The following is a 47,740-nucleotide window of genomic DNA, read 5'->3' as shown; positions in this document are numbered from 1 at the left end:
GGAAGCCTTCGCCTGCATTGACGGCGCCCATGCCAATGGCACTGGACGCGTTGTCACCGGCACCACCGGCCACGACGATGCCACTCTGCAGGCCGAGTGCACTGGCAGCAGTGGCACTCAGGGCGCCGCCGGGCGCACTGCCCTCCACCACGCGGGGCATCTGCTTCTCTGTCATGCCTGTCAGGGCCAGCAGCTCGGGCGACCACGCGCGCCGTGCCACATCCAGCCAGGCAGTGCCGCTGGCGTCCGACATGTCGCTGATGTGCTCGCCGGTGAGCATCAGGCGCACATAGTCCTTGGGCAGCAGCACTTTGGCCACCTGGGCAAAGACGGCAGGCTCGTGCTTGGCCACCCAGCGCAGCTTGGGCGCGGTAAAGCCCGGCATGATGAGGCTACCGGCCAGCTGGGCGGCAGCGGGGAGTGCTGCCATCATCTCCTCGCACTCCAGGGCGCTGCGGGTGTCGTTCCACAGAATGGCCGGGCGCAACACGCGGTCGGCTGCATCCAGCAGCACGGCGCCGTGCATCTGGCCCGACAGGCCTATGGCTTTGACAGCTGCGTATTGCGCCGGGTGCTTTTGCTGCAGGGCTTTCAAGGCGATGCCAGTGGCGCTCCACCAACTGACCGGGTCCTGCTCACTGTGGCCCGGGTGTGGGCGCGAAACTTCCAGCGTAGAGCCTGCGGTGCCAATGACGTGGTGCTGGTCGTCCAGCAGCAGCGCCTTGACCTCGGAGGTGCCGATATCAATTCCCAGGTACATGCTTGGTTTCTTTTAAAAGGGGTCTTAAAAATTGGTGCAGCACCAGGGCGGCTGCGCCAACGGCTGCGGCCTGCACGCCAAAGCGTGCGGCGCGAATTTGCGGGGCCTGCAAGCCGGCAGCGCGGGCATACACCTGCTGGGCACTGCGGGCGCTGTCGATCAGGGTGGGATGGTCTATGCAAGAGCGCCCGCCCACCACAATCACACGCGGGTTGAACATGGCATCCAGGTTTTGCAGCAGCACACCCAGGTACTGCCCGGCCTGTTGCAAGCCCTGTTTTTTGGCAAGGGCACGGGCGCCGATGAAAGCCTCGGCACAGCCCCTGCGGCCACAGGAACACAGAGGGCCATCGACCTGCAGAATGCTGTGGCCGATTTCGCCCGCAGCCCCCAGGAAACCGGTGAACAGCCGGTCATTGAGCACGATGCCTGCGCCCACGCCGACATCGCAATTCACGAAGATCAGCGGGTCATCGCTGCTGCCACCGGCAAACTCGTATTCGCCCAGCGCTGCGGCATCGGCGTCGTTTTGCAGATGAATGTGCTGGGTAGCGATGCCCAGGCGGGCAAATTCTTCGGACACCAGGGCCCTGAAGGGCACATCGCGCCAGCCCAGGTTGGGAGCCAGGCGCACCAGGCCCAGGCTTTCGTCCACAGCGCCGGGCAGGCAGACGCCCACACCGGACAGAATCAGTTCTTTCTCTTCCAGTTGCTGGCACAGCACCTGCACCAGGCGGCCGAGCTGCTGGCAAGCCGCTTGCGGCTGCGGATCATCCAGAGCCACTTCGGTTTGCGTCAGGATGACGCCGCTAAGTGACACACAGACCAGACGCAAACAGTCCACGGCAATCTCGATGCCGATCAGCACACGCCGGGCAGTGTCGATATTCAGGGGGGTGGAGGGCCGGCCCAGGCCTTGGGTGGCCACCGGGGCTGCCGCTTCGCTAAGCCAGTGTTCGTCCAGCAGCTCGCGCACCAAGGCGCTGACAGTGGACTTGGTCAGGCCGCTCAAGTGCGCCAGGCGCGCACGCGACAGGTCAGGCTGGCTGCGTATCAGCCGCAGCAGCACGCTGCGGTTGATACGCTTGAGCAATTGCAAATCACCGGTGGCTTTCATGCAGTCCTACCCCAAGGCCTCTGTCTGATGCTGCACCAAGCCCACCCCTAACGCGCAGGGCGTTCGGTTTGCGGTTTGCCTTCGGGCTTCTTGCCCAGAATGATCATGCCCAGCACCTCGTCCTCGGTCACATCCGAGGTCTTGTAGGTGCCCACGAGCTTGCCGTTCTTCATGACCGACAGGCGGTCACTCAGGGCGAACACGTCGTGCATGTCATGGCTGATCAGGAAGATGCCCACGCCTTCTGCCTTGAGCTGCTCGATCAGGCGGGCCACCATGGCGGTCTCTTCCGGGCCGAGCGCTGCCGTGGGCTCGTCCATGATCAGGATTTGCGCATTGAAGTAAATGGCACGCGAGATGGCCACCACCTGGCGCTGGCCGCCCGAGAGGCGACGCACCGGGGTGTGGTAGTTCTTGAAGTTCTTGTTCAGGCGCTGGAACACCTTGCGGCCGGCCGCATCCATGCGGTGGTCATCCAGGGTATTCCACTTGGTCAGCAGCTCGCGGCCCAGAAACAGGTTGGCCACCGAATCCAGGTTGTCGGCCAGTGCCAGGGTCTGGTAGATGGATTCAATGCCGACATCCTGTGCATCGGCGGGCGTGCGGATGTTGGTCTTCTCGCCGTTGATGATCACATCGCCGCTGTCGATCGGGTAGGCGCCAGCCAGCATCTTCATCAGCGTGGACTTGCCCGCGCCGTTGTGCCCCAGCAGTGCAACCACTTCGCCGGGATACAGGTTGATGGACACGTCATCGACGGCGTGCACGCCGCCGAAGGCCTTCTTGATGTTGCGCAGTTCGACCAGGCACTTGTTGGGATCAGCCTTGGCACGTTTGGCTGCGGCTTCTGCGTTATGGGTTTCGGTGCTCACAGTACGTCTCCAGTCCATTTGCGGTAGGCCACGTCAAACACAACCGCAGCGATCAGAACCTGGCCGATGATCACGTAACGGGTACCGATGGACACGTCGAGCAGCAGCATGCCGCTGTCAATGCATTGCATGATGAGGGCGCCCAGCACCGAGCCCATGATGGTGCCGCTGCCGCCGGCCAGTGCCGTGCCGCCGATCACGGTGGCCGCAATTACCAGCAGTTCAGCGCTGTTACCCAGCGAGTTGGTGCCGGCGTTCAGGCGCGAGATGGCCACTATGGCCGCGATGGTGGTGAGCACGGCCAGCAAGAGAAACAGCAGCATGGTGACGCGCTTGACCGGAATACCGACCAGAGCGGCCGCATCCGGGTTGCCGCCCATGGCGAACACATAGCGGCCAAAGCGGGTGCGCTTGACCAGGAAGGCCATGAACATGGCCACAGCGCCCCAGATCAGCACGGGGATGGGGATGCCCTGGGCATCGTCCTTGCCGGGAATCTGGTAGGCGTTCATGACGGCCACAAAGCCCATCACGATGATGATGGGAATGAGGGCCAGCAGCACGTCCATAACCAGCGGGTTGGTGGGCACGTCGTAAGCCTTCTTGGCGCGGCGCTTGGACAGCATGGCGTTGACCACACCCAAGCAGATCACAGCACCCAGAATCCAGCTGGCCGTGGTGCCGATGCCGCCATTGAAGCCGCCACCGAGCTTGAGGAAGAAGGGGTCGGAGATGGGTTGCGTCTTGCCGTCGGCGACCAGGTAGGCTGCACCACGGAAAGACATCAGGCCACCCAGCGTGACCACAAAAGAAGGCACTCCCACATAGGCCGTGAGCGCGCCCTGGTACATGGCCACGGCGATGGCTGCAGCCAGACCGGCCAGGCAGGCCGCGGGCCAGCCCCAGTTGGAGGTGTACATGAGGTAGGCGATGAGCACACCGACAAAGCCCATGACCGAGCCGACCGACAGGTCAATATGGCGGGCCACGATGATCAGCACCATGATGGTGGCCAGAATGCCGACCACCGCAGTTTGCTGGGCGATGTTGTACAGATTTTCGGCAGAGAAAAAGATGCCGTCCGACAACACGTTAAAAATTACGGTGATCACCACCAGCACCCCGGCCATCAGCACCATGCGCCAATCGACCGCCGAATGCTTCAAGTTCTGTAATGCTTGATTCATTGACTTCTCCAAACGGAACCAAAAAATGGGGAATCCAAAAAAGCACCGCGGGCGCAAGGCGTACGCCCGGCCCGCGGTGTTGGACTAAACCAGCTCAGCCGAGCGGCTTATTTGCAGGCAGCAACCTTGGCAGCGTCCACGCCCTTGCACAGCGCGTCTTTCTTGATGTAACCAGCCTTCAGGACCACGTCCAGATTGGCCTGGGTCACAGGGATGGGCTTCAGGAAGATGGACTTCAGGGTGACCTTCTTCTCGCCGCCAGCCCAGTCAGCTGCACCGGTGACGGACTTGCCAGCACCGAGTTCCACAGCGGCCTTGGCAGCAGCAGTACCCAGATCAGCAGAGTTCTTCCAGACCGACACGGTCTGGGTGCCCAAGGCCACGCGGTTCAGCGCAGCATGGTCACCGTCCTGGCCGGACACGGGAATGCCTTGCAGACCCTTGGCGGTCAGGGCAGCGACAACGCCACCGGCCATACCGTCGTTCTGGGCAATCACGGCGTCAACCTTGTTGCCGTTCTTGGTCAGGATCTGTTCCATGTTCTTCTGGGCATTCTGGGGATTCCAGCCAGCAGTGAACTCTTCGCCCACGATCTTCACGTCGCCGCTCTTGAGGGCAGCAGCCAGCACTTCGCCCTGGCCTTCGCGCAGGAAGTTGGCGTTCGCGTCACCTGGGTCACCCTTGATGATGGCGAAGTTGCCCTTGGGCTTGACGGCCAGGATGGCACGTGCGGTCATGCGGCCGACTTCCTTGTTGTCGAAGGTGATGTAGGTGACACCGGGAGCTTCGAACAGACGGTCATAGGCGATCACGGGGATCTTCAGCTGGTTGGCCTTGTTGACGGCGGGCAGGATGGCGTCCTTGTCGCGACCCAGAATGATCAGGACCTTGGCACCCTTGGCGATCAGGCCGTCGATGTCAGTGAGTTGCTTCTCGGTGGAGGCACCCGCGTCAGACATGATGTACTTGGCACCGGACTTGGCCAGCTCGGCCTTGATGGCGGCTTCGTCAGTCTTCCAACGCTCTTCCTGGAAGGCGTCGTAGCTCACGCCGACCACCAGTTGGGCAAAAGAGGAACCTGCGGCCATGGCCAGGGCCAATGCGGTCAGTTGACGTTTAAATTTCATACTTGTCTCCAGAAGAAAAGCCCGATATGGGCACTTGTATTGAATGAACTTCCTGGCCTGCCAAGCGTGCGTGGCACGATTTAGTTCGGACAGAAAACCAAGTATCACGGTTTCTGGCAAACCGGGCATTAGGGGAAACGCTAGGTAGTCGGTAAAGACAGGGCGGCCAGCCGGGCCTGGCGCACGGCAGCGCCAATTTGCAGGCCTGTGGCGCCCTTCTGCTGCGCATCCGCCGCAACCGGTGCAGTGGCCACGGACAGCACCTGCTCCAGCGCCTGCAGGAGGCGCGGCCGCTGCGGGTAAGCGGCATCGGCAAAACCGGTGCGCCCGCGCGCATCGCATTCACAGGCCAGCAGCACCTCGGCCATGCGGGCAGGTTTGCGGATGGCGTCGCAGCGCTCCAGCAGGCGCAGCAGGGCATCGGGCCCAAGCTCTGCCGAGCGATGTATGTTTCCGTGTTCGCGCGCCACCACCTCGGCCAGCTCAGCGCACTCCACTGGCACGCGCAGGCGTTTGCAGACTGCCTGAAGCAGCTTGACGCTGCGGCCTTCGTGGCCGATGTGGCGGGGCAGCACATCCACCGGCGTGGTGCCCTTGCCCAGGTCATGCATGAGGCAGGCAAAGCGCACGGCCAGGCTGGCCTGCAGCTGTGCGGCCATGTCCAGCACCAGCATCACATGCACGCCGGTGTACACCTCCGGGTGGTGCTGCGGACTTTGCGGCACGCCCCACAGGCGGTCCAGCTCGGGCAGCAGGCGCACCAGGGCATGGCAGTCGCGCAGCACGGCAAACATCCGCGATGGACGGGCTTCCATCAGCCCCTTGGCCAGTTCCTGCCAGACACGTTCAGCCACCAGGTGGTCCACCTCGCCGTCCTGCACCATCTGCTGCATCAGGCTCAGGGTTTCAGGGGCTGCAGAAAAACCCGCAAAGCGCGCGGCAAAGCGTGCCAGACGCAGGATGCGCACCGGGTCTTCCCGAAAGGCCGGGGTGACGTGGCGCAGCACCCTGGCTGTCAGGTCGGCACGGCCCTGGAACGGGTCAATGAGGTCTTGCGGCTCAAAGTGGCCATCCCTCTGCAGGCGTTCGGCTGGCAGGGCGATGGCGTTGATGGTCAGGTCCCGGCGGGCCAGGTCTTCTTCGAGCGTGACGCCGGGGTCGGCATGCACGGCAAAGCCGGTATAGCCCGGGGCCGTCTTGCGCTCGGTGCGTGCCAGGGCGTATTCCTCGTGGCTGGTGGGGTGCAAAAAGACGGGAAAATCGCGCCCCACCTGGGTGTAGCCCAGGTCCAGCAGAGCCTGGGGCGTGCTGCCCACCACCACCCAGTCGCGGTCCTGCATGGGCAGGCCCATCAGGGCGTCGCGCACGGCACCGCCGACCAGGTAGATTTTCATGGGCTGCGTAGGGGCATCATCTTTTGATGCGATAGGGTTCTTCGAAATCCAGAAAATCCTTTTCGGCACGCGCATCAGCAATCCAGGCCGCCACACCGGGCAGGGCCGTGACGCGCTGCACATAGTCGGCCGCCACCTGGGGCAGGGGCAGCGCATAGGTATTGAAGCGCATGCAGATGGGTGCGAAGTAGGCGTCGGCAATGCCGAAGTCGCCAAACAGCATCGGGCCGCCATGCTCCTCCAGCAAAGCCGTCCACATTTGCACCAGGCGCTGCACATCGCTGCGCACGGCTGGCTTGTCGCGCCAGACCAGGGCGCCCACTTCGGGCAACGCGGCCTCGATGTTCATGGGACAGTTGCCGCGCAGGCCGGTAAAGCCGCTGTGCATTTCGGCGCAGATGCTGCGGGCACGGGCGCGGGCGGCACGGTCTGCAGGCCAGAGGTTTTTTTCGGGGTAGCACTCGGCCACATATTCGGCAATGGCCAGGGTGTCCCAGATGGCCAGCTCCCCGTCCACCAGCACGGGCACCTTGGCTGTGGGCGTGAGGCCCGAGAGCGTTTTCTTGAAGTTGGAGTCGGCGTCAAAGGAGTCGAAGCGCACCAGCTCTTCGTCAAAGGCAATGCCGGCCTGTTTGAGCAGCACCCAGGGCCGCATGGACCACGAAGAGTAGTTTTTGTTTCCAACGAACAGCTTGAGCATGGGCTTTCCTTAAAACCTGCATGCTAAACCAAGCGCATTCGCCCGGGCAGGCACCAAGCCGCAGGCTGGGCGCGGCCTCAGGGCAGCTCGGTGCTGGTATCAACCACGGTGCTGTCCAGCGGCCCCACCATGCCCAGCCTGGCCTTGAGCGACTGCGGCTGCCCGGTGATAACGGCGGCGTAGTTGGTGGTGTTGGAGAGCACTTTCTTGACGTAGTCACGTGTCTCGTTGAAGGGCACATTCTCGGCCCAGATGGCCGCCTCCTGGGTAGGTGCGCCCACGCCGCCACGCCATACCCGCGGCCTGCCGGGGCCGGCGTTGTAGGCGGCTGCGGCCATGGGCATGGAGCCGCCAAACGAGTCCAGCAGCAGCTTGAGATAGCCGGTACCAATGGCGATGTTGGTGTCGCGCTCGGTGATGTGCTGGGGCTGGAAATCGGTCAGGCCTATCTTCCTGGCCGTCCATTTGGCGGTGGCGGGCATGACCTGCATCAGACCGGAGGCGCCTACGCCGCTCTTGGCGTCCATGATGAAGCGGCTTTCCTGGCGAATCAGGCCGTAGACATAGGCCGGATCCATGCCAATCTTGGCGGTACGCGCCAGCACGGCGTTCTTGAAGGGCATGGGGAAGCGCTGCTCGAAGTCCATCACACTGCGGGTACGCTCGCTGGTGTTGATGCAGCGGTCCCACACTTCGGCGCGGCAGGCCAACTCGGCCGCGGCCAGCAGGCTGCGGTCATCCATACCACCGCGCACATGCAGGTTGGTGCTGTAGTTCCACTCGCGCACACCCTCGGCACGCAGGCCGATCTGGATGGCGTACAGGGCGCGCGTCAGGCCGGGGTTGTTGCGGGCGATTTCACGCTCTTCCAGCGTCAGCGGTTCCGGGGCCTGGGGCGCGTTGATGCGCTGGCCCAACTCCTCCAGCGCCAATTGCTCGTAAAAGCCACGCACCCCGGCAATGGACTGCAGCAGGCTGAGTGCTTCTGTACGGGACGCTTCCGACTCGGAACGCGCCAGCAGCGCGCGGGCATGCCAGTAGGTCCAGACCGGCTCGGCGGCTGCGGCCGTTGGCATGGCAGCAATGGCGTCCTGCACCATCTTCCAGTTGCCTGCGCGCAGGGCGGCACGCACGGCCCATGCCAGATGGTCTTCGTGCATCTGGCTGAGCTGGCCCTGGGCAAAGTAGCCCACGGCGTCATTGCCCAGCTTCATGGCCGCGCGCTTGCCGATCACGCCCCAGATCCAGCTGCGCTCTTCCTGTGTCAGCTGGGCCTTCCAGCGCAGGTGGTTGACTTCAGTGGCCGCCTCGGCCGGGTCCAGCCAAGCCAGGCGGATGATGGCCAGGGACACCAGTTCGCGGGTTTGCGGGCGCAACGCGGTGAGCTTGTCGTCCAGGTATTTGGAGGGGTTGAGGTAAATCGCATTGAGCGTTTTGACCCAGCTGTCATTCAGAATGCCCACCGCCTGGGTGGCAACCCGCAGGCGGTCGTTCTCCATGCCAAGGCGGGCACGGGGCCATACCTCGGCAGCCCGCATGGAGTGGTCCTTGACGAGCTGCTCGGCCGCGGCAGCGCAACCTTCGTCGGCATCCTTTTGCCCCAGCCAGGTCTGCATCACGGCGGCATTGACGTTGACTCCAGTGGCCAGGTGATCAGTCAGCAGGGCATAGCAGCGCAGGGACTTGTCGTCACTCATGCGGTACTTGGGGTATTCGCGGTTGAAGGCGGCCCAGTCGCGGTTGCGCCCGAGCTGCAGCAGCCATTCGGAGCGCAGCTTGTCTTCCTGGTAGCTGCCGGCATAGCGGGCAAAATAATCCTGCACCTCGGCGGGGCTGGCATCTTCCAGGCGTGCCGACAGTTCCCAGTAGGCTGCCCAGGGCTCCAGCACGTAGCCGCGCACCTGGGGCAGCAGGCTGGACAGGCGCTTGCGGTCACGCACCTTGTAGGCCTGTGCCATGTCGACAATGACGGCATCCAGGCGGCTGTTGTCACGCCCTTGGGCGTGGGCGGGGGAGAGGGAGGGCACGAACACACAGGCGGCGAGCGCCAACGGTGTCAGAATGGCTGAAAACTGCATGTGGACATTATGGACAACTCAGAACAAGCACAGGAAAAGAAGGCCCTGCGGGCCGCCCTGATTGAACAGCGCAACCAGCTGCCAGACCGCCAAGAGCGGGCCGACCTGCTGCAGCGCGTGATGCGCATCTGGCTGGTAGGCCGCCCGGACATCGTGATTGGCGCTTACTGGCCCATCAAGGGCGAGTTTGACCCCCTGCCCGCTCTGCACCGCTGGAAGGAAGACGGCGAGCTGCTCGACCAGCCCCAGCCCCGGCGCATTGGCCTGCCGGTGGTCAACAAGGAAACCCGCACCATGACCTTCCACGCTTGGTACCCGGGCTGCCCCATGGAGGAAGACGCCTACGGCATCCCCAAGCCCAAGGACACCGAGATCATCACGCCCACCCTGCTCTTCGCACCCTGCGTGGGCTACGGCCCCGGCGGTTACCGGCTGGGTTATGGCGGCGGCTTTTATGACCGCATGCTGTCGAGCCTGACGCCCAAGCCTTTCGCGGTGGGGCTGGGCTTTGGCATGGGCTTCTTGCCCGATTTCGAGCCCGAGCCGCACGACATGCCGCTGGACGCCATCCTCAATGATTACGGCGTGGTCTGGCCCGTCTGAGCAAACAACAAGCACACAGGAACCCCATGCATTTTGAGAGCAAGCAGACCGGCAGCCACAAGCCGGTGGACGTGGTCGTGATGGCCGCAGGCAAGGGCACGCGCATGAAGAGCGCCCTGCCCAAGGTATTGCACCGCCTGGGCGGACGCGCCCTGTTGCAGCATGTGCTGGACACAGCGGCCAGCCTGCAGGCACGCAAGGTGGTGGTAATTACCGGCCACGGCGCCGCCCAGGTGGAAGCCGCCTGCCAGGCCAACACAGGCACCAACTACGCCATGGAATTTGCCCGCCAGGAGCCCCAACTGGGCACCGGCCACGCGGTACAACAAGCCCTGCCCCACCTGGCCGACGATGGCGTGGTGGTGGTGCTGTCGGGCGACGTGCCGCTGACGCAGGCCGACACACTGTTCCACCTGATTGCCGCAAGCGGCGGCACCCGCCTGGCGCTGCTGACACTGGAAATGCCAGACCCCACGGGCTACGGCCGCATTGTGCGCAATGCGGATGGCGCGGTCCGGGCCATTGTGGAACACAAGGACGCCAGCCCCGAGCAGCGCCATATCCAGGAGGTATATAGCGGCATCATGGCGGTGCCTGCGGCCTCGCTCAGGCGCTGGCTGGCGCGCCTGGGCAACCACAACGCACAGGGCGAGTACTACCTGACCGACATCGTGCGCTTTGCCGTGTCCGACGGCGAGGCCGTGGTGGCGCACAAGATCACAGATGCCGTGCAAGTGGCCGGGGTCAACAGCCCGGTGCAGCTGGCCCAACTGGAGCGCGCTTACCAATTGGGCGTGGCCCACAAGCTGATGGAAGAAGGCGTGCGCCTGGCCGACCCGGCGCGCCTGGATGTGCGCGGCGATCTGTCGTGCGCCCACGATGTGTCCATCGATGTGAACTGCGTCTTTGAGGGGCAGGTGAACCTGGGCGAAGGCGTTCGCATTGGTGCCAACTGCGTGATTGCCAATGCGGTGATCGAGGCCGGTGCCGTCATCCACCCGTTTACCCACATCGACGGCGAGAAGCTGGGCGTGACCGTGGGCGTGGGCTCGCTGATAGGCCCGTTTGCCCGCCTGCGCCCCGGCGCGCGTTTGGGCTCAGAGGTGCACATCGGCAACTTTGTGGAAGTGAAGAACTCCACCCTGGCCGATGGCGCCAAGGCCAACCACCTGGCCTATCTGGGCGATGCCACGGTGGGCGAGCGGGTGAACTTTGGTGCGGGCAGCATCACCGCCAATTACGACGGCGCCAACAAGCACCGCACGGTCATCGGGGCTGATGTGCATGTGGGCAGCAACTGCGTGCTGATTGCCCCCCTCACTTTGGGTGCGGGCGGCACGGTGGGCGGCGGCTCCACCCTGACCAAGAGCACACCGCCCGGCGCCCTGACAGTGGCGCGTGGGAAGCAGGTGTCCATTGCCGACTGGTCGCGCCCGAAAAAGGCGCCCAAGGCCTAGAGCCGGTTGTGGCACTGGAGAGCTGACATGCCCGATACACCCGACACACCCGGCATGCGCGTTGCCGCGCTGGAAGCCGAACTGGCCAGCCTGCGCGCCGAGATGCAGGACTTTACCTACACCGTGTCACACGACCTGCGCGCCAGCCTGCGCCACATCCTGAGCTATGCGCAGCTGGTGCAGGAAGACGCAGCCCCCCTGCTGCCAGCCGAGACCCTGGGGTTTGTGAACACCATCTCTGACTCGGCGCGCCACATGGGCGTGCTGATGGACGGGCTGATGGAGCTCTCGCGCCTGGGCACCACACCCGTGGCGATTGCGCCCTTACCCTTGCAGGCGCTGGTGCAGGACGTGGTGACCGAGCTGCGCCAGAAGCATCCCGAAGCACCCATCGTGTGGCAGGTGCAGGAGGCGCTGCCGGTGGTGCTGGCGGATGCAGTGCTGCTGCGCGCCGCTGTAATGGCCGTGCTGGACAACGCAGTCAAGTTCACGGCCCACAAGGAGCAGCGGCACATTGGGGTGTCGGCGCAGCAAACGCACGCCGTGGGCCCTGTCACCCTGCGCATTCAGGACAACGGCGCGGGCTTCAACCCGGCCCTGCAGTCCAAGCTGTTCAAGCCGTTTTCGCGCCTGCATACGGTCAAGCAATTTGCCGGCATTGGCATGGGGCTGGCGCTCACCCGCAAGATGCTCGCGCGCATGGGTGGCGGGATTCAGGCCGAAGGGATTGTGGATGGTGGATGCACCGTCTGCATCACCCTGCCCTACTGCGGCTGATGGTTCCAGGCGTGGCGCAGCAGGCTGCGCAGCTTGGCGGGCTTGACGGGCTTTTGCAGCAGCAGCAAACCCGCAGTTGCAATGCGCTGCTTGACGCGCTCATCGGTGTCGCCACTGATGATGCAGGCTGGAATATCGCGTCCCGCGAGGGCGCGCAATTGCTGCACCGCGTCCACGCCGTCGTGTGCCCCCAGCAGGCGAAAGTCGGTGAGCAGAAAATCAGGTGCCAGCTCGGCCGAATAGCGCTCCTGTGCTGATTGGGCGGTACTGGCCTCCAGCACCTGGCAACCCCAACTTTGCAGCAAGCCGGCCAGGGCTGCGCGGCCCAGGGCGTCGTCCTCAATCAGCAGCACGCGCATGCCGCCAATGTCTTTGCCGCCAACCAGCTCCTGCAACCCACTGGCTGGCAGGGCGGCGTCTGCCCTTCCCTGTGGCACCTGCAAGGTGAAGGTGCTGCCACAGCCCAGGGCCGAACGCAGGGCGATGCGGTGGTCCAGCAGCTTGCAGGAACGCTCCACGATGCTCAGGCCCAGGCCCAGGCCCTTGTTGCGGTCGCGTTCGGGGTTTTCCACCTGGTAGAACTCTTCAAAGACCTTTTGCTGATGCTCCAGGGCAATGCCAATGCCGCTGTCACGCACCTGGATGTGCAGCACGCCTTGCCCCGCACCCGGCCTGCAGGTCAGCAGCACGCTGCCACTGTGTGTGTGCTGCACGGCGTTGCTCAGCAAATTGAGCAGGACCCTGTGCAGCAACACCGGGTCGCTTTGCACCCAGGCCTTGGTCGGGCGAATACGCAGGCGCAGGCCCTTTTGCCTGGCCATGTCGGAAAAACTGGTGCGCAGTGTGTCAAACACGGCATTGAGCGCAAAGCTTTGCAGACGGGCATGGGTGAGCTGGGAGTCCAGACGCGAGTAGTCAAAAAAAGCATCCAGCATGTCCTGCAGCGCCAGCACCGAGGCGTCCACACCGGCCACCAGTTCCCGGGTCTGCGGGTCGTGCGGCAGCTGCTTGAGCCGGGCCACGAACAGGCCCAAGGCGTGGGCGGGCTGGCGCAGGTCGTGGCTGGCGGCGGCCAGAAAGCGGGACTTGGCCTGGCTGGCGGCCTCGGCCTCGTTTTTGCGCTCATGCAGCGCAGTCTCGAAACGGCTGCGGGCATGGTTGAAGGCCGCCGCAATCAGCACATAAAAGCCCATGGACAACAGGAAATGCGTGCGCACCACCGGCGAATACGGGTAGCTGAAGGGCAGCAGGGGTGCGACCAGCAGCAGGCACACCATGTGGCAGGCAAAGAACGCCAGGCTGTAGTACCAGCCGCGGCGCTGCCCCTTGATAAAAAAGGACAGGAAAGGCACCGAATAGACCCAAAACAAGCCGGTGCCCGCCACCCCTCCCAAGAGAATCAGAGCCGAAGAAATGGCCAGCGCACCCAGCAGCAGCAGGAGTTCGGTAGCCTCAATGTGCTGCGGCTGGTTGACCAGCAGCGCTGCCGGCACAAAGAACAGCAGCAGGCTGACGAGTTCGGCGAAACCCAGCAACTGCGTGGTCGGCTCCATGAGGTTGAAGGCCGAGAAGCCCACGCTGCAGACGATGCAAATCGCGGCAGTGGAGCGCACGTGCTGCACGCGCTCGGCCAGCTCGATCTCGTCCACCAGGTTGGTACCCAGGGCCTCAACCGCCAGGTCTACCAGGCGTTTCATGTGCAGGGCTTTGTCATGGCTAGGCACTTTAATCCATACCCTTCGGCGCCAAGGGCAGCTCGGCCCCGAACTTGCTGCGCTTGACGCTGAAAAACGCCTTGACGTTGCGCACATTGGCATCGCTGGTGAAGAGCCGCTGCGCCAGCGCCAGGTAGGCGGGCATGTGGGCGGCATGCACCACCAACACAAAGTCCGGCCCCGGCGAGACGCGGTAGCACTGCTGCACAGCGTCATCCGCCACCACACGCGCCTCGAAGCGTTCCAGCTCTTCGGCGCCCTGGCGGTCCAGCGTGATTTCCACGATGGCACTCAGGCCGTGGCCAATGGCCTGTGCCAGTTTTTCCGGATTGAGGATGGCCACCTGGCGCTCGATCAGGCCTGCATCGCGCAGGCGTTTGATGCGCCGCAGGCAGGTGGGCGCAGAGGTGTGCACGGCCAGGGCCAGGTCCTGGTTGCTGAGCGAGGCGTCGCGCTGCAGCTGCTCCAGCAGGGCCAGGTCCATGGCATCCAGCTCTATTTCTTTCATAAATGATTTAAATTTTTGCTTTTATTGCAAACTTATATGGCTATGAAATTTTCGTTCATTTATTTCCACTAATCAAATTCTTATTTTTAATCGCCGGTTCTACCATTGCGGCATCAAACCCAAGGAGTGTGCGTATGTGTGGCATCGTCGGCGCGGTCTCGACCCGCAATATTGTTCCCGTGCTGGTGCAGGGCCTGGAGCGCCTGGAGTACCGGGGCTACGACTCCTGCGGCGTCGCCGTGTATGCGCAAGATGCCACCCCCGGCCTGAAGCGCGCTCGCAGCACCGCACGCGTGGCCGAGCTGGCCGAGCAGGTGGCCACAACCCATCTGGAAGGCACGCTGGGCATTGCCCACACCCGCTGGGCCACACACGGCGCGCCGGTGGTACACAACGCCCACCCGCACTTCAGCCATGGCACCGGGCTTGATGCCGCATCCAAGCCAGGCCGCATTGCGCTGGTGCACAACGGCATCATTGAGAACCACGACGAACTGCGCGCCGCCCTGCAGGCCCGTGGCTATGTGTTTGACAGCCAGACCGACACCGAGGTGATTGCCCACCTGGTGGACAGCCTCTACGACGGCGACCTGTTCGAGGCCGTCAAAAGCGCACTCACCCATTTGCACGGCGCCTACGCCATTGCCGTGTTCTGCAAGGACGAGCCGCAGCGCCTGGTGGGCGCACGCGCGGGCTCGCCGCTGATCCTGGGTGTGGGCAAGGACGGGCAAGAGCTGTTTCTGGCCAGCGACGCCATGGCCCTGGCCGGTGTGACCGACCAGATCGTCTACCTGGAAGAGGGCGACCTGATCGACATGCAGTTGGGCAAGTACTGGCTGTTTGACAAGGCGCGCAAACCCGTGAGCCCGGCGCAGCGCCCGGTAAAAACCGTGGTGGCGCACAGCGGTGCGGCCGAACTCGGCCCCTACCGCCACTACATGCAGAAAGAAATCTTCGAGCAGCCACGCGCCATTGCCGACACCCTGGAAGGCGTGGAAGGCATCACGCCCGAGCTGTTTGACCAGCAAATGAACCACCAGCCCGGCGCCAACGCCGCACGCGTGTTTGCGCAGATTGATTCGGTGCTGATTTTGGCCTGCGGCACCAGCTACTACAGCGGCTGTACCGCCAAGTACTGGCTGGAAAGCATTGCCAAGATCCCCACGCAGGTGGAAGTGGCCAGCGAGTACCGCTACCGCGACTCGGTGCCCAACCCCAACACCCTGGTGGTAACCATCACCCAAAGCGGCGAAACCGCCGACACCCTGGCCGCCCTGCGCCACGCCCAGTCGCTGGGCATGCACCACACCCTGACCATCTGCAACGTGGCCACCAGCGCCATGGTGCGCGAATGCAGCCTGGCCTATGTGACGCGCGCCGGTGTGGAGATCGGCGTGGCCAGCACCAAGGCCTTTACCGCGCAACTGGCCGGCCTGTTTTTGCTCACCCTGTGCCTGGCCCAAGCCAAGGGCCGCCTGAGTGACGCTGAAGAGCAGCGCCACATGAAAGCCATGCGCCACCTGCCCGCCGCCCTGCAAGCCGTGCTGGCCCTGGAGCCGCAGGTGATGGCCTGGGCTGACGACTTTGCGAGCTGCGAAAACGCCCTCTTCCTGGGCCGCGGCCTGCACTACCCCATCGCCCTGGAAGGCGCCTTGAAGCTCAAGGAAATCAGCTACATCCACGCCGAGGCCTACCCCGCTGGCGAACTCAAACACGGCCCCCTGGCCCTGGTCACCAGCAGCATGCCCGTGGTCACCGTAGCGCCCAATGACGCTCTCTTGGAAAAGCTCAAAAGCAATATGCACGAAGTGCGCGCCCGCGGCGGCGTGCTCTATGTGCTGGCCGATGCCGACACCCGCATCGAGAGCGGCGAAGGCCTGCACGTGATCCGCATGCCAGAGCACTACGGCGAGCTCTCCCCCATGCTGCACGTGGTGCCGCTGCAGCTGCTGGCGTACCACACGGCGTGTGCAAGGGGCACGGATGTGGATAAGCCGCGGAATTTGGCTAAGAGTGTGACGGTGGAGTGAAGGCGCACGCCTTGGCTATACTACCTAAACTTTAAAGGTAGTACAGCCAGTGCTTTATTCAGAACTCAGCGCAGCAGCACAGGCTTCCTATGCGGGCCTGGATGTTGCTGCCCGCGATGCTGAAATGAGGCGCAGCGTGGCGCTGGTGCCTGGCGGCTTTGTCAAAAAGCACGACAAAGGCCGTCACTATTGGTATTACCAAAAAAAGCAACCCGACGGAAAAGTCCAGCAAGTCTTCGTCGGCCCAGACGACGCAAAAACGCGTGCACTGATTGATCGCCACGGTGCTGCCGATGCAACCCAGGGGCAAGCCGCTTTACAGAAGTTGGCCCAGGCGACCATTGCATTGGGTTGCTCCGAGATTCCTTTGAAGCATGGCCGTGTGATTGGCCGACTGCTGGACCACGGGTTTTTTAATGCCGGCGGACTGCTGGTGGGAACCCATGCGTTTCTGGCCTACCAAAACATGTTTGGCGTGCGCTGGGATGCAGGCGCTTTCACGGTGGATCTGGACTTTGCACACGCAGGCAAGAATATTTCTCTTGCGATTGCGAGAAACGTGCAGGTGGACACCGCCAAAGCGATTGACTCGTTGGAAATGGGGTTCATTCCTGTGATGAGCGGCACCACGTACAAGAAGCCCGATGAGCCCGACTTTGATCTGGATTTTTTGACTACGTTTGGCAGAAGTGGGGATGCACCGCAGTTTGTGCCTGCCCTGAACCTCTCCATGCAACCCCTGAAGTTCATGGAGTTTTCTCTGGAAGCGCCCATGAAGGCCACACTGCTCTACCGCAACGGCCCCCTGGTGGTGAACATACCCCGGCCAGAGCGCTATGTTTGGCACAAGCTCATCGTCTATGGAGAGCGGCCACGGGAGCAACGCACCAAAGCCAACAAGGACCTGATACAAGCGGCCTGCCTGTTGGACTATCTGCTGGAGAACGACGGTGACCTGGTGCGCGAGTCATGGGCGAATGCAAGCAGCCGGGGGCCAGGCTGGAACCAACGACTGCGCCAGGGCTGGGATGCTTTGAATGCAAAGTTCGCAGCGCAACGGTTTATCGAGCGGCTGGGGGTGTAAATCTGTCCGGGTAGCCTGCCACAGCCATCCCGCAGCCAACACCCTAATCGTCACCCTTGAACACCGTGCGGTACTTGGCCATACCCATTTTGTTGACGGCGTACTCATCCATACCAAAGCCAATGAAGCCCGCCAGGGAATCATGCACATAGCGGCTAAACAGCGTGTCCACCGCAGGCGTGACCCGTTCGGGCTGGATATGCGCGGCCACGTCATGCACACGGCGCTCCGCCATCGAAGCGGTTACACCCGTGGCCACCAACATCTTGCGGTGGCTTTGGGCAATTTCGGCGGGCGGCGTATGGGACTGCATGACATCAACCAGACCCAGACCCAAGGTGCGCAGAAAGTCCTCTTGGGTCTTGCGCAGATAGGCTTTGTCCTTCGCACCAGCAGCTGCATACGGCGCCGCCTGCAGGAACCGGTGCCGCATGGCGTAACGGTAGCTGTGGTACAGCGCCATGTGTTCGCGGTGCATGTCTTCAACCGGCCCGCCGGAGACGGCGGCTTCACGCAGGTAGTTGTTGAAGGCGGTGGTGGTGGAAGTGGTGGGCGTCAGTGAGTCTTTGATCTGTTTATCCAACTTGTCCCAAGCAACAAGAGGCACACCCGCCTGAACGGCCTCGTCGTACATTGACTTGCCAGGAAGGATGCTCAGTGCTTCGCCTGCCGTAGGCCACACGCCCAAGTCCTTGGGGGCATAGCCACCGCCCACATCAGAGTGCGAGCCGGGATACATCACCTCTTTGGCATTGGCCGGATAGGAATTCTTTACCCGCACCGAGTCCAGCGGAAAGCACGCGCGCAATTCATGCCCCGCCACAAAGTGCACGCACTTGCGCACGGCCGGGTGTATCTCCAACGTGTTGTCTGCCCAGCCCTGGTGGCCTGCCAGCACACCGGAGTCATTGATGTTGGCCAAACCCACGGAAGCCACCGTATCAAAGATACCCAAGAACTGCACGTTTAGAGCCATATCAGCGAACAACCAACCACCATCTTTTTGCTCACATACTTCCATCAACCAATTCACAAATACCCGGGCTTCGGCTGCGCCACGGCTGAAGCCAAACACCGACAAGTTAATTTGTGTGATTTTGGGCTTGTAGGCCTTCATAGCTTCTTTAAGCTTGCCTTGATAGGTCTTGAGAACCAAGCGCCTTTGGGCAGCAAGACTCGTTGACAGCACTGAGCATTTGTCTTTTGCTTCCGCGTCGGTGACAAGTGGGAATTTTTCACCCCTGAGGTACCGCATGGGCGCATTGAAAAGCTGTAGGAGCGCCCACAGGATGCGGTGCTCACCCATCTCGCCTCCAATGGCTCCGCGATTCGCATTGAACAAATAGGTATTGGAGTCGCCAATTTCGGGAAATGGAGTGCCGACGCCGGGGATGTAGGATCTGAAATACCCATCCTTCGTTACATCTGGAAATGCTTGGTACAACTTGACCACGTTGGTGTGCTTACGCCGATCCGGTGGAAGTTCTTCATAGTCCATCTGCATGTTGTTGCCGGTGCCGTCAAAAAAGAGTCCGACATACAACTGGCTTTCACATTGCGGGCCGGGACGACTGGGCAAGGTGCAGGCCGATGCGTTGGTCTGTTCCAGACGTTCACGGTCCGTGAGCTTGCGAGCACCCTCCTTGGGAAACGGGGACGGGGATTGGGTACTCATTGGATTCCCTCTTGTTTACGATATTCAATGTCTTGGGCAGTGAATTGATCCCACTCATCGTACTCAGGCGTCCCAGCCAGTGCCACTTTGACTACATCATTGGGAAAGAAAAAGACAAAGAAATAGCCTTCACGCTCGTACTTTGGGATAGGTACGGTTTGGGTTTTCCAAGGAGCAGGAACATACCCGCAGTCCCCGATCGGATGCTGGCCGCGCTCCACACAGTGAAGCTGCCGCCGCCGTTGATGGTGACGCTGTCTTTGGCAGTCAGCGTGATGCGACTGGCGGTGTGGGTGATGTCGAGTTTGGCCAGCAGGTGGATGCTGGTTTTCAGGGCCTGGATGTCGATGTTGTCTTTGGCCGATGTCAACTTCATGCCGCTCTTGTAGGCGAACAGGCGAACCGCTTCTTTGGCGCTTGCCAGCAGGCTTTGGGAACTGCTGATGCTGGTGTGGCCGCCGCTGGTGATGGCGTGGTGCTGGCCGCTGTGGTGGTGGGTGGCGCCTGGGGTGGTGCTGGCTATGCCGCTGGGGCTGGCCAGGGTGATGTGGGGCTCGGCCAATTCGGGGAACCCGCCAGACGCTGCGGCACTATCAGCGGCAGTTGAACCTGGGGCACCAGTTCCAGCACCTGGCGTGTTGCCTTTGCCCTGAATGCCCCTAATCTGCTTGTGCAGTGCCGCTGCCACTTCACCTTGGTCGCTGTCTTTCTGCGCTTGGTGCTGCAGAGCCAGTTCGCCCAAGGCTTGATGCTGGTCTTGCGCCTGGGCCAGGCGCGTGGTGGTCTCGCCCATGTCTTTGGCATGGGCCTGGGCCGCCACGCGGCCTTCGGTGCTGATGAGCAGGCCGTCTTTGGCGCGCAGCACGCCGTGGCCGTCGGTACGCAACTCAAAACCTTGACCGCGCGGGTCTTTGCGGCCAGCGTTGTCTTCGATGCGGGTGATGTGGCCCAGGGAAAGTTGGCTGTGCTGGTGGTCGCTCTTGAGCTGGACCTGGATGCTCTGGTCGGTGTCGTCCAGCAGCAGGTGGTTGCTGCGGCCCGCAGCGCTGTTACCGCCACCGGGTGTGAGCTCGCGGCTGCGAAAGCCCGAGAGGGCTTGCTGCTCGGGCAGGCTCCAGGGAGGAAGGTTGAGCTGGTTGAAAGCGCGGCCGGTGGCCATGGGCAGGTCCGGGTCGCCACCCAGGAAGCTGACCAGCACCTCTTGCCCTATGCGGGGAACATGCACGGCACCCAGCTGGTTACCCGCAAACTCGGAGGACACGCGCAACCAGCAGGAGCTGTTCTGGTTCTTCTGGCCGTAGCGGTCCCAGGGGAACTGCACCTTGATGCGGCCCAGGGTATCGGTGTAGATGTTGGAGGCAGCCGTGTCGTCACTCGGGCCCACCACCAGCGCCGTCTCGGGTCCACCGGTCTTGGGTTTGCGCTGGGTGGCTGCGGGGCGCAGCACCTCGGTGGTGGGCTGCACCTCAAACTCCACCAGCACACGCCATTGGCCCAACAGGCGCTGTGCGTCTGACAAAGCCGTCACCATGGAAGCAGCAGCCAAGCACACGCCATAGACAGAGCCAAGGGCGCCGCTGGAGACGGCAGAAGCAACAGAACGTTGCGTATCTTCCGACACGTTCTCGATCAGCAGCCGTGTATCCAGCACGATGTACTCCGCATTGGCCTTCTCTTGCGGATGCTCGCTCAAGACAAAGCTGCAACCGGGCACCATGCCTCGCACATGGCCTTTGCCGCTGGCGCGCAGGCCACTCTGCCGCAGAGCTTGCATGCGCAAGCGCGCCAGATGCTTGCCCTGCTCCTCGGTCTGGTTGGCGGCCTTGTCGGCACCCCGGTTGGGCTGGCTGTAGTCGCTGCCGCCCACAGCGCTTGTGCTGTTGCCAGAAGCGCTTGGGCCGCTGCCAATACCATCCGCCTTGTCACCGCGCCACAGATACACCTCCTGATCCGCATGCCCCGTTTTGCGCGGTGCAGTGGCCTCTGCAGCCAGCGTGGCGCGTGGGCGCGTGTAGTCGTACTCGCGCGTGACATAGCTGCCGCTGGTGAGGCGGCCCGCCGGGCTGAAGCCGTGGATGTACTCGCGGTCTATCTTGTGGCCCAAGGGGTAGAAGGGAATGGCGTGGTACGCGCTGACACCTTTTTGCTGGTCTTGTTGCGTCACCTGGAACGCGCCGTTGTGGTCGCTCCAGACCAGGCGGTGCGCGCCACCACTGTGCGCAAAGTGGTAGTTGATGCCCCACTCCTGCATCAGCCGGGTGATGAACTCAAAATCGGTCTCGTTGTACTGGACGGTGTAGTCGCGCTGGGGGTAGGCTTCGATCAGATGCTTGGTGGATGCAAAAGCGTAGTCGGCCAGCACGGCCTCAATCACCTGCACCGGTGTCATGTCCTGGAACACCTTGCAGTCGGTGGTGAGGGTGGCCAGGTGCAGCCAGGGGCGCAGCGTGAGCTCGTAGAGTGCGTGGCGGCTGTCTTCGCCGATGAGGCGCGCAGCAGTGATGAGGCCGGAGATTTCACGCACGCCGGCGCCCTGGTTGGGCGCGCCCACACCGCCGGGCAGGCCGGGCACAAACTGGCCCTGGCCTTCCAGCTCCACAAAACAGGTGAGCTCCAGGCCCACAAAGGCGTCCAGATCAAAATTGGCGCCGCGCGAGGCCATGAAGTTCAGCGCGTCCGGCGTCTGCAGGGTGAGCCGGTAGTCAAACAGGCTGTTGATGCCCTCTGCGCCTTCAAGCTTCAGGGGCACCAGCGCGGGCTGGCCTGCCACTACGGGAATGGCAGCACTCTGGACGGTCAGGGCACGCGGTGCATTGAACAGAAACATGGTGGCGTTCTATTCAGAGGAAAGAGGGGTTAGTCATCGCTGTCCCAGGCACGCATCAGGTCGGGCGGGATCATGGTGGCGATCTCGGAAAAGCGCTTGCCCCACATGCGGTCGGCCTGCTTGATGAGGATGGTGACCGGGCTGCTGGGCTCGTGGTGCTCAATCCATTGGCGCACCTGACGCAAGAGTGCACGGATCTGTTCGCGCTCTTCCAGCACAGCGGGGTTGTGCTGTGCCGAAAGGGTCAGGGCGGGTGCAGTGGCGTGCGATGCGCTGGGCAGCAGATGCACGGGTTGCGCCCGCTTGCTCTCCAGCGCGCCCACTCTATCCACCGTGTCCATTGTTTCTACTGCATCAGCCTGCATCTTGGTGCCGCGCATTTCCACTTCGGAAAAAGATGCCAGCGTGGCCAGCAAACGCAGCAGCGGAACAAAGCTGGGCGCCTCGTCCAGCAGCGATGCGCGACTCCACTGCGCGATGGCCTGCACGCTGTCACCACAAGCCAGCAGCGCCGCCAGTGCCGCATCGCCCTTGGCATGCAAATCGGCCAACTGGCGTTTGACGACGTCGGGGTCGGGAGCATAGGGCGCACGGGGAACCGCCAAGGCGCGCTCCACATCGCGCACGCTCAGGCGAAAGGCCGTGCTGCCGCTGACCACCACCTCACGCACATCGCCCAGCAGGCCTTCCGGGTCGCACAGTGCAGCCAGGGCGTTGGCGCGCACGGCGGGGTCTGGCACGCCCTCCAGCACCAGTTGCGGATGCACCTGTTCCGGGTAGGTTTGCAAGACCGCCTGCAACGTGGCCAGGCCCTCCAGCAGACCGGAGGCACCACCCAGGCGACAGCGCGCGCGGGTGAACCAGACCAGCATGGAGATGTCCTTGCTCTTGAGCAGCAGGCGCCGCGCATCGCGCTCCACCTCGGCCCAATCGGGGCCCTCGGGCTTGCTGGAGAAGTTGCCATATTGCACCTCGGCCTTGGGCTCCAGACGCGACTGCAACACCGCGTAGGCGTTGTCGTACTCCAGGCTTTCACCGCAAGGCAGCAAGGCGCTGACGGGCGCCAGCAATCCGGGTGCAACCAGCGCTGCGCCCAGGTCGGCGCGCTCAGGTGCCGCACCACCCTTAAGCGCAGAGAACAAGTGTTTGAGAGGATTCATGCGCTGTAGCTTTCCGGTTCAAAAACCATTCCCGTAATGGGTGCTGATTTGGTCGATTGGGGTGCACCGGCAGCCATCCAGGTGGACCAGCCCAGTTGCTTGTCGTCGCCCAGTTGCACGGGGGACGCGGCCTCGCCACTGATCAGCAGTTCCACCTCCCACACGTATTCAAAGCCGATGAAGGAGCGCAGGATTTCAATCAACGCGGGCAGGTCGCGGCCGGTAGGGGAGCCCTGCGGCGTGAGGCGCAAATAGCCGTCCATGTTCAACGGACCCAGGACCAGGCGGAAGCGGCTTTGCCGGTCGGGCACCACTTCGCCCAGCATGGCGCCGGCGCCCAGCACACTGGAGGGGCGGGGCTGGCCCAGCACGCACAGGTCTTGCGGCTCGATGGGCATCCACTGCAGCATGTATTCGCGCAGCTGCACGGGCACACCAAAGAAGCGCTGCAGGGTGCTCACCAGCCCTTCCGGGTTGCGCGCCGCGCGCACGCGGTGGGCGCTGCTGGCCCAGCGCGCATGCGCAGGCAGGGCACTGCCCTGCGCATCCAGGGGCTCATCACCGGCCAGCCTGGCCACATAGGGACTGAAGGTTTCCTGGTCGCTGCGGTCCAGCCCGGCCGCACTCTGGCTTTGCGCCCAGGCGCGGTAGATGTGGGTAAATGCGCGGTGGTGAAACAGGTCAATAAAGTCGGCCAACGTGTTGTCGCGCTTGGCCTCCACCCGCTCACGCACCAGCTCGGTGAAGTGGATGGGCAGTGCGCCATTGGGGCCCAGCGCGCCCAGCCCAAACAGCTGGATGTAGGCCCTGGCCTGCTGCTTGGAGTTGAGCCGCACATCCACCCGTGCCAGCTCGCGTGGCGCAAACACCAGGCTGGCCTGCTGGCCCAGGCGAAAGCTCTCCTGCTGCGGACGCTGCGCCTGGCCGACCTGCGGCATGGCGGGCTCAGTGGCGGCCAGCTTGCGCAGCAGCGGCATAAAGCCGTGCGCCCAGGGACGAGTCTGCGCATCACGCAGGGCCGTGTTGGCCGCGTGCAGGGCCAGCGCCGGTGAAGGCGTCGGCGTCTGGGCCGACGCAGGAGTCAGCGCAGATGTCTGCGCAAGTGCAGGTGCGGGCGCGGCTTGCATCACACCACGCCCCTTGTGCCCATGCGCACCGGCCAGCTGGCCACCTGGCCGCGCTGCATGGATTCGAGCCGCGTCTGGGTAAACACATTGATGCTGACATGGCGCGCCAGGTAATGCTCCAGCACCAGGCCCATGAGGTAGGGGCTGACGCCGCTGAAGGCGTCTTCGTCCACGGTGATGTCGCACTGCACGCCACGGCCATACACCAGCGGGCCGCTGCCGGGCAGGCGGCGGGTGACCGGCGTGATGCGGCTGCCTATGAGGCCGTCCACCTGCTTGGCTGCGGTCAGGTCGTCGGTGCCCACAAACAGGCGCAGCATGTCGCGCAGAGCCTGGGCGCCCTGGCGGTGGTTCATGTCCATCAGCGGCAGGTAGTTGAAGTTGAGCTGGCGAATCAAGCGCCAGGCCGCCTCCCCTTGGGCAAAGGGCGCGCGCGGCTGGCTGGGGGGGCGCACCAGGCCCACGGCGCTCAGGGGCAGCGAGTCTTTGTAGTTCAGATCAGAGTGGCCATTGCGCGGCACCAGACGCGGCAAGTCGCGGTTGGTCAGCAGGGCCTGCACGCTGAGGTAGCGCAGCGACTCGGCATAAGGTGCCTCGTGCTGATCCACCAGGCTGACAAACACTTCGGTGCCAACATAGGGTGTGCGCGTGCCGTACTTGCGCGCGTTGTCGGAGGCCAGGCGAGGTTCGCGGCGCAGGCTGAAGTAGCGACCGTGGTTGCCCTCGTCCTGGTTCAGGGTCTGGAACATGGGCCTGAAAACCTGCTCCTGCGTGGTATCGGCTTTCTGGCCGCGCATCTCCTGCACGCTGAACACTTCCAGGTCCATGGGGCGGGATCGGTCGGGCACCAGATGGAACTCGGTCTGGCCGGGTGTCATCTCGATGCGGTCGGTGCGCCGCTCGAAAAGGTTTACCACCGGGGTACAGAACAGGGCGAACTGGTGCTTGTCCACCAGGCCACCCAGCTTGGCAGTATCTTGGGTCAGCAGCACCACCACTTCGGCCAGCTTGCCCTGAATGCGCGACAGGCCGGGTGCGAGTCCCTGCAGCGCAAAGAAATAGAAGCGGCTGGGGCAGGCAAAGTATTCGTGCAGCAGGTTGTGCCCATGCCAGGTGTTCCAGGTCAGGGGCAGCAAGCCCTGACCAGGGCCCAGGCCCTCGTGCACCAAGGCCTCATGGGTCACTACATGCGACTGCTCGGCCATCTGCCCCGGCACGCCGGTGAACGATGCCACGGCACCGGAGTGCAGCAGCTCAAACAGGTGGGAGGCAATCTGCTCGTCGCCGCTGAGGTAGATGGGCAGGCGGTCCAGCCCCTTGAGGTCACAGAAGTTGCGTTCGCCCGTGACGCGCAACTGCAGGCGCAGGCTGCCCAACACCTGTACGCTGGGCGGCAAGTAGCGCTCAAGCGCGGGAATGTCTGGCGGCGCGCCAGCCAGCTTGGCGCTGACAATTTCGATGGGCCACAGCGTCACGTCCTGGCCGGAACGGAATTCGCAGGCCGTGGTTTCACCTTCGGGCACCTTGGCAAAAAAAGCCGTGTTGCGCGGCACGGCAAAGCCTTTGCTGAAGTCGCCCTCCTGGGGGTTGGGATGCAACTGGGCCACTGCCATGCTGGGTGTGGGCGCCACATAGTTGGGGTACACCACCTCCAGCATGCGTTGGCTGAAGCGTGGGAACTCGGCGTCCAGCTTGATGCGCATGCGTGCCGACATGAAGCAGAAGGACTCGATCAGCCGCTCCACATACGGGTCAGCCACTTCCACACCCTGCAACCCCAAGCGCCGGGCGACTTTGGGATGCAGGTCGGCAAACTCCCCCGCGGCCTCCCGCATGTAGCTGAGCTCCTGGTTGTAGTAATCGAGCAGTTGGGGGTCCATGGGCTTGGCCTTTTTTTAAGTGGAGTGCTGCAGCGCGATGCGGTTGGTTTCCAGGTCCACCTGGCTTTGCACCGTAAACTCCAGGGGATAGGGTTGCATCTGGATGTGGCCGGAAATCTCGAAGGTGAGCACGTTGTAATGGGCGCTGGTCAGCTCTTTTTGCAGCGGACGCACGACCAGCGTCTCGGGCATCAGGCGCGGCTCAAAACGCAGAATGGCGCGGCGGATCATGGCTTCAATATCAGCCCATTTCTTTTCGGACAGGTAGCCCCCGGCCAGCGCGGGCACGCCGTAGTTGATGGTGGAGCGGGCAGCCTCGGGGTAGCGGGCGCTGTCAATCAGGTCGCTCTGGTCGGTGGTGTTGAGCAGCAGGGCCAGGTCGCGCTGCACGATCTGGCGCATCTGGCTGCGGCTGCTGGCATAGGCTTCGGGCGCTTCGACCGATTCGCTGGGCGCGTCGTCGCACAGGCGGTCAAACAGGGTGGGCAGGTAGCGCCGCTCGCTGCGCCTGGATGTGGCGGACACAGCCGAGGGCAAGAGCCGCGCACCTGGATGCAGCCCCCCCTGGAAGACCTGCAGTGGCCTTCCAGGGGGGGCTGCCGGGCCCGGGTTGGCCAGGGTGTTATCGCGCACGTTCATGCCGACCCCTGCTGCGTGTGGTCACTGTCCATGCGCAGACTGCGTATGCCCAGCAGGGGAATGTCGCCTTCGGAGCCCATCAGGGTTTTTTGCCCCAGCGCAAACACACCGGTTTCACCCACGTCCTGCCAGCGCGTCAGGCGCGCAAGCATGAGCGCATCGCGCTGGCTGCTGCCAATTTCAGCGGCGATGTTTTCGGTGCCGCTGTAGCGCGCCGGTACAAAGCCGCGCAGAGCCTGCGCACCGGCCTGGGTGCCGCACAACTGCAGTGTGATGGGCAGCCACACCAAGTCAAGCAAGCTGCTGGGCTGTGCCACCTGCAGGGAGGCAATGTCGGCAAAGGCCAGCCAGCGGTAGCCCCCGGCCAGCATGCATTCGAACACCGGGCCCAGCCGCGTGTCGGTATCCCCGATCCAGGCAAAGGCCTGCTCGGTGCTGCTCTGTGCATCCGCGCCATCGCCTTGCTGCGCGCAGACCCCGGCGCTGGTGGGCGCCTGCTCCAGGGCAGCGCTGCGCAGGCTGTCGGCCTGCCCATGGTCGCCGCTTGCATTGGCAGCAATGGCGCGCGCCAGGTCTTCCATCCAGAAGGGGCGGTCCACCACCGGCACCGGCAGCAGTTGCCCGGCAAACACCTCGGTGCGCTGGGCCTCTGCGCGGATCAGGCTGCGCAGCATCTGTGCCTTCGCATGCCAGGGGGAGTCCTTGCCATCGACCAGCTTGGCGCCCACCTGCAATTGCTTTAACGCTCGCTCCCATTGGCCCATGACGCAAAGCATCTCGGCCAGCGCCCAACGCTGGCTGGCACTGCCAGGGGCGTTGCGCACCTCTGACTCCAGCCGGGTCAGGGCATCCTGCAGGTTGTTGTCAGGGTTGAGCTGACTGAGCAGCATGGGAGAGGTAGTGGACTTCATGGCGTCTGGGGATTGGGATTGGGCAGCTCCTGGCCACCGGTAAAAGGCATGGCGCTGTCCACCGACAGGCTGTGGTGTTCGCGCAGGGTCAGGCCCGGCAGGCTGCGCCGGACCAGACTCTCCAGCGAGTCCTGCGCGGTGCTGCGCATGTGCTCGGGCGCGAACAGGTGCAGGACACTGTCAATGGGTTCGGGTGCCAGCACGTCCACATTGCCCAAACCATCGAGCCCCTGCATTACCGAGGCAATGCTTTGCTGCTGGCCCAGAAAATCGTCCAGGCTGGGGTTGCTGCCTGCGGCCTGCATCCAGTGCTGCAGAGGGTCGATCTGGCGGGCCTGTGTGCCGCGTACAAGGTCCTGCCACTGGTCGTCGGCATCGGCGCGTTCGGGGTTGAGCAGCTTCTCCAGGTAGCGGGTGTGCAGGGAGCTCAGCAGGTCATCCACCTCGGACTGTGCGGCTTCGGGGCGGTCCGCTCCATGCTGGAATTGCGCCAGCAGGCCCGAGACTTTTTCGGCGTAGCTGGTGGCCACAGACTCCTGAAGGGCTGCGGACTCTGCAAGCGGATCGGGGGGCTCGGGGAGCACGGCGTGCAGCACCGGCGCGGCTGCCTGCAGCGAGGGCGCTGGCTCCTGTGGCTCGAGTGAAATCAGATCCGCAAAGTCCGAACGCTTGAGCCCCTGACGCTGGGCATCGGTCAGCGCGACCGTGTCGCCGGGCGCGTCCAGGTCCGTCAGCGCAAAGCCTGCGTCGCCCTGCTCGGCGGCCCGGTCGCCTGGGCGGGATGCATCCCCGTCTGCCACATCGGATGGACCCTGTGATGGCTCCAGGCAGACCAGCAGCCGCAGCAAGCCGATCTCGATTTCATCGCCGTGGTCCAGCCTCAGCTGGCTGCCTGCGGCCAACACCTGTGCGTTGACGCTGCACACCAGATCCGCACTGCGGTTGCCCAGGCACCAAACGGGTTGTTGCACGGTGCCCGTGCGCTGCAATATGCACGACTGCACCTGCGCCAAGAAGGTCGGCTCTACGCCTTCCAGCGCAGACAGGACGTGATCCAGGCTGACCAGGCTGGCTCCGGGTGGCCACTGCCAGGAAAAATCCACCTCCTGGCCGCGGTGCTGCAACACCAACAGCTCCAGCCGCTGCGCTGCATTGGCAAGGTGTACTGTGTTCATGTGCGGGCTCCCCACAGGGCGGACAGGCTTTCGCCGGCATTGACATAGCCGCCGCGTATGTCCTGCTGCCAGAAGGCGTGTGCAGGTCTGTCGGCGCGCAAAATCTGCTCAGGCCAGGTGGCCCAAGGCATGCGCCGCACACCTTGCAGGCCGCGGGCAGCATCGGCTGTGTCTTGTGCGCAGTAGCTACGCAACAGAGCGTCGAGTTGCACGCTGCTTGGCGTTGGCACGGGTGCACCTACCAATTGGCGCCAGCCGGGCGTATGGACCTGCCAGACACTATCCACCGCGCGGGTGAGCGCCTCCCAGTCCTTCTCAGCCGCATGGGTACGGGCGGCAATGCGTGCCAACCAATACAGCATGTCGTGCGGGCTCTTCACCGATGGATCGGACCAGGTACGGCGCAGCCAGGCGGGAGAAATTTGTTGAAAGATGATCAGGGGACACGGTCTACCCACCTGGTCTTCCGAGGCCAGCATCACACCCTGTACACAGTGCGCCGGCGAAAAAGGCAGAGCCCCGGGCGGCATGACAAAGGCCACGGGGACTGCCCCCAAATCAGTCACCACCTTGCGTGGCTCCAAAGTCAGCCAGCCGGTCTCACCCGGAACAGCGCGCAGCGGACGCTTGTCGGACTGCGATACATGCCTTGGGTTCCAGACGCTACCAACCCAAGCCTGCCAATCCTGGGCTTGCGCGGGCGTGCAGCGGTGGCGCAAGAAATCTCCATGCGTTGGCAGCTTGCCCCAGATCGCCAGAGGCGCGGCCAACCAGCGCTTGCTCATGAATTCTGAAAGGGCAAAAGACATGGGCCGCCCATCAAATCGCGCGCAGCGGGCAATTGAAACTCTTGAGCAGGGGGCTGCTCAGCGGGTTCACACCGCTGCTGCCCACTTCCAGTACGGCACGGCGGTTGTCGAACAGGAACTCCACCGCCACCCGCCCGGAACTGGCACCGGTGACGATGCGTCCGCGCTCCATCAGATGCAACAGCGCCCAGGGGCCGCGCACCGAAATCACCGAGGTGTCGGCCTTGATGCGGGGCTGCGCGCTGATCTCGGCCATGGTGCCGCCGCGCGTGCCGGGCCACTGCACCTGCAGCGCCTGCACCGGGCCGTGGGCATAGCGCTGGCTTTGGCCGTCCATGTCGAGCAGCAGCTCGGTGACGGTAGGGTCCAGACTTTGCACACTCACATCAAGCTTCCAGGCCATACGCTTGGCGCCGGGCTCCTTGAAGTAGGCCTCGCGGATTTGCTGCACCTGGGCAAAGAAGTCGGGGTTGGGCCCGCCCGCTGCCAGCAGCTTGAGCAACTCACCCGTCAGCGTAGGGCCGTTGGCCACGGCGGCTGGTGCTTGCCCGTTGGCCAGGCTTTCGGTGCCCACCAGGGCCAGGGCCGAGGCAGCGTTTTTGTACTTCCAAGGCCGTGCGCTGGTGTCCACCAGTGGGGCCAGGAACTTGGTGAAGTATTCATCGGCCGCACCACCGGCGGCGAACATGGCGTTGAAGTCATCCACCTCTACCTCCTGTGTGCTCTGGGCAAAGGGGTAGCGCCCGGCGATGTTGCGCTTGCAGGGCTCGCCTACGGTGAGCGCCAGCATGCCCACCAGCCGGTCCATCTGCGCACGCGCCTGCACCTGCAGGATGGACGCCGCGCCCTGAGCCACCTTGTCGGAGCCATTGGCGCTCACCCCCAGCAACACCTCACGAAACGGAGCAGGCAGTTTGCCGGCTTCAATGCGGATCTTGGTGGCCGCCTCCACCCCAGCCGGTGGCAGCGCGCCGGAGCTGATGGCCGTGTCGGCCACCACCAGCGCGGTGTAGTACTCGTTGAGCAAATTGGTAATGCCGTCCAGTGCCGGTTTGCCGCCGGGAATGGCGGCCCCTTCGGTCTGGCCGGTCACCACTTCGCGCAGGGCCGAAAAGCGTTGGTCCACCAGCATGCGCTCCGTGCGCTGCTCGGGCCGCAGGCCGAGGTCCTTGCTGACCTGGGCGGTCTTTTTGTCGAGCTGCTCGGTGGCCTTGTCAAACAGGGATTTATCGGCCTCGGCGGTAGTCTGCAGGGGGCGCGAGAGCGTGGTTTCACGCGCCACCAGACGGCCCAGGCGGGCCAGTGGCGAGTCGGGCGCGGCCAACTGGCGCAGCACATTGAGCTCAAAGGCGAGCGAGCCACCGCCCTCGGTGCGGATGATGCGCAGGTCTGCCAGGTAATCGGTCCACAGGTCGGCGTAATCCTCCAGGTACTGGCGGCGTATTTCTTCGGTCAGCGCGGCCGTCTCGGGGCTGGCACTGGCGCCAAACTCCAGCAGCTTCTTTTGGCCGGGTACGCCTTCGGTGCGGCCCATGACCCAGGCGTCATCGGCCTGGGCCACGGCCACCAACTCGGGCAGGCGCTTGGCAAACAGCGCGTGGTAGCCGTCATAGGTAAAAAAACCGGACACCCCTTTCTCCAGTGTCTTGCCCGAGGCCCGGCTGAACAGGGTGCCAGCCTGCGGCCCCAAGGCGCGCACCAGGGTGAAGTCTTGCGGCGCGTCGGGCAGCAGGGCAGCCTTGGTGCGCTGGTAGAGGCGCTGGCTGCTGGAGCTCATGTCCAGAAAACCGCGCACCTGGCGCACCAGCGCCTCGTCCCGTGCGGTGGCGGACTGCACCAGGCGCTTGCCGGAGAACATGTCTTCCAGGTGCGAAACCATGGCCGTGCTGTTGCCAAAGCTGGCGGCCAGGCCCGGGCTGCTGTCGGCAGCCTTGAGTGGCAGCAGCTTTTCGGACTTGGGCTGGGCGGCCAGCACATCGCGCGGGGCCACGATGGGCGCAACCGGGCGGGTGGCTGCCTCACGGGCGGCGCTCTCCTTCACAGCCCCTTCCTGCCAGTCGGTCAGCACCCAGGTGCGCACTTCCTGCGCGGCACTGGGGGATGCGCTGTAGTGCTCCTTGTCGTGCAGCAGCAGGTACACATGCAAGGTGTCATAGGCCGCTTTGGAGTCACCGGCCTGCACCGCGCTGCGCATGACCGCTTCCATGCGCTGGGTCAGCACCGGCAGGATCAGCCGGTCCTGCAAATCACCATAGGCGCTGTGCGCGGCGTCGGCCACGGGCTCGGCGGCGTACAGGCCATACAGGTAGGCGCCGGACGGATCACCCAGGTCCAGACCGGAATGCATGGGCAGGGCTTGTGCCAAGCCCAGCACCTCGATCATGCGGTCGGTGTTCTGGTGGCTGACCAGGGCGCGCATCTTGTCGGTCAGGGTTTCGGTCTTGCTGCCGACGTCGTCCAGGTACGACTGGTTGTTGGTGTGGCTGAGCAGCAGGGCACCGGCCAGCCACAGAAAGGCCACCAGCACCAGCAAATGCCCCACCAGGCGCAGCAGGCGAAAGCGCGCCTCCCACTTCAGGTTGGGCTTGACCAGATGCGCCTCGGGAAACACCACGCGTGTCAGCGCGTCGCTCATGAAGAAGCTGCGGGTGCTGCTGGCGCGGCCCTGGGTATTCACCATGGCAAACACGGGGGCGGGCTCGTTGCCGCCCAGGCGCGCAGCCAACCCGGCGAGGGCCAGCTTCAGGCGCGGGACCAGCGCGCGGTGGTCTGCAGTGACCTTGCGGTCTTCGAACTGCATGGCGCTGGTGAAGTACACGCCACGCAGCGTGTGGGTGAGCTGCGTAGTGTCAAAGCGCGAGTCGGAGAACACGGCATCAAGCAAGGCGGTCAGACGCGGCGCCAGTGCCGCCAGTTCATGCGGAAGCACATAGAGGGCCTGGCGGCGGTCCAGCTCAAACTCTTCCTGCAGGCGCGTGGCCACACCATCCGAGACGCGGCGCTGCAGGGCGGTGAGCTCACGCTCGATTTGCGGCGCCAGTGCCTTGGGCGTGCCCCGGCCCTGCTCCACCCAGGGCAGCGTAAAGCCCCAGACCTGCGCGCGCGCCTCGGTGGTGAGGCTGGCAAAGTACTCGGCAAAGCCGCGCAGCAAATCGGTCTTGGTCAGCACCACATACACCGGGAAGCGGATGCCCAACTCCTGGCGCAACTCGCCCAACCGTGCACGCAACTGCGCCGCGTGCGCCATGGCCTGTGCGTCGTCATCGCCCAATAGCTTGGCCGTGTCCACCGCGAGCAACGCACCGTTGATGGGGGCACGCGCGCGCGCCTTGCGCAACACACCCAGAAAGCCCTTCCACTCGGCCGCGTTGGTCTGTTCCTGCACGCTGGCATCTACTGGCTCGGCCGGGCCTGCGCCGTCCTTGGGCGGGTTGAGACGCTTGAAGCCCCGCCCGTCCTGCGGGTTGGTGTAGCGGCCCGCGGTATCGATGAGCACCGCCTCGTTGGTAAACCACCAGGCGCAGTTCAGGGTGCCCGCGTTTTGGGACAGCGTCATCTGCGCGCTGGCCGTGCCCATCTGTTCGGCCATGGGGAACTTGAGCCCCGAGTTGAGCAGGGCCGAAGTCTTGCCCGCACCGGGTGTGCCGATGATCATGTACCAGGGCAACTCGTAGAGGTAGCGCTTGCCCTCCACCAGCCGGCGCAGGGCCGCCCACACCGAGCCAGTGCCGCCGGCCATGGTGCTGTGCATTTGCCGCAGTTGCGCCACCGACTTGCGGGCAATGTCGGCAATGGCGCGCACCTCGTCTTTGGCCAATGCCTTGGGCGCATCCTTGTCCTGTCCGAACAGGCGTTTGGCAAAGGCCTCGTCGCTGCGGATCAGGTTCCACAGGGTGTAGACGGCCCACACCAGGTAGATGAAGGCAATCACCGAGATGGTGACCGCGCGCGCCCACACTGGCTCGAGCGGGCGGAAGTTGGCAAAGGCCAGCAGCGGCCCGGCATGCCAGACCAGCAGGCACAGGCAGGTGACGCCGATGACGCTGAGCGTCCAGCCCATGAGGGCGAACACCACAAACACCAGCATCAGGCAGATGGTGGTGACGCGAATGCCCACGCTGGCCAATGGATGCAGTTCGCCAAAGGCCAGCAAGGGCCCGATGAACCAGACGGCCAGTGCCACCAGGATGAGTGCCAGAAACGCCAGAATAGCGCGAACCACGGGTGATGCGAAAAATCCCTGCATGTTGTTCTCCCCTTGTGTTTATGGAATGGCTGGAGCCGACGCGCCTGTCTGTGCAGCGCTTGCCGTATCCAGGGTGCTGACTTCGATCTCCACGCGCCGGTTGGCAGCGCGTCCGGCATCGGTGGTGTTGGGGCCCACGGGCTGGCTGTCGCCTTTGCCCAGGGCCTGCAAGCGCGCGGCGTCCAGACCCTTGGCCTGCAGCACACGCACCACACTTTGGGCGCGCTTTTCAGACAGCGCCTGGTTGCTGGGGAACTCAGGTGTGGCGATGGGCTGGTTGTCGGTATGGCCGATGACGCGCACCGTGCCGCTGACCTGCTGTATGGCGCCGGCCACCTTGTCCAGAATGGCCAGACTGCCGGGGCTGAGCTTGTCCAGGCCACCGGCAAACATGCCGTCGCCCGTAAACACCACCAGCGCGCGCTCTGCGTTTTCATCCACCTTGAGGCGGCCTTGGGCAATCTCGGCTTGCAGCAGGGCGGCCAGGTTCAGGTTGACCGGCTTGCGCTGGGGCGGCGGCTGCAGCGAGGCCAGGGCCTGGATGTTTTTTTCAACTGCGGCGGTGTGGCTCAGCAAGCCGTATTTGTACCAACTGAACTGCGCAAACAGCGCCAAGCCCAACACGCTGGCCGACACCCACACTGGTACCGAGCGCAAGAGCTTGAACTTGCCTTGGCCCACGCCCTGCCAGTGCGGCGAGAGCTCGCGCGCCACGGGCTCACGGCCGGACCACACCATGGTGTAGAGGCGGTGGCGAATGGTCTCAATCATGCGGTGGCCGTCGGCCTGCACGCGGTAGTCGCCCATGAAACCCAAACTGAGCAGGTGGTGGATCACCTCCAGCACCGGCATGTGCTCTTCAGGTGCATTGGCCAGGCGGCCAATCAGCAAAAACACCGTCTTGCCGCCCTGGCTCTCGCCATGAAACTGGTTGAGCAGGGCCTGGGTGGACCACATGCCGGTATTGCCCGCCTCGCCACCGGCCCAGGGTTTCTGGCTGATGGCCTCATCGAGCGCGGTGCACAAGGCATAGCGCACCGCCAACATGTGGTCGCGCCGCAGGTTGGCCTGCTCGCACAGCCGGGTGTAGGTTTGCAGCTCCTGCGTGAGCAGCGTGTGCAGGCCATGCAGGCCCTCGGCATGGAGCTCCCGGGGCAACTCGGCCAGGCTGCGCAGCAGCACGCTGGCGGCTTCCAAGAATGGGTTGCGGTTTTGCTCGATAGCCAGCAGCACGTCAGACAAGCGGGTGTCGTGGTTGGGGCCGGGTTCGAACACCAAAGCAGCGTCCGTGCCCTGGATGGCAGGGAAACCGGACCCCGGCTCGCCACCGCCGGATGCGCCGCCTGTGTTGGGAAATGGAATATCGTTTTTCATACGATCCTTTGGGTTTGGGTGGGCCTCAGGGCTTTTCGATGACTGCAATGCCTTGCGGCTGCAGCTGGATCAGCAGCTCGGCGCGGTTGGCCGGTAGCAGCATGCGCATCCAGGAAGCGGCGGGCGCCTCCTTGAGCTTGTAGGTGGTGCGCCAGGTGGCGTTGGGCAGATCGCGGTAGCCCGCCAGCACGCCAATGGCCGTGGTCTGGGCATTGCTTTTGCGCTCGATGCTGCGGCTCTCACCCGGGCGCAGAATGAACTCGTCCTTGGCCAGCATGTCGGCGGCCAGCGCGATCTTGTCAGAGGTGTCCAGGCTGAAGTAGTCGGCTTCGGAAAACGCGCTCGCATCCTTGAGTTCGTAGATGCGCACCTTGATGGGCGAAGGCCGCAGGCTGGTGTCCGGGTTGACGCCGGGTGCCGCCTCGATACTGAGCATCAGCTTGGTCTGCTCCTTGGCCTCCTGCGCATGCGCGGGCACCATGCAGCACCAGCCCAGCAACGAGGCGAGCACACCCAGGCGCAGCAGCTTTGCAATGCAACGTGCAGCGCTGGCTGGCAGGTTTGACAACAGTGGGTCCATGTCCGCTCCGATCGCTTGGGGCAATGTGTTGAGGCAATTTGCAGGGGGCAAGGTCTGCCAACACCCGGAGAGCAACAGCCCCCCGGGGGTTTTCAGAATCAGGCTTCCTTGTTGAGCTTGATGTCGAAGCCAGCGGTCACCGCACCGCCAGAGCCACCCTGCTGGTTTTGCACGGTGTATTCCTGCTTGACCTTGGCGAAGGACATGCTGACCTGCTCCTTGATGGTCTCGTCGCTGGACATACCCGAGGGCTGCACGTTGGTGATCACCACATCGGTCATGGTGATCTTCAGGTACTCCAACGGGCTGCCGCCGGCCTTGCGCACAGTGAGCTTGGCTTCGGCGATGTGCTTGCCGGTCAGGCAGAACTTCATCAGGTTGGGGCTGGAACGGTCCACGTTGTGCACGAAGCTCAGGTCGCGCACAGTGGCCTTGCCGGAGCCGCCACCCGAGCCCTGGTGCATGTTGGACTCTTGCAGGACCTGCCAGCTCCAGCTGCTCACATCGATTTCGTTCTTGTGCGCGGAGTCCTGGCTTTCGCCGTCGATGCCGCCGATTTTCAAAAAGATGTCTTGTGCCATTGAAAGGTTCTCCAGTTAAAAATTGAATAAGAAAGTTGCGAAATGGGGATCAGGCAGCAGCCTTGACCGAGGGCAGCTTGGCCACCAGGCGCAGGCTGACCGTCAGGCCTTCAAGCTGGAAGTGCGGGCGCAGGAAGAACTTGGCGCTGTAGAAGCCGGGGTTGCCTTCCAGGTCTTCCACCACCACTTCGGCTGCAGCCAGGGGGCGGCGGGCCTTGGTTTCGTGGCTGGAGTTGGCGGGGTCGGCATCCACGTAATTCATGATCCAGCCGTTGAGCCAGGTCTGCATTTCCTCGCGTTCCTTGAAGGCACCCACCTTGTCGCGCACGATGGACTTGAGGTAGTGCGCAAAGCGCGTGCTGGCAAACAGGTAAGGCAGGCGGGCCGACAGGTTGGCATTGGCCGTGGCATCGGCATCCATGTATTCCTGCGGCTTTTGCAGGGACTGCGCACCGATGAAGGTGGCGTGGTCGGTGCCTTTGCGGTGCACCAACGGGATGAAGCCAGCCCGGGCCAGTTCTGCCTCGCGGCGGTCCGAAATAGCGATTTCGGTGGGGCACTTCATGTCAAAGCCGCCGTCGTCCGTGGGGAAGGTATGGCAGGGCAGGTTTTCCACCGTGCCACCGGACTCCACACCGCGGATCATGGTGCACCAGCCGTAGAGCTTGAAGCTGCGGTTGATGTTGACGGCCATGGCGTAGGCGGCGTTGTTCCAGACGTAGTTTTTGTGGTCTGCGCCCTGGGTGTCTTCTTCAAAGTTGAAGGCGTCCACCGGGTTGGTCTTGGCGCCGTAAGGCAAGCGACCCAGGAAGCGCGGCATGCACAGGCCCACATAGCGCGCGTCTTCGGTGGCGCGCAGCGAGGCCCACGCAGCGTGGTCCTGGTTGCCGGTGATCTTGGCCAGATCGCGCGGGTTGGCCAGTTCCTGCCACGAGTCCATTTGCAGCGTGCTGGGTGCGGCGCCGGCAATAAAGGGGGCGTGGGCAGCAGAGGCAATCTTGGCCATGGCGCCCAGCAGTTCTACGTCGGGCGGGGTGTGGTCAAAGTAGTAGTCGGCCACCAGGCAGCCATAGGGCTCGCCGCCGAGCTGACCGTACTCTTCTTCGTACAGGCGCTTGAACAGCGGGCTTTGGTCCCAAGCCACGCCCTTGTAACGGCGCAAGGTGCGGCGCAGTTCGCTCTTGCCCACATCCATGAAACGTATCTTGAGCATTTCGTCGGTTTCGGTGTTGGACACCAAATGGTCCAGGCCGCGCCAAGCTGACTCCACGCGCTGGAAATCAGCGTGGTGCATGATCAGATTGATCTGCCCGGTGAGCTTGTGGTCGATCTCGGCAATGATGGCTTCAATGCTGGCGTAAGCGTCGTCGCTCATGGTGACGGTGTTGCCCAGCGCCTGTTGGGCCAGGGTGCGCACGGCAGCCTCTACGGCTTCGCGCTGTTGCTCGCCCTTGGGTTTGAATTCACGGTCCAAAAGGCCGGTGAAGACGCTGGGATCGGCGTACTGGGTGGAGCTGCCAGAAACAGCAGTTTGGGTGGTCATGGATGGATGTCCTTGGGTCTAGGGGTTGATCGATGCGGTGTGCAGACCTGCGTCCATCAGGAATGGAGTTCCTGGGCTGCAGGCTTGGGTGCAGAGGCCAGCGACTTCATCAGGGCCGGGTCGCCCAGCAGCTTGCGCACCAAGTCTTCGGCTCCGGCCTTGCCATCCATATAGGTCTGCAGGTTGGAGAGCTGGGTGCGCGCATCCAGCAGTTGCTTGAGTGCATCGACCTTGTTGGCCACGGTGGCGGGCGAGAAATCGTCCATGCTCTCGAAAGTAATGTCGACCATGACATGGCCTTCGCCGGTCAGGGTGTTGGGCACACTGAAGGCCACGCGCGGTGCGATGGCCTTCATGCGCTCGTCGAAATTGTCGATATCGATCTCAAGAAACTTGCGGTCTTCCACGCCGGGAAGAGGCTCGACAGGTTTGCCCGACAGATCGGCCAGGACACCCATCACAAAGGGCAACTCTATCTTTTTTTCGCTACCGTAGATTTCCACGTCATATTCAATTTGCACGCGTGGAGCACGGTTGCGCGCAATGAATTTCTGACTGCTGTTGCTGGCACTCATAGTGATTCCTTCAGGTTGATAAGAAGCGGATTGACCGGGCCACCCAGACCGGCCGGTTGAAGTCCGCCACGCACGAGGGTTCGTGCCAGGCAGAGGTGAGGGGTTGGGACAAATAGACGCATGGCAGTGCCTCACGCATCCCCAAAAATTTGCAGCTGCAGGCCTGCCGTAGCTGGCAGTGAAAGACCTGTTGCACTGGCTCCGCGGGGCTCGGAGGCCGCCTGCAACACCATGCGGCGGATCACCACGTGGTCCTGCATGGCCTGCAGCCAGGCCTGGGCCAACTGGGTGAGCACATGGCGCTCTATGAACTGGTTGATGCGCCGCGCGCCGGTTTCGTGCGTACCGCACTGGCTGACGATGTGGGCCGTGGCGGCGGCGGTGCAGCTCAGGGCAATGCCGTGCTGCTCCTGCATGCGCGCCACCACCTTGGCCAGTTGCAGTTCCACAATGCTTTCCAGCAACGCGCTGGACAGTGGCAGATACGGCACCACCGACAGGCGCCCCAAAAAGGCCGCCGGGAAGACCTTGCGCAGTTCGGGCTGCAGCAGGTCCACCAGGGCTGCGGGTTCCGGTGCCAGCTCCGGGTCTTCGCAGACCTGGCTGATCAGCTCGGAGCCGGTGTTGCTGGTGAGCAGGATCAGGGTGTTCTTGAAGTCGATGACACGCCCCTCGCCGTCTTCCATCCAGCCCTTGTCAAGCACCTGGTAGAAGACTTCATGCACATCGGGGTGGGCCTTTTCCACCTCGTCCAGCAGGATCACGCTGTAGGGTCTGCGGCGCACGGCCTCGGTCAGCACACCGCCCTCGCCATAGCCCACGTAACCCGGGGGCGAGCCCTTGAGGCTGGAGACGGTATGTGCCTCCTGGTACTCGCTCATGTTGATGCTGATGAGGTTGTGCTCACCGCCATAGACGGCCTGTGCCAGCGCCAGCGCCGTCTCTGTTTTGCCCACGCCGGAGGGACCCACCAGCAGAAATGTGCCCAGCGGTTTGTTGGGGTCGGCCAACCGGGCCCGCGCGGTTTTGACCTGCTGCGCAATCTGCCGCAGCGCCGGGTCTTGACCGACCACCCGCTTTTGCAACTGGGCCTCCAGCGACATGACCGCAGCCACGTCGTCACGCACCATGCGGCCCACTGGGATGCCGGTCCAGTCGGCCACGATGGCGGCGATGACGCGCGCGTCCACCTCGGTATGGATGCGCGGCTTGTCGCCCTGCAGAGCCGCAAATTCACGCTCCAGCGTTTGCAGTTCCTGCGTCAGCGTTTGCCTGGCGTCCACACGGGTGGGCTGCTGCAACTCTTGGCGCTTGGCGAGGATGGCGGTGCTCAGTGCGGACTCTGCGGCACTGGTCTGGGCAAGCTGTGTTTGGGTGGCGTCTGCCACCGCGCGCTCTGCCTGTAGTTCCGCCAACGCGGTACTGCGGTCTTTGCCCATGGCCGCCTCTTGGGCAAGCAGATCACACTCGCCGTCCAGCGCGGCCAGGCGGGCCTGCAGGTCTTGCAGTTCACGCGAGGGGGTGTGCAGCGACATGGCCACACGGGCGCAGGCCGTGTCGAGCAGGCTGATGGCCTTGTCGGGCAACTGGCGCGCCGGAATGTAGCGGTGCGACAGGGTGACCGCGGCGCGCACGGCCTCATCCAGGATGGCCACGCCGTGGTGCCTGGCAAAGGCAGGCACCAGGCCGCGCACCATGGCGATGGCTGCGGCCTCTTGCGGCTCCAGGATTTGCAGCACCTGGAAGCGCCGGGTGAGGGCCGGGTCTTTCTCGATGTGCTTTTTGTATTCGGACCAGGTGGTGGCACCGATGGTGCGCAGGGCGCCGCGTGCCAGCGCGGGTTTGAACAGATTGGCCGCATCGCCCGTGCCCGCCTGGCCACCGGCGCCCACCAGCGTGTGCACCTCGTCCACAAACAGGATGACCGGTTGGGCCGAGTCGGTTGCCTCCTTGAGCACTGCCTTGAGGCGCGACTCAAACTCGCCGCGCATGCTGGAACCGGCCAGCAGCGCGCCCACATCCAGGCTGAGCATGCGCACGGCATGCAGCGCTGGCGGCACCTTGCCGCTGGCAACGGCCAGCGCCAACCCCTCCACCACCGCCGTCTTGCCCACACCGGCTTCGCCGGTGAGCAGCGGGTTGTTCTGGCGACGGCGCAGCAGGATGTCGACCATGGTGCGGATTTCGTGTTCGCGGCCAATCACCGGGTCTATGCGGCCCTCGCGGGCCAGCGCCGTGAGGTCGGTGCAGTACCTGGCCAGGGCCGACTTGCCGTCGTTTGCCGCTTCCATGGCGCCACTGGCTTCGCCGGGCACCGCGTCGGGCAAATCGGTGTCGGCCAGTGCGGCATCTGCATCTTCGCGCGAGCCTGCAACCAGCAGTGCAAAGTCAGCGCTGGCTTGCAGCGGAGGAATCTTTTGGAAGGCGGGCGAAATGCCCAAGATCAACCGGCGCAGCTCGGGCGTTTGCAGCATGGCTGCCAGCAGCCAGGCGCCGCGTATGCGCCGCTCGTTCATGGACAGGCTGGCAAAGACCCAGGCGCGCTCGATGGCGCTTTCAATCTGGTGGCTGAAGTCGTTGAGGCCACTGGCGCCGTTGGGCAACTGGGCCAGTGCCACCGTCAGGTCTTTTTCCAGTTGGGCGGCGTCCATCCCATAGTGCTGCGCAATGCGGTGTACGTCGCCACCCGGCGCCTGCCACAGTTGGTGCAGCCAGTGCACCACTTCCACATAGGGGTTGCCACGCAATTTGGCAAAGGCGGTGGCCGATTCGATGGCGCGAAACAGCTCGGTGTTGAGCTTGCCAAACAGGACGCGGCGGGGAATGTTCATGTGCCCAACTCGCAAAAAAGGCGCAGCACCGAGCCTTCCCGAAGCTGCTGACTGACCCTCGTGTTTGCTATGACCATGACTACCAAAACCTTCACCTGTTTAAAAATGTGCTGAAGAAGAAACCATTTCAAATACCCATCCGCTCATTCCCAAAGCAAACCATCCGGGGCAACCAAAGTGGGCTGACCACAGGCATGCCGCAGCGTGGCAACGCGCCTGCTTGAGGCCTGTCATGCAAACGACGCGGCCACGGTGTGGGGATTGGGAGTTGAGCCCCGCGTCCATACACCACGGGGGATCTTTCAATGGGCCTGCCGCTGTGAAGAGCGACGCGGACACTGGTTCTCAACGGATCAGAATATTTTTGTTACCGGCCGACTATGGATGCCTCTTTGACACAGCAAGTGGCACTTTGTCCTTCGTTGGACAGAGTTTGAAAACAGGGGCAAAAGGTATCATTCGGCATGCTGCAATACCTCACCGTCCCCGTCACCCCCTTCCAACAAAATTGCTCGCTGGTCTGGTGCGACCAGACCCTGCAAGCAGCCGTCATAGACCCGGGTGGCGACTTGCCGCGCATCCTTGCCGAGGTGAAGCGCCTGGGATTGAAGCTAGAGCAGATATGGCTGACGCATGCGCACATCGACCACGCAGGTGGCACGGCTGAACTCTCGAAGCAACTGGACCTGCCCATCATCGGCCCGCATCCAGGCGACCAGTTCTGGATTGATGGACTGGCCGCGCAGGGCAAGCAATTTGGTTTTCCCCATGCTGAAGTGTTTACGCCGACGCGCTGGCTCAAAGATGGCGATACGGTGGCCATTGGCAACAGCACGCTCCAAGTGCGCCATTGCCCGGGCCACACGCCAGGCCACGTGGTTTTCTATTCTCAGGAGACCAACCGTGCCTTTGTGGGAGATGTGCTGTTTGCGGGCTCGATTGGCCGCACAGACTTTCCGCAGGGCGACCACGACACGCTGATTGCCAGCATCAAGCAGCGGCTCTGGCCCATGGGCGACCAGACAGTGTTCATCCCCGGGCACGGGCCGGAGAGCAGCTTCGGGCGCGAGCGCCGCAGCAACCCTTATGTGGCCGACGCAGTCTAGGTCTTGAAGATACCGCGCTCGGTGACCACGTAGTCCATGGCCAGGTCGAAGCTTTGCGGACGGATGCTGTCCACGCGCGACAGCTCAAAGGCCACGCCGATGGTGAGCGGGCGCGGTGTGATGCTGGCCAGCGTGCGGTCGTAAAACCCGCCGCCATAACCCAGGCGAAAACCCTGCGCGTCAAACCCTACCGGCGGCATGATGAATGCCTCGGGCTGCACCACCTCGGTACCGTGCGGCACCGGGATGTCATAGACGCCGCGGGCCATGGCCACGCCGGGCCACCAACGTTTGAAGCGCAGGGGGGCGGCCTTCTGCACGACCTCCGGCAAGGCTGAGGTGGCACCCCGTTCACGGAATTGGCGCATGGCGTTGCGCGGGTCAAACTCTCCCTGAAACGGCCAGTAGATGCCAATGGTCATGCTTGCCAGCTGCGGAAAGCCGTCCACCAGATGGCGGGTGATGGCGGTGTTCCACGCCTTGCGGTCGGCGTCTGAGACGGCCTGGCGCCGCTCCAGCAGTTCCTTGCGCAGGGCAGCCTTCCAGGCCTTGATGTCGTCGGCCTGCATGTCAGATGCCGGGCAGTTCGCTGTCGCGCTGTGGCGCAGTCACGCCCAGGTGCCGATAGGCGGCCATCGTGGCAATGCGGCCACGCGGGGTGCGCTGCAAAAAACCCTGCTGGATCAGATAGGGCTCAATCACGTCTTCAATGGTTTCGCGCTCTTCACCAATGCTGGCAGCAATATTGTCCAGGCCCACCGGGCCGCCATCAAAGCGATGGATCACGGCCTCAAGCAGCTTGCGGTCCATCAGGTCAAAGCCTTGCGGGTCTACGTCCAGCATGGCCAGCGCCCGGTTGGCAATGTCCAGGTCAATCAGTCCTTTGCCTTTGACGTCGGCATAGTCGCGCACGCGGCGCAGCAGGCGGTTGGCAATGCGCGGAGTGCCGCGCGAGCGGCGGGCAATCTCAAAGCCGCCGTCCTCGTCCATGGGCACCTTGAGCAGGCCGGCGCTGCGGGTGACGATGCGCAGCAGCTCCTGCGAGGTATAAAACTCCAGCCGCGCCACGATGCCGAAGCGGTCGCGCAAGGGGTTGGTGAGCATGCCCGCGCGGGTGGTGGCACCTACCAGGGTGAAGGGCTGCAGATCGAGCTTGATGGAGCGGGCGGCCGGGCCTTCGCCAATCATGATGTCGATCTTGTAGTCTTCCAGTGCGGGGTAGAGGATTTCTTCCACCACGGGAGAGAGGCGGTGGATCTCGTCGATGAAAAGAACGTCGTTCTTTTCCAGGTTGGTCAGCAGGGCGGCCAGGTCCTTGGGCTTTTCCAGCACCGGGCCACTGGTCTGGCGCAAATTGACCCCGAGTTCATGCGCAATGATGTGCGATAGCGTGGTCTTGCCAAGGCCCGGCGGACCAAACAGCAGCACATGGTCCAGCGCTTCCGAGCGCATCTTGGCCGCACCTATGAAAATTTCCAACTGCTCACGCACCTTGGCCTGGCCCACATACTCGTCGAGCAGCTTGGGCCGCAGGGCGCGCTCAATGGCCTCCTCCTGCGGGGATGTCGGGGCTGCAGACACCATGCGCAGAGGCGGTGCGGAGGAAAAATCGTCGGTCTGGATACTCACGGAATGAATCGCAATGCAGGGTGGGTAGGCGGTAATAGCCCACTATAGCGTGTGGCGCTTAGTGCAGCATGCTGCCTCAAGTTTCAGTGCGGTTGAGCCGATACTCCAGACAGGTACAGCCAGATACTGCGCATGCACTTGCCGCCCGCCAGTCTCCAAGAAAGCACTTCTATGAAAACAAAGACCCTGACACCCTCACCCCCGCGCCCTGCTCTGCACTTGCTGATGGCCAGCGCGCTGATGCTGGGGCTGTGGTCCTTGGGTACTGCGCATGCAGCGGACGCACACGCTGCAGATGCCCATGCGCCTGCCAAACCTGCGGCAGAAAAAAAGGAACTGATTGAAATTCCGCTGATCAAGCAGCGCAAGGCCGAAATGGCAGCCGCCGCCGCAGCTGCCGAGGCCTCCGCGGCAGCGGCAGAGAAACCGGGCAAAGAACCCAGCGAAGCGGTCAAGCAGTTGCGCCAGGCACTCACTGTCATTGGAACACCCGCCAAACAAGCCACAGGGGATGGCGCTGAACGGCCCGCATTGGCTGTAGTGCGCAAGCCAGCGGTCGTGCGGCGCAGTGCGCCCACCCCGACCGGCGAGGAGATGCAAGACAGCCGGCAGTACGCCAAGGCCCGTGCATTGGCCCTGGCCGGGGGCGAGCCAAAGGGGCATGCAGAAGCAGATGCCCACAGTGGCGAGGTGCACTGGTCGTATGACGGTGAGAACGGCCCGCAAAACTGGGCCAAACTGAAGCCAGAGTTCAACCTCTGCGGCATTGGCAAGCGCCAATCGCCCATTGCCATCCAGAACGAAGCCACGTTGCAAGGCCCGGCGGAGCCGCTGCAGTTCAACTACGCACCCAGCCGCGGCACCGAAGTCAACAACGGCCACACCGTACAGGTGGATGTGGAAGGCGAAAACAGCATCATCGTGCGCAACTCCAGCTACAAGCTGCTGCAATTCCACTTCCATACGCCGTCGGAAGAGATGATCAACTCCAAGCGCTATGCCATGGTCGCGCACCTGGTGCACAAGAACGATGCCGGACAACTGGCCGTGGTGGCAGTGCTGCTGGAGCAGGGCGAGGCCAATGCCTTCATCGACAAGGTCTGGACCTACATGCCGCTGGATGCCAACGACCGGGTACGCATGCCCGAGGGCCTGCTGGACCTTAATGAGTTCCTGCCCAAAGACCAGCGCTACTACCAGTTCATGGGCTCGCTCACCACCCCGCCTTGCACCGAAGGCGTGCTGTGGATGGTACTCAAGCAGCCGGTGAAGATCAGCGCGGCCCAGTACAAGCTGTTTCGCCAGCAGTTCCCGCTGAATGCCCGACCGGTGCAGCCCCTCAACGGTCGGCCGGTGCGGGAGGCGCAATAGGGCTTATTCCCGGATTTACTTCGCCAGCGCGCGCAGAGCCAGCTTGATGCCGTCGCTCACCCCCACGTCGGCGGGCAAGGCCTTGAGGGCCGCAGCGGCTTCCTTGTCGCTGTAACCCAGCGCCAGCAGGGCCTGCAGAATGTCGGCCTGGGCACCGCTGGCGGCCCCCAGGGGTGCGCCAATGTCTGCGCCCAGCTTGCCCTTGAGTTCGAGCAGCAGACGCTCGGCGGTTTTCTTGCCAATGCCTGGCACCTTGATCAGGCGCCCGGCCTCCTGCAGCGTCACGGCCTGGGCCAGATCGCCCACACCCATACCGGACAGCACCGAGAGTGCGGTGCGCGGGCCGACGCCGGAGATCTTGATCAGCTCGCGGAAGGCCTCACGCTCGGTGGCGTTGCCAAAACCGTAAAGGATTTGCGCGTCCTCGCGCACCACAAAGTGGGTCAGCAGCGAGACCTTTTCGCCCACGGCGGGCAGGTTGTAGAAGGTGCTCATGGGAACATGCACCTCGTAACCGACGCCGCCGCAGTCCACCAATACCTGGGGTGGGTTCTTGTCGCTGAGTGTGCCTGTGAGCTTGCCTATCATTTTGTGCCTATCATGGGGTTACCTGTACCGATTGCCGTGAGGAATTATCAGCTTGATTCTCAGACACCTGTTCACCCCGCTGAACAACACCCGCCTGTCGCACCTGTGCGGCCCCACCGACGAACACCTGCGCACCATTGAACTAGCCCTGGAGGTGCGCATTGCCCACCGCCACGAGCAGTTCAAAGTGGAAGGCCCCAAGGTCAAAGCCCAGCGCGCCATGGACATGCTGCAAGCGCTGTACGAAATGGCGGCGCGCCCGATTCCGCCCGCCACCGTGCAGCTCATGCTCTCGGGCGACGGCTCGGCCGATGCGGCCGATGGCCCGGGCCTGCTGACACGGCGTGCCGAGCTCAAGCCGCGCACGCAGAACCAGGCCGTGTACCTGGACAATATTGCCGAGTTCGACATCACCTTCGGCATTGGCCCGGCCGGCACCGGCAAGACCTACCTGGCCGTGGCAGCCGCCGTGGACGCCTTGCAGCGCAGCGCGGTGCAGCGCATTGTGCTGACACGCCCGGCCGTGGAAGCCGGGGAACGCCTGGGATTTTTGCCCGGTGACCTGAACCAGAAGGTGGACCCCTATCTGCGCCCGCTCTACGACGCGCTCTATGACCTGATGGGCTATGACCAGGTGCACAAGGCCTTTGAGCGCCAGGCGCTGGAAATTGCACCGCTGGCCTTCATGCGCGGACGCACCCTTAACAACGCCTTTGTGATTTTGGACGAGGCCCAGAACACCACGCCTGAGCAGATGAAGATGTTCCTGACCCGCGTGGGCTTTGGCACCAAGACCGTGATCACGGGCGACGTGAGCCAGATCGACCTGCCCAAGACACAAATGAGCGGCCTGGTGGAGGCCGAGCGCATTCTGCGCCGCGTGCCCGGCATTGCCATCACGCGCCTGACAAGCGCCGACATCGTGCGCCATCCGTTGGTGGCCCGCATTGTGGATGCCTACGACGCCGCGCGCCTGAGCGACCTGCCCCCCATCGCCGTGCCCGACGCCGAGCCCGGGCTCCCGCGCATAGGCCTGCCCAAAACCCGCACACCCAAGGCGCGCCCATGATGCATGCACTGTCCCTTTCCTTGCAGTTTGGCGCATTGGAAGATGCTGCCCCCCACCGCGCCGCCCTGCCCCGCCACAAGGTGGTGCGCTGGATACGCCACGCGCTGGCCTCCGACGCCGAAATCACCGTACGCATTGTGGACAGTGAAGAAGGCCAGACCTTGAACCGCGACTTCCGCAAAAAAGACTACGCCACCAATGTGTTGACCTTTGACTACACGCAGGAGCCGCTGGTCACCGCCGACCTGGTACTGTGCGCGCCGGTGGTGGCCCGCGAAGCCGAGGAGCAGAGCAAGAACCTGCAGGCCCATTACGCCCACCTCATCGTGCACGGTACGTTGCATGCACAGGGCTGGGACCACGAGTTGGAAGAAGATGCACAGGTCATGGAGTTGCGCGAAACCGAAATCATGGCGCGACTGGGCTTTGCCAATCCCTATGCGTGATGGGCATCGCGCCTGGCTGGCCGCAGGCATTGCGCTGCTGCTGGGCCTGTGTGCACCCAGCCAGGCCCAACCCACACCTGGTACATCAACCTGGGCATTCAGCCCGCCGCGCGACAGCTTCAGCGCCGACTCCCTGCTGGACCTGCGTTACCTGAATGAAAAGCTTGCGGGTGAAAGTGGCTTTGTGCG

Annotated in this window: 39 protein-coding genes (1 of these 39 cut by a window edge); 10 read left to right on the top strand and 29 right to left on the bottom strand. The window is 63.6% G+C overall.

The window, feature by feature from the left end; genetic code table 11:
* From DIC66_RS14805 to DIC66_RS14770, 8 genes are all read right to left on the bottom strand, one after another.
* On the bottom strand, positions 1–760 hold a 760-nt coding region (locus DIC66_RS14805; RefSeq protein ID WP_275405243.1), incomplete at its 3' end, for an FGGY family carbohydrate kinase.
* On the bottom strand, positions 744–1,877 hold the full coding sequence (locus tag DIC66_RS14800; protein WP_117178542.1) for an ROK family transcriptional regulator: 1,134 nt from the start codon (positions 1,875–1,877) through the stop codon (positions 744–746). The genes DIC66_RS14800 and DIC66_RS14805, both read right to left, overlap by 17 nt.
* Positions 1,878–1,924: 47 nt before the next feature.
* Positions 1,925–2,749, bottom strand: coding sequence for an ATP-binding cassette domain-containing protein (locus tag DIC66_RS14795; protein ID WP_420820496.1), 825 nt, complete (start codon positions 2,747–2,749; stop codon positions 1,925–1,927).
* Positions 2,746–3,936 carry a sugar ABC transporter permease gene (locus DIC66_RS14790; RefSeq protein WP_233505935.1) on the bottom strand — a complete coding sequence of 397 codons (1,191 nt, stop codon included), beginning with the start codon at positions 3,934–3,936 and terminating at the stop codon, positions 2,746–2,748. Before DIC66_RS14790 ends, DIC66_RS14795 begins: the two co-directional genes overlap by 4 nt.
* 107 nt (positions 3,937–4,043) lie before the next feature.
* A complete protein-coding gene (locus DIC66_RS14785; RefSeq protein ID WP_117178536.1) occupies positions 4,044–5,063 on the bottom strand; it encodes a substrate-binding domain-containing protein in 1,020 nt (339 codons plus the stop codon).
* A gap of 140 nt (positions 5,064–5,203) precedes the next feature.
* Positions 5,204–6,457, bottom strand: coding sequence for a multifunctional CCA addition/repair protein (locus DIC66_RS14780; RefSeq protein ID WP_117178534.1), 1,254 nt, complete (start codon positions 6,455–6,457; stop codon positions 5,204–5,206).
* A 16-nt stretch (positions 6,458–6,473) separates the two neighbouring features.
* The gene (locus DIC66_RS14775) at positions 6,474–7,157 is read right to left on the bottom strand and encodes a glutathione S-transferase family protein (RefSeq protein WP_117178532.1); all 684 of its coding nucleotides are present in this window, start codon (positions 7,155–7,157) and stop codon (positions 6,474–6,476) included.
* Positions 7,158–7,234: 77 nt separating this feature from the next.
* Complete coding sequence (locus tag DIC66_RS14770) at positions 7,235–9,235, bottom strand: lytic transglycosylase domain-containing protein (RefSeq protein WP_117178530.1); 2,001 nt, start codon at positions 9,233–9,235, stop codon at positions 7,235–7,237.
* 9 nt (positions 9,236–9,244) lie between these two features.
* Here DIC66_RS14770 and DIC66_RS14765 point away from each other — a divergent pair, with 9 nt between their 5' ends.
* The 3 genes from DIC66_RS14765 to DIC66_RS14755 are packed head-to-tail and all read left to right on the top strand — an operon-like array spanning position 9,245 to position 12,072.
* Positions 9,245–9,838 carry a 5-formyltetrahydrofolate cyclo-ligase gene (locus DIC66_RS14765; RefSeq protein WP_117178528.1) on the top strand — a complete coding sequence of 198 codons (594 nt, stop codon included), beginning with the start codon at positions 9,245–9,247 and terminating at the stop codon, positions 9,836–9,838.
* A gap of 26 nt (positions 9,839–9,864) precedes the next feature.
* Complete coding sequence (gene glmU / locus DIC66_RS14760; RefSeq protein ID WP_233505934.1) at positions 9,865–11,295, top strand: bifunctional UDP-N-acetylglucosamine diphosphorylase/glucosamine-1-phosphate N-acetyltransferase GlmU; 1,431 nt, start codon at positions 9,865–9,867, stop codon at positions 11,293–11,295.
* Positions 11,296–11,322: 27 nt separating this feature from the next.
* Positions 11,323–12,072, top strand: coding sequence for a sensor histidine kinase (locus DIC66_RS14755; protein ID WP_117178526.1), 750 nt, complete (start codon positions 11,323–11,325; stop codon positions 12,070–12,072).
* Here the strand turns inward: DIC66_RS14755 and DIC66_RS14750 are convergent.
* Positions 12,060–13,769, bottom strand: coding sequence for an ATP-binding response regulator (locus DIC66_RS14750; protein WP_158558917.1), 1,710 nt, complete (start codon positions 13,767–13,769; stop codon positions 12,060–12,062). The two genes, DIC66_RS14755 and DIC66_RS14750, sit on opposite strands and share 13 nt — an antisense overlap.
* A gap of 28 nt (positions 13,770–13,797) precedes the next feature.
* On the bottom strand, positions 13,798–14,295 hold the full coding sequence (locus DIC66_RS14745; protein WP_117178522.1) for an Lrp/AsnC family transcriptional regulator: 498 nt from the start codon (positions 14,293–14,295) through the stop codon (positions 13,798–13,800).
* Between the two features lie 134 nt (positions 14,296–14,429).
* Between DIC66_RS14745 and glmS the strand changes: the two genes are divergently transcribed.
* Both glmS and DIC66_RS14735 read left to right on the top strand, forming a co-directional pair.
* Positions 14,430–16,325, top strand: a complete 1,896-nt coding sequence (glmS, locus tag DIC66_RS14740; RefSeq protein ID WP_117178520.1) for a glutamine--fructose-6-phosphate transaminase (isomerizing) — start codon at positions 14,430–14,432, stop codon at positions 16,323–16,325.
* 49 nt (positions 16,326–16,374) lie between these two features.
* Complete coding sequence (locus tag DIC66_RS14735; RefSeq protein WP_199534756.1) at positions 16,375–17,409, top strand: GSU2403 family nucleotidyltransferase fold protein; 1,035 nt, start codon at positions 16,375–16,377, stop codon at positions 17,407–17,409.
* Positions 17,410–17,452: 43 nt separating this feature from the next.
* On the opposite strand, the gene DIC66_RS14730 is transcribed toward DIC66_RS14735, so the two are convergent.
* From DIC66_RS14730 to tssH, 16 genes are all read right to left on the bottom strand, one after another.
* Complete coding sequence (locus DIC66_RS14730) at positions 17,453–19,084, bottom strand: T6SS phospholipase effector Tle1-like catalytic domain-containing protein (RefSeq protein WP_117178518.1); 1,632 nt, start codon at positions 19,082–19,084, stop codon at positions 17,453–17,455.
* A 91-nt stretch (positions 19,085–19,175) separates the two neighbouring features.
* On the bottom strand, positions 19,176–21,911 hold the full coding sequence (locus DIC66_RS14725) for a type VI secretion system Vgr family protein (RefSeq protein WP_117178516.1): 2,736 nt from the start codon (positions 21,909–21,911) through the stop codon (positions 19,176–19,178).
* A 29-nt stretch (positions 21,912–21,940) separates the two neighbouring features.
* Positions 21,941–23,071, bottom strand: a complete 1,131-nt coding sequence (locus DIC66_RS14720; protein WP_117178514.1) for a type VI secretion system protein TssA — start codon at positions 23,069–23,071, stop codon at positions 21,941–21,943.
* Positions 23,068–24,198: a type VI secretion system baseplate subunit TssG gene (gene tssG / locus DIC66_RS14715; protein WP_117178512.1), complete on the bottom strand. Its 1,131-nt coding sequence runs from the start codon at positions 24,196–24,198 to the stop codon at positions 23,068–23,070. Before tssG ends, DIC66_RS14720 begins: the two co-directional genes overlap by 4 nt.
* Positions 24,198–26,078, bottom strand: a complete 1,881-nt coding sequence (gene tssF, locus DIC66_RS14710) for a type VI secretion system baseplate subunit TssF (protein WP_117178510.1) — start codon at positions 26,076–26,078, stop codon at positions 24,198–24,200. The genes tssG and tssF overlap by 1 nt, the downstream gene beginning before the upstream one ends.
* 15 nt (positions 26,079–26,093) lie before the next feature.
* Positions 26,094–26,615, bottom strand: a complete 522-nt coding sequence (tssE, locus tag DIC66_RS14705) for a type VI secretion system baseplate subunit TssE (protein ID WP_420820498.1) — start codon at positions 26,613–26,615, stop codon at positions 26,094–26,096.
* Between the two features lie 98 nt (positions 26,616–26,713).
* Positions 26,714–27,628 (bottom strand): type VI secretion system accessory protein TagJ, encoded by a 915-nt coding sequence (locus DIC66_RS14700; protein WP_117178506.1) that lies wholly within the window; start codon positions 27,626–27,628, stop codon positions 26,714–26,716.
* Positions 27,625–28,803 (bottom strand): TagK domain-containing protein, encoded by a 1,179-nt coding sequence (locus tag DIC66_RS14695; RefSeq protein ID WP_117178504.1) that lies wholly within the window; start codon positions 28,801–28,803, stop codon positions 27,625–27,627. The genes DIC66_RS14700 and DIC66_RS14695 overlap by 4 nt, the downstream gene beginning before the upstream one ends.
* Positions 28,800–29,588, bottom strand: a complete 789-nt coding sequence (locus DIC66_RS14690) for a TagF domain-containing protein (protein WP_233505933.1) — start codon at positions 29,586–29,588, stop codon at positions 28,800–28,802. Before DIC66_RS14690 ends, DIC66_RS14695 begins: the two co-directional genes overlap by 4 nt.
* Positions 29,589–29,622: 34 nt before the next feature.
* On the bottom strand, positions 29,623–33,858 hold the full coding sequence (gene tssM, locus DIC66_RS14685) for a type VI secretion system membrane subunit TssM (RefSeq protein ID WP_117178500.1): 4,236 nt from the start codon (positions 33,856–33,858) through the stop codon (positions 29,623–29,625).
* 18 nt (positions 33,859–33,876) lie between these two features.
* Entirely contained in the window at positions 33,877–35,232 is a 1,356-nt protein-coding gene (gene tssL / locus DIC66_RS14680) for a type VI secretion system protein TssL, long form (RefSeq protein ID WP_117178498.1), read from the bottom strand.
* Positions 35,233–35,257: 25 nt separating this feature from the next.
* A complete protein-coding gene (gene tssJ / locus DIC66_RS14675; protein WP_117178496.1) occupies positions 35,258–35,812 on the bottom strand; it encodes a type VI secretion system lipoprotein TssJ in 555 nt (184 codons plus the stop codon).
* A 98-nt stretch (positions 35,813–35,910) separates the two neighbouring features.
* A complete protein-coding gene (locus DIC66_RS14670) occupies positions 35,911–36,393 on the bottom strand; it encodes an Hcp family type VI secretion system effector (protein WP_117178494.1) in 483 nt (160 codons plus the stop codon).
* Between the two features lie 49 nt (positions 36,394–36,442).
* The gene (gene tssC, locus DIC66_RS14665; RefSeq protein ID WP_117178492.1) at positions 36,443–37,936 is read right to left on the bottom strand and encodes a type VI secretion system contractile sheath large subunit; all 1,494 of its coding nucleotides are present in this window, start codon (positions 37,934–37,936) and stop codon (positions 36,443–36,445) included.
* 56 nt (positions 37,937–37,992) lie between these two features.
* On the bottom strand, positions 37,993–38,511 hold the full coding sequence (gene tssB, locus DIC66_RS14660; protein WP_117178490.1) for a type VI secretion system contractile sheath small subunit: 519 nt from the start codon (positions 38,509–38,511) through the stop codon (positions 37,993–37,995).
* Between the two features lie 131 nt (positions 38,512–38,642).
* Positions 38,643–41,342: a type VI secretion system ATPase TssH gene (gene tssH, locus DIC66_RS14655; protein ID WP_117178488.1), complete on the bottom strand. Its 2,700-nt coding sequence runs from the start codon at positions 41,340–41,342 to the stop codon at positions 38,643–38,645.
* Positions 41,343–41,806: 464 nt separating this feature from the next.
* Here tssH and DIC66_RS14650 point away from each other — a divergent pair, with 464 nt between their 5' ends.
* Complete coding sequence (locus DIC66_RS14650) at positions 41,807–42,448, top strand: MBL fold metallo-hydrolase (protein WP_117178486.1); 642 nt, start codon at positions 41,807–41,809, stop codon at positions 42,446–42,448.
* Here DIC66_RS14650 and DIC66_RS14645 read toward each other — a convergent pair.
* Complete coding sequence (locus DIC66_RS14645; protein ID WP_117178484.1) at positions 42,445–43,017, bottom strand: 5-formyltetrahydrofolate cyclo-ligase; 573 nt, start codon at positions 43,015–43,017, stop codon at positions 42,445–42,447. The genes DIC66_RS14650 and DIC66_RS14645 overlap by 4 nt on opposite strands.
* 1 nt (position 43,018) lies before the next feature.
* Positions 43,019–44,032 carry a Holliday junction branch migration DNA helicase RuvB gene (gene ruvB / locus DIC66_RS14640; RefSeq protein WP_420820497.1) on the bottom strand — a complete coding sequence of 338 codons (1,014 nt, stop codon included), beginning with the start codon at positions 44,030–44,032 and terminating at the stop codon, positions 43,019–43,021.
* Between the two features lie 216 nt (positions 44,033–44,248).
* On the opposite strand from ruvB, the gene DIC66_RS14635 reads away from it, so the two are divergent.
* Positions 44,249–45,448, top strand: a complete 1,200-nt coding sequence (locus tag DIC66_RS14635) for a carbonic anhydrase (protein WP_158558916.1) — start codon at positions 44,249–44,251, stop codon at positions 45,446–45,448.
* A 15-nt stretch (positions 45,449–45,463) separates the two neighbouring features.
* Here the strand turns inward: DIC66_RS14635 and ruvA are convergent, their stop codons facing one another.
* A complete protein-coding gene (gene ruvA, locus DIC66_RS14630; RefSeq protein ID WP_117178478.1) occupies positions 45,464–46,036 on the bottom strand; it encodes a Holliday junction branch migration protein RuvA in 573 nt (190 codons plus the stop codon).
* Between the two features lie 52 nt (positions 46,037–46,088).
* Between ruvA and DIC66_RS14625 the strand changes: the two genes are divergently transcribed.
* The 3 genes in view from DIC66_RS14625 to DIC66_RS14615 are tightly spaced (each overlapping or abutting the next) and all read left to right on the top strand, a layout consistent with a single transcriptional unit that may run on beyond the window.
* Positions 46,089–47,105 (top strand): PhoH family protein, encoded by a 1,017-nt coding sequence (locus DIC66_RS14625; RefSeq protein ID WP_117178476.1) that lies wholly within the window; start codon positions 46,089–46,091, stop codon positions 47,103–47,105.
* Positions 47,102–47,551: an rRNA maturation RNase YbeY gene (gene ybeY / locus DIC66_RS14620; protein ID WP_117178474.1), complete on the top strand. Its 450-nt coding sequence runs from the start codon at positions 47,102–47,104 to the stop codon at positions 47,549–47,551. Before DIC66_RS14625 ends, ybeY begins: the two co-directional genes overlap by 4 nt.
* On the top strand, positions 47,544–47,740 hold the beginning of the coding sequence (locus tag DIC66_RS14615; RefSeq protein WP_117178472.1) for a hypothetical protein. The gene runs 2,101 nt beyond the window's last position; the window shows 197 of its 2,298 coding nt (coding positions 1–197); the start codon lies at positions 47,544–47,546; its stop codon lies off the right edge, out of view. The genes ybeY and DIC66_RS14615 overlap by 8 nt, the downstream gene beginning before the upstream one ends.

The organism is Rhodoferax lacus (assembly GCF_003415675.1).
GTDB lineage: Bacteria > Pseudomonadota > Gammaproteobacteria > Burkholderiales > Burkholderiaceae_C > Allorhodoferax > Allorhodoferax lacus.
Note: the sequence above shows the minus strand (reverse complement) of the source record. Positions and strands in the feature narration are given on the sequence as shown.

What these genes read in the sequence shown, in the direction of transcription:
- DIC66_RS14800 (WP_117178542.1), bottom strand. Translation starts at nt 1,877, where the DNA reads ATGAAAGCCACCGGTGATTTGCAATTGCTCAAGCGTATCAACCGCAGC.
- DIC66_RS14790 (WP_233505935.1), bottom strand. Translation starts at nt 3,936, where the DNA reads ATGAATCAAGCATTACAGAACTTGAAGCATTCGGCGGTCGATTGGCGC.
- DIC66_RS14785 (WP_117178536.1), bottom strand. Translation starts at nt 5,063, where the DNA reads ATGAAATTTAAACGTCAACTGACCGCATTGGCCCTGGCCATGGCCGCA.
- DIC66_RS14780 (WP_117178534.1), bottom strand. Translation starts at nt 6,457, where the DNA reads ATGAAAATCTACCTGGTCGGCGGTGCCGTGCGCGACGCCCTGATGGGC.
- DIC66_RS14775 (WP_117178532.1), bottom strand. Translation starts at nt 7,157, where the DNA reads ATGCTCAAGCTGTTCGTTGGAAACAAAAACTACTCTTCGTGGTCCATG.
- DIC66_RS14770 (WP_117178530.1), bottom strand. Translation starts at nt 9,235, where the DNA reads ATGCAGTTTTCAGCCATTCTGACACCGTTGGCGCTCGCCGCCTGTGTG.
- DIC66_RS14765 (WP_117178528.1), top strand. Translation starts at nt 9,245, where the DNA reads ATGGACAACTCAGAACAAGCACAGGAAAAGAAGGCCCTGCGGGCCGCC.
- glmU (WP_233505934.1), top strand. Translation starts at nt 9,865, where the DNA reads ATGCATTTTGAGAGCAAGCAGACCGGCAGCCACAAGCCGGTGGACGTG.
- DIC66_RS14755 (WP_117178526.1), top strand. Translation starts at nt 11,323, where the DNA reads ATGCCCGATACACCCGACACACCCGGCATGCGCGTTGCCGCGCTGGAA.
- DIC66_RS14750 (WP_158558917.1), bottom strand. Translation starts at nt 13,769, where the DNA reads ATGAAACGCCTGGTAGACCTGGCGGTTGAGGCCCTGGGTACCAACCTG.
- DIC66_RS14745 (WP_117178522.1), bottom strand. Translation starts at nt 14,295, where the DNA reads ATGAAAGAAATAGAGCTGGATGCCATGGACCTGGCCCTGCTGGAGCAG.
- glmS (WP_117178520.1), top strand. Translation starts at nt 14,430, where the DNA reads ATGTGTGGCATCGTCGGCGCGGTCTCGACCCGCAATATTGTTCCCGTG.
- DIC66_RS14730 (WP_117178518.1), bottom strand. Translation starts at nt 19,084, where the DNA reads ATGAGTACCCAATCCCCGTCCCCGTTTCCCAAGGAGGGTGCTCGCAAG.
- DIC66_RS14725 (WP_117178516.1), bottom strand. Translation starts at nt 21,911, where the DNA reads ATGTTTCTGTTCAATGCACCGCGTGCCCTGACCGTCCAGAGTGCTGCC.
- DIC66_RS14720 (WP_117178514.1), bottom strand. Translation starts at nt 23,071, where the DNA reads ATGAATCCTCTCAAACACTTGTTCTCTGCGCTTAAGGGTGGTGCGGCA.
- tssG (WP_117178512.1), bottom strand. Translation starts at nt 24,198, where the DNA reads ATGCAAGCCGCGCCCGCACCTGCACTTGCGCAGACATCTGCGCTGACT.
- tssF (WP_117178510.1), bottom strand. Translation starts at nt 26,078, where the DNA reads ATGGACCCCCAACTGCTCGATTACTACAACCAGGAGCTCAGCTACATG.
- DIC66_RS14700 (WP_117178506.1), bottom strand. Translation starts at nt 27,628, where the DNA reads ATGAAGTCCACTACCTCTCCCATGCTGCTCAGTCAGCTCAACCCTGAC.
- DIC66_RS14695 (WP_117178504.1), bottom strand. Translation starts at nt 28,803, where the DNA reads ATGAACACAGTACACCTTGCCAATGCAGCGCAGCGGCTGGAGCTGTTG.
- DIC66_RS14690 (WP_233505933.1), bottom strand. Translation starts at nt 29,588, where the DNA reads ATGAGCAAGCGCTGGTTGGCCGCGCCTCTGGCGATCTGGGGCAAGCTG.
- tssM (WP_117178500.1), bottom strand. Translation starts at nt 33,858, where the DNA reads ATGCAGGGATTTTTCGCATCACCCGTGGTTCGCGCTATTCTGGCGTTT.
- tssL (WP_117178498.1), bottom strand. Translation starts at nt 35,232, where the DNA reads ATGAAAAACGATATTCCATTTCCCAACACAGGCGGCGCATCCGGCGGT.
- tssJ (WP_117178496.1), bottom strand. Translation starts at nt 35,812, where the DNA reads ATGGACCCACTGTTGTCAAACCTGCCAGCCAGCGCTGCACGTTGCATT.
- DIC66_RS14670 (WP_117178494.1), bottom strand. Translation starts at nt 36,393, where the DNA reads ATGGCACAAGACATCTTTTTGAAAATCGGCGGCATCGACGGCGAAAGC.
- tssC (WP_117178492.1), bottom strand. Translation starts at nt 37,936, where the DNA reads ATGACCACCCAAACTGCTGTTTCTGGCAGCTCCACCCAGTACGCCGAT.
- tssB (WP_117178490.1), bottom strand. Translation starts at nt 38,511, where the DNA reads ATGAGTGCCAGCAACAGCAGTCAGAAATTCATTGCGCGCAACCGTGCT.
- tssH (WP_117178488.1), bottom strand. Translation starts at nt 41,342, where the DNA reads ATGAACATTCCCCGCCGCGTCCTGTTTGGCAAGCTCAACACCGAGCTG.
- DIC66_RS14650 (WP_117178486.1), top strand. Translation starts at nt 41,807, where the DNA reads ATGCTGCAATACCTCACCGTCCCCGTCACCCCCTTCCAACAAAATTGC.
- DIC66_RS14645 (WP_117178484.1), bottom strand. Translation starts at nt 43,017, where the DNA reads ATGCAGGCCGACGACATCAAGGCCTGGAAGGCTGCCCTGCGCAAGGAA.
- ruvB (WP_420820497.1), bottom strand. Translation starts at nt 44,032, where the DNA reads ATGGTGTCTGCAGCCCCGACATCCCCGCAGGAGGAGGCCATTGAGCGC.
- DIC66_RS14635 (WP_158558916.1), top strand. Translation starts at nt 44,249, where the DNA reads ATGAAAACAAAGACCCTGACACCCTCACCCCCGCGCCCTGCTCTGCAC.
- ruvA (WP_117178478.1), bottom strand. Translation starts at nt 46,036, where the DNA reads ATGATAGGCAAGCTCACAGGCACACTCAGCGACAAGAACCCACCCCAG.
- ybeY (WP_117178474.1), top strand. Translation starts at nt 47,102, where the DNA reads ATGATGCATGCACTGTCCCTTTCCTTGCAGTTTGGCGCATTGGAAGAT.